The 57,671-nt window shown below is 50.6% G+C and carries 60 protein-coding genes and 1 riboswitch (1 of these 61 running past the window's edge); of the genes, 23 read left to right on the top strand and 37 right to left on the bottom strand.

All coding sequences use genetic code 11. The features are described from left to right. Positions 1-266 precede the first annotated feature (266 nt). From B2R29_RS15495 to B2R29_RS15540, 10 genes are all read right to left on the bottom strand, one after another. Positions 267-1,286, bottom strand: a complete 1,020-nt coding sequence (locus B2R29_RS15495) for a hypothetical protein (RefSeq protein ID WP_301181886.1) — start codon at positions 1,284-1,286, stop codon at positions 267-269. 201 nt (positions 1,287-1,487) lie between these two features. Beyond that, positions 1,488-1,937, bottom strand: a complete 450-nt coding sequence (locus tag B2R29_RS15500; RefSeq protein WP_301181887.1) for a hypothetical protein — start codon at positions 1,935-1,937, stop codon at positions 1,488-1,490. 18 nt (positions 1,938-1,955) lie between these two features. After that, positions 1,956-3,413: a hypothetical protein gene (locus B2R29_RS15505; protein ID WP_301181888.1), complete on the bottom strand. Its 1,458-nt coding sequence runs from the start codon at positions 3,411-3,413 to the stop codon at positions 1,956-1,958. Then, positions 3,413-3,763 (bottom strand): hypothetical protein, encoded by a 351-nt coding sequence (locus tag B2R29_RS15510; RefSeq protein ID WP_301181889.1) that lies wholly within the window; start codon positions 3,761-3,763, stop codon positions 3,413-3,415. The genes B2R29_RS15505 and B2R29_RS15510 overlap by 1 nt, the downstream gene beginning before the upstream one ends. A gap of 124 nt (positions 3,764-3,887) precedes the next feature. Next, complete coding sequence (locus B2R29_RS15515) at positions 3,888-5,348, bottom strand: hypothetical protein (protein ID WP_301181890.1); 1,461 nt, start codon at positions 5,346-5,348, stop codon at positions 3,888-3,890. Between the two features lie 54 nt (positions 5,349-5,402). Next, entirely contained in the window at positions 5,403-5,969 is a 567-nt protein-coding gene (locus B2R29_RS15520) for a hypothetical protein (protein WP_301181891.1), read from the bottom strand. A gap of 15 nt (positions 5,970-5,984) precedes the next feature. Next, positions 5,985-6,890: a hypothetical protein gene (locus B2R29_RS15525; RefSeq protein WP_301181892.1), complete on the bottom strand. Its 906-nt coding sequence runs from the start codon at positions 6,888-6,890 to the stop codon at positions 5,985-5,987. Between the two features lie 470 nt (positions 6,891-7,360). After that, on the bottom strand, positions 7,361-8,485 hold the full coding sequence (locus B2R29_RS15530; protein WP_301181893.1) for a hypothetical protein: 1,125 nt from the start codon (positions 8,483-8,485) through the stop codon (positions 7,361-7,363). 839 nt (positions 8,486-9,324) lie between these two features. Beyond that, positions 9,325-10,557: a hypothetical protein gene (locus tag B2R29_RS15535; protein ID WP_301181894.1), complete on the bottom strand. Its 1,233-nt coding sequence runs from the start codon at positions 10,555-10,557 to the stop codon at positions 9,325-9,327. A 53-nt stretch (positions 10,558-10,610) separates the two neighbouring features. Then, positions 10,611-11,021 (bottom strand): hypothetical protein, encoded by a 411-nt coding sequence (locus B2R29_RS15540; protein WP_301181895.1) that lies wholly within the window; start codon positions 11,019-11,021, stop codon positions 10,611-10,613. A 151-nt stretch (positions 11,022-11,172) separates the two neighbouring features. On the opposite strand from B2R29_RS15540, the gene B2R29_RS17005 reads away from it, so the two are divergent. Then, positions 11,173-11,292 (top strand): RnfH family protein, encoded by a 120-nt coding sequence (locus tag B2R29_RS17005; protein WP_374047339.1) that lies wholly within the window; start codon positions 11,173-11,175, stop codon positions 11,290-11,292. Positions 11,293-11,348: 56 nt separating this feature from the next. Here B2R29_RS17005 and ureG read toward each other — a convergent pair whose 3' ends face one another. The 10 genes from ureG to B2R29_RS15590 all read right to left on the bottom strand — a co-directional run bounded on the left by ureG (position 11,349) and on the right by B2R29_RS15590 (position 18,101). Continuing rightward, positions 11,349-11,990: an urease accessory protein UreG gene (gene ureG / locus B2R29_RS15545; protein ID WP_301181896.1), complete on the bottom strand. Its 642-nt coding sequence runs from the start codon at positions 11,988-11,990 to the stop codon at positions 11,349-11,351. A gap of 65 nt (positions 11,991-12,055) precedes the next feature. Beyond that, positions 12,056-12,742, bottom strand: a complete 687-nt coding sequence (locus tag B2R29_RS15550; protein WP_301181897.1) for an urease accessory protein UreF — start codon at positions 12,740-12,742, stop codon at positions 12,056-12,058. Between the two features lie 9 nt (positions 12,743-12,751). Continuing rightward, complete coding sequence (locus B2R29_RS15555) at positions 12,752-12,979, bottom strand: hypothetical protein (RefSeq protein ID WP_301181898.1); 228 nt, start codon at positions 12,977-12,979, stop codon at positions 12,752-12,754. Between the two features lie 35 nt (positions 12,980-13,014). Continuing rightward, positions 13,015-13,539 carry an urease accessory protein UreE gene (gene ureE / locus B2R29_RS15560; protein WP_301181899.1) on the bottom strand — a complete coding sequence of 175 codons (525 nt, stop codon included), beginning with the start codon at positions 13,537-13,539 and terminating at the stop codon, positions 13,015-13,017. Positions 13,540-13,614: 75 nt separating this feature from the next. Further along, complete coding sequence (gene ureC, locus B2R29_RS15565; RefSeq protein ID WP_301181900.1) at positions 13,615-15,330, bottom strand: urease subunit alpha; 1,716 nt, start codon at positions 15,328-15,330, stop codon at positions 13,615-13,617. Beyond that, positions 15,330-15,635, bottom strand: a complete 306-nt coding sequence (locus tag B2R29_RS15570) for an urease subunit beta (protein ID WP_301181901.1) — start codon at positions 15,633-15,635, stop codon at positions 15,330-15,332. Before B2R29_RS15570 ends, ureC begins: the two co-directional genes overlap by 1 nt. Positions 15,636-15,667: 32 nt before the next feature. Next, positions 15,668-15,970, bottom strand: coding sequence for an urease subunit gamma (ureA, locus tag B2R29_RS15575; RefSeq protein ID WP_301181902.1), 303 nt, complete (start codon positions 15,968-15,970; stop codon positions 15,668-15,670). A gap of 11 nt (positions 15,971-15,981) precedes the next feature. Further along, entirely contained in the window at positions 15,982-16,833 is an 852-nt protein-coding gene (locus tag B2R29_RS15580; protein ID WP_301181903.1) for an urease accessory protein UreD, read from the bottom strand. 134 nt (positions 16,834-16,967) lie between these two features. After that, positions 16,968-17,795 (bottom strand): TlpA family protein disulfide reductase, encoded by an 828-nt coding sequence (locus B2R29_RS15585; RefSeq protein WP_301181904.1) that lies wholly within the window; start codon positions 17,793-17,795, stop codon positions 16,968-16,970. Positions 17,796-17,822: 27 nt separating this feature from the next. Next, the gene (locus B2R29_RS15590) at positions 17,823-18,101 is read right to left on the bottom strand and encodes a TIGR03643 family protein (RefSeq protein ID WP_301181905.1); all 279 of its coding nucleotides are present in this window, start codon (positions 18,099-18,101) and stop codon (positions 17,823-17,825) included. Positions 18,102-18,247: 146 nt separating this feature from the next. On the opposite strand from B2R29_RS15590, the gene B2R29_RS15595 reads away from it, so the two are divergent. From B2R29_RS15595 to B2R29_RS15605, 3 genes are read left to right on the top strand one after another with little or no spacing between them, the layout of a single operon-like run. Further along, entirely contained in the window at positions 18,248-19,021 is a 774-nt protein-coding gene (locus B2R29_RS15595) for a CLCA_X family protein (protein WP_301181906.1), read from the top strand. A 54-nt stretch (positions 19,022-19,075) separates the two neighbouring features. Next, a complete protein-coding gene (locus B2R29_RS15600) occupies positions 19,076-19,813 on the top strand; it encodes a hypothetical protein (protein ID WP_301181907.1) in 738 nt (245 codons plus the stop codon). After that, entirely contained in the window at positions 19,810-20,529 is a 720-nt protein-coding gene (locus B2R29_RS15605) for a hypothetical protein (RefSeq protein ID WP_301181908.1), read from the top strand. Before B2R29_RS15600 ends, B2R29_RS15605 begins: the two co-directional genes overlap by 4 nt. Positions 20,530-20,570: 41 nt before the next feature. Here the strand turns inward: B2R29_RS15605 and B2R29_RS15610 are convergent, their stop codons facing one another. From B2R29_RS15610 to B2R29_RS15635, 6 genes are all read right to left on the bottom strand, one after another. Beyond that, positions 20,571-28,682, bottom strand: a complete 8,112-nt coding sequence (locus B2R29_RS15610; RefSeq protein WP_301181909.1) for an Ig-like domain-containing protein — start codon at positions 28,680-28,682, stop codon at positions 20,571-20,573. Between the two features lie 10 nt (positions 28,683-28,692). Next, positions 28,693-29,916 carry a TIGR03032 family protein gene (locus B2R29_RS15615; protein ID WP_301181910.1) on the bottom strand — a complete coding sequence of 408 codons (1,224 nt, stop codon included), beginning with the start codon at positions 29,914-29,916 and terminating at the stop codon, positions 28,693-28,695. Then, the gene (locus B2R29_RS15620) at positions 29,913-31,124 is read right to left on the bottom strand and encodes a S8 family peptidase (RefSeq protein WP_301181911.1); all 1,212 of its coding nucleotides are present in this window, start codon (positions 31,122-31,124) and stop codon (positions 29,913-29,915) included. Before B2R29_RS15620 ends, B2R29_RS15615 begins: the two co-directional genes overlap by 4 nt. A 79-nt stretch (positions 31,125-31,203) precedes the next feature. Further along, positions 31,204-31,743: a phage tail protein gene (locus B2R29_RS15625; protein WP_301181912.1), complete on the bottom strand. Its 540-nt coding sequence runs from the start codon at positions 31,741-31,743 to the stop codon at positions 31,204-31,206. Between the two features lie 14 nt (positions 31,744-31,757). Then, the gene (locus B2R29_RS15630; protein WP_301181913.1) at positions 31,758-32,288 is read right to left on the bottom strand and encodes a phage tail protein; all 531 of its coding nucleotides are present in this window, start codon (positions 32,286-32,288) and stop codon (positions 31,758-31,760) included. 10 nt (positions 32,289-32,298) lie between these two features. Continuing rightward, entirely contained in the window at positions 32,299-32,814 is a 516-nt protein-coding gene (locus B2R29_RS15635; RefSeq protein ID WP_301181914.1) for a phage tail protein, read from the bottom strand. Between the two features lie 83 nt (positions 32,815-32,897). On the opposite strand from B2R29_RS15635, the gene B2R29_RS15640 reads away from it, so the two are divergent. Next, a complete protein-coding gene (locus tag B2R29_RS15640) occupies positions 32,898-33,401 on the top strand; it encodes a GNAT family N-acetyltransferase (protein WP_301181915.1) in 504 nt (167 codons plus the stop codon). A 24-nt stretch (positions 33,402-33,425) separates the two neighbouring features. On the opposite strand, the gene B2R29_RS15645 is transcribed toward B2R29_RS15640, so the two are convergent. Next, positions 33,426-33,710, bottom strand: coding sequence for a DUF6916 family protein (locus tag B2R29_RS15645; protein ID WP_301181916.1), 285 nt, complete (start codon positions 33,708-33,710; stop codon positions 33,426-33,428). A gap of 251 nt (positions 33,711-33,961) precedes the next feature. Further along, a riboswitch (molybdenum cofactor riboswitch) is annotated at positions 33,962-34,125 on the top strand. Here B2R29_RS15645 and moaA point away from each other — a divergent pair. The 6 genes from moaA to moaE all read left to right on the top strand — a co-directional run bounded on the left by moaA (position 34,115) and on the right by moaE (position 37,451). Further along, on the top strand, positions 34,115-35,092 hold the full coding sequence (moaA, locus tag B2R29_RS15650; RefSeq protein WP_301181917.1) for a GTP 3',8-cyclase MoaA: 978 nt from the start codon (positions 34,115-34,117) through the stop codon (positions 35,090-35,092). Its footprint overlaps the riboswitch before it by 11 nt. A gap of 39 nt (positions 35,093-35,131) precedes the next feature. Continuing rightward, positions 35,132-35,713 (top strand): molybdenum cofactor guanylyltransferase, encoded by a 582-nt coding sequence (mobA, locus tag B2R29_RS15655; protein ID WP_301181918.1) that lies wholly within the window; start codon positions 35,132-35,134, stop codon positions 35,711-35,713. Between the two features lie 3 nt (positions 35,714-35,716). Then, the gene (gene moaB / locus B2R29_RS15660; RefSeq protein WP_301182124.1) at positions 35,717-36,247 is read left to right on the top strand and encodes a molybdenum cofactor biosynthesis protein B; all 531 of its coding nucleotides are present in this window, start codon (positions 35,717-35,719) and stop codon (positions 36,245-36,247) included. Further along, positions 36,240-36,716 (top strand): cyclic pyranopterin monophosphate synthase MoaC, encoded by a 477-nt coding sequence (gene moaC / locus B2R29_RS15665; protein ID WP_301182125.1) that lies wholly within the window; start codon positions 36,240-36,242, stop codon positions 36,714-36,716. The genes moaB and moaC overlap by 8 nt, the downstream gene beginning before the upstream one ends. After that, positions 36,716-36,964, top strand: coding sequence for a MoaD/ThiS family protein (locus tag B2R29_RS15670; protein WP_301181919.1), 249 nt, complete (start codon positions 36,716-36,718; stop codon positions 36,962-36,964). Before moaC ends, B2R29_RS15670 begins: the two co-directional genes overlap by 1 nt. Position 36,965: 1 nt before the next feature. Further along, positions 36,966-37,451, top strand: a complete 486-nt coding sequence (gene moaE / locus B2R29_RS15675; RefSeq protein WP_301181920.1) for a molybdopterin synthase catalytic subunit MoaE — start codon at positions 36,966-36,968, stop codon at positions 37,449-37,451. Positions 37,452-37,476: 25 nt separating this feature from the next. Here the strand turns inward: moaE and B2R29_RS15680 are convergent, their stop codons facing one another. Together B2R29_RS15680 and B2R29_RS15685 are read right to left on the bottom strand one after the other, a co-directional pair. Next, the gene (locus B2R29_RS15680) at positions 37,477-38,592 is read right to left on the bottom strand and encodes a PilT/PilU family type 4a pilus ATPase (protein WP_139325744.1); all 1,116 of its coding nucleotides are present in this window, start codon (positions 38,590-38,592) and stop codon (positions 37,477-37,479) included. Positions 38,593-38,603: 11 nt separating this feature from the next. Continuing rightward, on the bottom strand, positions 38,604-39,638 hold the full coding sequence (locus B2R29_RS15685; protein WP_301181921.1) for a type IV pilus twitching motility protein PilT: 1,035 nt from the start codon (positions 39,636-39,638) through the stop codon (positions 38,604-38,606). A 203-nt stretch (positions 39,639-39,841) separates the two neighbouring features. Between B2R29_RS15685 and B2R29_RS15690 the strand changes: the two genes are divergently transcribed. The 9 genes from B2R29_RS15690 to hemW all read left to right on the top strand — a co-directional run bounded on the left by B2R29_RS15690 (position 39,842) and on the right by hemW (position 46,642). After that, complete coding sequence (locus B2R29_RS15690; protein WP_301181922.1) at positions 39,842-40,543, top strand: YggS family pyridoxal phosphate-dependent enzyme; 702 nt, start codon at positions 39,842-39,844, stop codon at positions 40,541-40,543. Positions 40,544-40,568: 25 nt separating this feature from the next. Further along, positions 40,569-41,390 (top strand): pyrroline-5-carboxylate reductase, encoded by an 822-nt coding sequence (gene proC / locus B2R29_RS15695; protein WP_301181923.1) that lies wholly within the window; start codon positions 40,569-40,571, stop codon positions 41,388-41,390. A gap of 124 nt (positions 41,391-41,514) precedes the next feature. After that, a complete protein-coding gene (locus B2R29_RS15700) occupies positions 41,515-42,111 on the top strand; it encodes a YggT family protein (protein WP_301181924.1) in 597 nt (198 codons plus the stop codon). Between the two features lie 166 nt (positions 42,112-42,277). Beyond that, positions 42,278-43,435: a homoserine O-succinyltransferase MetX gene (gene metX / locus B2R29_RS15705; RefSeq protein ID WP_301181925.1), complete on the top strand. Its 1,158-nt coding sequence runs from the start codon at positions 42,278-42,280 to the stop codon at positions 43,433-43,435. A 5-nt stretch (positions 43,436-43,440) separates the two neighbouring features. Further along, positions 43,441-44,034, top strand: coding sequence for a methionine biosynthesis protein MetW (gene metW / locus B2R29_RS15710; protein WP_297533389.1), 594 nt, complete (start codon positions 43,441-43,443; stop codon positions 44,032-44,034). Between the two features lie 2 nt (positions 44,035-44,036). Next, positions 44,037-44,495, top strand: a complete 459-nt coding sequence (locus B2R29_RS15715; protein ID WP_301181926.1) for a DUF4426 domain-containing protein — start codon at positions 44,037-44,039, stop codon at positions 44,493-44,495. Next, on the top strand, positions 44,495-45,094 hold the full coding sequence (rdgB, locus tag B2R29_RS15720) for an RdgB/HAM1 family non-canonical purine NTP pyrophosphatase (protein ID WP_301182126.1): 600 nt from the start codon (positions 44,495-44,497) through the stop codon (positions 45,092-45,094). The genes B2R29_RS15715 and rdgB overlap by 1 nt, the downstream gene beginning before the upstream one ends. A gap of 50 nt (positions 45,095-45,144) precedes the next feature. After that, entirely contained in the window at positions 45,145-45,489 is a 345-nt protein-coding gene (locus tag B2R29_RS15725; RefSeq protein WP_301181927.1) for a hypothetical protein, read from the top strand. 7 nt (positions 45,490-45,496) lie between these two features. Then, positions 45,497-46,642 (top strand): radical SAM family heme chaperone HemW, encoded by a 1,146-nt coding sequence (hemW, locus tag B2R29_RS15730; protein ID WP_301181928.1) that lies wholly within the window; start codon positions 45,497-45,499, stop codon positions 46,640-46,642. A gap of 20 nt (positions 46,643-46,662) precedes the next feature. On the opposite strand, the gene B2R29_RS15735 is transcribed toward hemW, so the two are convergent. The 6 genes from B2R29_RS15735 to ectA form a co-directional block, all read right to left on the bottom strand. Continuing rightward, the gene (locus B2R29_RS15735) at positions 46,663-47,589 is read right to left on the bottom strand and encodes a patatin-like phospholipase family protein (RefSeq protein WP_301181929.1); all 927 of its coding nucleotides are present in this window, start codon (positions 47,587-47,589) and stop codon (positions 46,663-46,665) included. A 235-nt stretch (positions 47,590-47,824) separates the two neighbouring features. After that, a complete protein-coding gene (locus tag B2R29_RS15740) occupies positions 47,825-48,757 on the bottom strand; it encodes a tetratricopeptide repeat protein (RefSeq protein ID WP_301181930.1) in 933 nt (310 codons plus the stop codon). Further along, positions 48,754-50,208 (bottom strand): aspartate kinase, encoded by a 1,455-nt coding sequence (locus B2R29_RS15745; protein WP_301181931.1) that lies wholly within the window; start codon positions 50,206-50,208, stop codon positions 48,754-48,756. The genes B2R29_RS15740 and B2R29_RS15745 overlap by 4 nt, the downstream gene beginning before the upstream one ends. Before the next feature lie 60 nt (positions 50,209-50,268). Continuing rightward, positions 50,269-50,667, bottom strand: a complete 399-nt coding sequence (locus B2R29_RS15750) for an ectoine synthase (RefSeq protein WP_301181932.1) — start codon at positions 50,665-50,667, stop codon at positions 50,269-50,271. A 53-nt stretch (positions 50,668-50,720) separates the two neighbouring features. Next, positions 50,721-51,992, bottom strand: a complete 1,272-nt coding sequence (gene ectB, locus B2R29_RS15755; RefSeq protein WP_301181933.1) for a diaminobutyrate--2-oxoglutarate transaminase — start codon at positions 51,990-51,992, stop codon at positions 50,721-50,723. Between the two features lie 33 nt (positions 51,993-52,025). Next, the gene (gene ectA / locus B2R29_RS15760) at positions 52,026-52,580 is read right to left on the bottom strand and encodes a diaminobutyrate acetyltransferase (RefSeq protein WP_301181934.1); all 555 of its coding nucleotides are present in this window, start codon (positions 52,578-52,580) and stop codon (positions 52,026-52,028) included. Between the two features lie 308 nt (positions 52,581-52,888). Here ectA and B2R29_RS15765 point away from each other — a divergent pair, with 308 nt between their 5' ends. After that, on the top strand, positions 52,889-53,461 hold the full coding sequence (locus tag B2R29_RS15765) for a MarR family transcriptional regulator (RefSeq protein ID WP_308790002.1): 573 nt from the start codon (positions 52,889-52,891) through the stop codon (positions 53,459-53,461). A 154-nt stretch (positions 53,462-53,615) separates the two neighbouring features. Beyond that, positions 53,616-54,797 carry an acetyl-CoA C-acetyltransferase gene (locus B2R29_RS15770; protein ID WP_301181935.1) on the top strand — a complete coding sequence of 394 codons (1,182 nt, stop codon included), beginning with the start codon at positions 53,616-53,618 and terminating at the stop codon, positions 54,795-54,797. Between the two features lie 53 nt (positions 54,798-54,850). Here the strand turns inward: B2R29_RS15770 and B2R29_RS15775 are convergent, their stop codons facing one another. Next, positions 54,851-55,402 carry a cysteine peptidase family C39 domain-containing protein gene (locus B2R29_RS15775; RefSeq protein WP_301181936.1) on the bottom strand — a complete coding sequence of 184 codons (552 nt, stop codon included), beginning with the start codon at positions 55,400-55,402 and terminating at the stop codon, positions 54,851-54,853. A 317-nt stretch (positions 55,403-55,719) separates the two neighbouring features. Between B2R29_RS15775 and B2R29_RS15780 the strand changes: the two genes are divergently transcribed. Continuing rightward, positions 55,720-57,378, top strand: coding sequence for a long-chain-fatty-acid--CoA ligase (locus tag B2R29_RS15780; protein WP_301181937.1), 1,659 nt, complete (start codon positions 55,720-55,722; stop codon positions 57,376-57,378). 51 nt (positions 57,379-57,429) lie between these two features. On the opposite strand, the gene B2R29_RS15785 is transcribed toward B2R29_RS15780, so the two are convergent. Continuing rightward, positions 57,430-57,671, bottom strand: partial view of an MFS transporter gene (locus B2R29_RS15785; RefSeq protein ID WP_301181938.1) — the final stretch only. 1,084 nt of this gene lie beyond the right edge of the window; the window shows 242 of its 1,326 coding nt (coding positions 1,085-1,326); its start codon lies beyond the right edge, outside the window; its stop codon occupies positions 57,430-57,432.

Below are 57,671 nucleotides of genomic sequence, written 5' to 3' on the forward strand. Positions count from 1 at the left end.
CAACCATTTAATCCGCTTACCCCTATTTTCTAAGCATCGGTGTTCTCAGATCACTACTCTTAATACCATGACTAATACCTGACTAATACCGTGACACTCGCATAATTCTCAGAAGATAGTTTCATTGCAAAGCTAAATTCTACATGCATATGTTAACTGAGTACCCGAATCCACCAGTTTTCAGACAGGTGGAATTAGTTGAATCATATTTACAGGTATTATGTTCGTAGCTACCAACAGCATCAGAAACGATGCGGGTTTGAACCTTACTCCGGAAGATTACCGTCCTTCAAAGCATGGCCCCATGCATCCGTTAGCGCTTCTGTGAGTTTCAATAACGCCTCATCATCGCAGTCAAACATGGCTACTTCCCATTCTGGTGTGGTGAACTGACGTTCTAAGTCTTCGATGGGTTGGTCGCGTTCGCGGTCGTCGTAGAAGCGGGTGTAGATTTTTTTGCCTTCATTATCAGGGTCGTCAATACTGGTGACGCCAAGGGGATCTGAACCGCTATATTGAAAACTGAGTGTCGCTCTAACGATGGGCACTTCGGGCGGGATTTCAACCACAAAAGGCACAAAGGGTTTACCTATGCGCGCACCGGTTTCATCTAGATAGTCAAATTCTGCAAAGTCGGGAATATCATTGTTGTTAATATCTCCGGTGTTGACTCGAATGCGCTTACCGGTGTGTTGTTGAGTTTTTTCTATGTTTTCTTCTTCTGGGGTTCTATCAGGCGATTCAAAGCCATTGTTATTGTCTGAGTCGATATCGACATCTAGCGTGGTGAAAGCCCACTCCCAAAGCGTATTCTGTGCATCTTGATTTAAATACAAACTCAACGTCAGGTAATCCTCTACTTCGAGTTCACTGAGGTATTCAAGATTGCTGAAACTGATTTGTTGTTCTTCACTTCCGTCTTTGCCTTTATCCAGTGTGACTTCGATTTCTTGATCACCAAGGGCGAAGATGTATTGCTGCTCGCCATCAAGCGAGGTGATGCGTTCGTATTCTGAGCCAATTAAATTAAAAATCACTTTAACCAGATCGGCGGTACTGCTAATCACGGGGGATTTTTCGTTCAGCAGGTTGATGGTGTTGCTCGGGTTGAGTAAATCCTCTTCGTTTATTTCGCTGACCATAAGGTCAATCATGCTGAAGCTGAGTTCTGGGCGGTAGACCCAGCCAAAGCGTGCATCAACATCGGCTTTTGTTAGCCTGTCGTCATCGCTATTAGCAACGGCTATTTGGTCGTTAATGGTGCCTTGTTCGTCATACAGTGGCACTTTTACCGGTACGTAACGGTTGGGGCGGTGTCTTAGCGGGCCTGCTTGGTCACCTGAAGAGAAGTCATTTTGCTCGCCGGAAGAATACCCATTCACTTGAAAATAATGATGGAATGCTTCTTCACCCGAGAATTTAAGTACTCAAATCTGACGACCCGGATCGATATCAAATTTTTTAACGGTTTCCTTGTAAAAAACGTTTTACTCCGTGACATTCTCCGATAATGCAAACAGGTCTAGGAGTGCATGAAGACACAGCCTCTGAATATCAGGTAGCTCAGAGTCACTTGCCTCTTTTGGAAGCTCGGCCAACTCCAGAGCCAGATCGTAGGCAAAATCGAAGAGCGCTTTACGTAATCCTTCACCGCTCTCTTTATCTCCGGCAATGACTTCTGAGATACCAACAAACGCCTGAAATAACGCTGAAAGGTCCTCAGCATCAGATCCTAACAATCCATCACCAACCTCTGGGTTGACCTCTTGCCAGGAAGACCCGATTACTGTCTTGTGTGGCTCACGACTGATGACAGTAACAAAGGTTACCTTTGTCGCTCTATCCAGGGTATTGCCGTCTGCCAGTGTTACCCAACGCAGTAGCGCGAATGGCATACCAATAAATAGTTGTTTGATCTGTTCGCGTTGATCATCCATGATTTATCCTCTTAAAAATTAAATATACCGCCACTCAATCGTCAGCGGCTTTTTATTCGCTGGGGCGCGGAATTTTTCGGCAAAGTGTTTATTGAACAATTCGACCATCAGATCAAACTTGCTGTCATCAGGGTTCTTTAGTTTGGCTTTATCGACATTAAATACCATGCGTCCATCGAATTTTTTATTAATGCGAGTTTTCCAGTTATCGTCTAGGTTTCCCCAATGGTTATAAGCAAAACGTTGCGCAACGAGTTTTACTTCTATCTGACCAAAACGCAATACATCGCCAAGCTCTTCATAGGAGGCGGTAATTTCGTAGTATTCTGTTTTTCCATCTGCAATGGCTTGATGGCTAATATCGCCTTTGTCTTCGACTTCAATACTAAGAGGAAAGCCTTGTTTGAGTTCCTCACGTGGCAAAATCATGACGCCCCCGTAAGTAGACATTTTTTCGATGCCACCCCCATTGCTTAACCGGATATAGATGTAATCACCAATGACCTCGGGGTAGAACCCCAGAGATAAGATAAACTCCTCTGGTATTGGGATATCCTGAAGAACTCTCCCCGTCGTTTCATCCATAATGCGCAATACGTTATATCTTAGATAAAGAAAGAGAAAACCATCATGCGACCATAAACGCCCTAAATCTGCATCTTCGTCTTCAAAATTGATTGAATCCTCAAGTAATATTTCACCGGTATCTGCGCTTAATATGTACCATTGCCAATCGTCTCGACCAGAGAGGTAAATACGATCACCAACAAGTGTGCAGTAGTCAACAACAAACGGGATATCTCGAAGCCATAGTGTGTCTCCATTTTTAGTGTCAACGGAGATAATTTGCCCATCGCCAGCGTCACGATGGGTGCTTCCTAAGCTAGCAATCGCACTGTTTTCATACTGAAAGAAAGCGATATCGGCATGCCTGGGATTGGCATTCTGAAATTCTTTTTTCCAGTTTATGACAAATGAAGAATCTAGACTTAGAATTCCACGGGGGTATTTCGTTAGAATAATAAGATTATCATCAACCACCGTACAAGCATTCACTAACCCTACATTAAGTTCAAAAAGGCACGGGGCATTTAAGTTACGATACACCCTAAGAATGTACTCACCAGCTACAGATGATTCTTCATTAATAACGCATAAATCTCCAAATTTATTCCCCTCCCTGTTCACACTTTTACTACCAAAGTACTCAGTTGGCTCGAAGTCTCTTCCATAAACGTTTTTCTCAACAAAAAAGTATTTTGGTTCAATTCCAATATCTTTTGAAACCAAAACAACAGATCCCTCAGGAGAGTCCAACCATGGTCCGAGACGATGCTCTGGCATATAACTGGAAAAGTTATAACTATAGCTATCTTTTTCTACTTCGATAGAGTACGTATATCCGCGAAAAACAAGATTCAAACTACAAGGGTAAGACTTTTCATCAACTTCATCCGAAACATAAATAAATTTCATTAAATATCACTTATTTTAATATCAAAATTATTCATTACTTCTTTAATGAATTCATCGGTTTTATCAAGGTTGCTAATATCTTTTTTAGCAACCTGAGCTATATCATCAATGTTTTCTTTAAGCCCTTGCCTAACTAGCTCCTTAATTTTATCCACACCTAACTCCCCTGCCCGTGCATCAAAACTCCAGCGAATTTTAGTTCCATTACCCGCTGCAACCAAATCACGAAACAGCTGGCCTGTGCTTTCTTCACCCGAGATTAGAATATCGCCTTTAGCCGAACCCTTCAGGTATTTCTGAATATTGGAGACTGACCACGCTTTTTTATCAACGTGCCAACCATCTTTCAAGATATAGTCATAAATACGGGATTGCTTAAAGCTTTCTGGCCCAATCTTAACGGTCGTTTGAATACTGGCTAGCTCATCTAGGTAAGCTTTTTCCTTTCCCCGAATCTATGAATCATCCCCTTAATCAAATATACCGCCACTCAATCGTCAACGGCTTTTTATTCGCTGGGGCGCGGAATTTTTCGGCAAAGTGTTTATTGAACAGTTCGACCATCAAATCAAACTTGCTGTCGTCAGGGTTCTTTAGTTTGGCTTTATCGACATTAAATACCATGCGTCCATCGAATTTTTTATTAATGCGGGTTTTCCAGTCATTATCTAAATTTCCTAGCTGATGGTAAGCGAAACGATGGGCAACAAGTTTTATTTCTATCTGACCAAAACGCAGTACATCGCCAAGCTCTTCATAGGAGGCAGTAATTTCGTAGTATTCAGTTTTTCCATCGGCAATGGCTTGATGGCTAATATCCCCTTTGTCTTCAACTTCAATGGTCAGTGGAAAGCCTTGTTTGAGCTCCTCACGTGGCAAAATTATGACACCACCATAGGTATGTATTTTTTCGATCCCCCCCCCATTGCTTAATCGGATATAAATAAAATCATCATTTACGATAGGGTGGGACGTATTACTCAAACTAAAGTCTTCGGGGATAGGTACGTCTTGCACGATTTCACCGGTCACTTCATCCATTATCCGAAGAATATTCTCCCCATAGCTTAAAAAAATATACCCACTGTCGCCCCACAGCCAGCCCATTGTATCCATTTCATGTTTAATCACATAGCTGTCTTGCAATAGTATGTCGCCGGTATCGGCGCATAATACACACCAGTGCCAATCACATTGACTTGATAAGTAAACTCGATCACCAACCATCGTACAAAAATAAATACTGAATGGAAGATCTCGCTGCCACAGTGTAGCACCGGTGTCGGCATCTAAGTACAGTAGCTGGCCACTATGATCTTGGCCTGTCATAGTTCCTGCGCTTACAATAAAATTATTCTTATACTTAAAAAAATCACCTTTAAAATAACCATTCACTTGAGGAAATACCCGTTGCCACCCAATCGTCATATCATCGTTAAGAGATATAAGTGTCCGTGAACTATTGAAAATTAATAGCGTCTGGCACTCATATCGTTGAGCACATGATAAAAGATCAATGATTTCATAAAAGGGGTCATGCGAATGTTCGGTATAAAATCTGGCAAAATGGATAGTTTTATATGATTCGTCTGTGGTTTCCTCATCCGATATATACATATCGCCGACACTCCAGAGGTTGTTTTTAGCGCACTCTATGCCGAAATAAGTCGAAGGCTCAAACGCCTCATTATAAACCCTGAGTTCGTTACTCTCAGTGACTCCCTTCATAGTTATCTCTGTGGATAAAAAACATCGATCACCGGCGGGCGACTCTCGCCAACGATGAAAACCCAACTCAGGTAAATACGACATCAGGTTGTAACTAAGTTGATCGCGCCATACTTTCAAGGCATAAGTATGGCCACCAAAAATCAAACTCTCTTCTTCTAGCCTAGAACGTTCATCGCGCTCATTAGATAAATAAATAGCTTTCATTAAATATCACTTATTTCTATGTACAAATCACCCACCATATCGAAAAATTCTTGATCAACTAAGTCTTAGCGCGACTTTCGCTACTTCAAGGTCTTTTTCGTAGGTTTTGTACCAAATAGGGAGGTCAAATGATTCACCGGGAAGCTCGCCATCAGACTGCGCCATGATCCAATCATAAAAACTAGGTTCACCACCGGTATCAGCACTGTATGTTTTACCGTGCTCGTACACCGTAAAATCATATTCATCGCCGATAGTCATTAATACGACTTGCTCGGTAGCTGGCAAGGACGCAACCCACTCAATGACAATATTAGTGAACCGCATTGCGATGGTGTAGTCGTCTGGCGAAAATTTGTAATAAAAACGAGTATCGCGATTTCCGATAAAGGTCAGACTAACGTTTCTGAGCCGTATCTCGTCTGACTCTTTGAACTCTTGCAACAGAGCATCCAGTTGTTTTCCGAGTTCTGTTACTTGAGGGATTCGCTCTGCGAATTCTTTTAGTAAGGCAGCCAGCAAGCTGCCACTGTCATTCCATTGCCGAAATAAATGTTTAACTGCCACCGCTGTTTCGAGTGTTGAAAACGTCATTCGTGCTGACAGAGACAATTCAGACATTTATTAATCCTTTAATTATACCCATTCACACTCAGCGCGGATTTTATGGATGCCTGCTCGGTGGTGTTGGTCTGCCGCTGATTTACCGATCTGAAAAGCAAGACGCTCAAGGAACTCATCGGTGCGATCTTCTTCCGGCAATCCACCAATGCGGATCTTAATTAACCCATTAAAGTCCTGATTCAATTCTGGCGAGGGTACCGGTGCTGTGCCGTACTTGGCCACAACATCCATCGCCGCGACTCCGGCATAGCGGAATACCCAATCGGGCTTATCACCCGTCACCGTCACTACGTAGTGGTCGGAGTCATCCGAGTTTTTCACACATTCGACTTCGGTCTCTGGTCGTGCTTCATACTCAATGGTTAGAGGGGTCTTCCCCAGCAACTCATCTTTAGTCAGAGTCATTAAGGCGTTGTAGGTACGGGTAGCGCAGTTAAGCGACGCATAGAGAACGCCATCGACCAGATGCGGCACTTCTAACGCCATAAATTGGTAGGGTTCGGGAATATCAATGCGATTAATCAGCGTCGAGCATGTTTTGTCGTACACCAGAATCTGCGGTGAATCATTGATAAAAATGTAAATGTATTCGCCGTCGTATTCCGCTCTCAGATAGTTGTATTTCTCTGAAAAATCGATTTGATTGAGGACTGCACCATTTTCAGGGTTAAGCAGATAAATAGTTTTCATTGCTACAAACAGAATCAGGTCATCACTGACAAGATTGTAAGCATCAAAGCTACGAGCCCCTTCTGGCGCAAAACGCCAGACTTCCTTACCATCGGATTTATCAAGGGCGAAAATAACACTATGATTATCTATGCAAATAAAGTTATTAAAGTCATAAACACCAGAAAAACGTTGATCTCCTGAAGACCCGTACGAGGCCGATTTATAATCTGAATTCGTCCAAATCACATTCAAATCAAGAGACCTAAAGCTAATCTCAGTGTATCTTTTAGAACGATCGCTAAAGTTACCACTCCTGTCTTTATAAAAGGTCACAATATAATTATCACCCCAAAAAGATGGCAAAGTAATCTCTATTGTGGAGTCTTCACTCGATCTCATAATGTTATATAAGTACTCACCCTCGAGCAGGATAGGCTCCATAGAAAAATTGGCAAACGAATCAAGTTGAAACAGTAAAAAACTGCTAATCCATTCATTGGATTCTATCGAATAGATATCTCCTCCAGATCTATCACTAGCTAAAAAACCGAGAGAATAATTTCCGGAAGAGTACGGATTCCAGCTGAACAAGTATCTGTCAATTGGCATAACGGTATGAATTGAAAAGCTTTCTGTGCGATAGATATCACCAGAGGTGATATAGATTTCTTCACGATATAAATTAACCGATACTCTTGATATAAAACTTGAAAAAATCATACGTCCAACACCACTACTTCGAAATTGATTTTTAGAGATTCTAACTTTGTTTCGAATATCTCGACTTGCTTTGCGTCACCTGGATCAAGGCCCCACATTTTCATAAGCTCATTTCTCGTACCCGGCGACCCCGCGCCATTAAAAATCGCATTTTTAACTTCACTCACGCGATCTTTAGCATGAGGGGGAAGAACGAGGATTTTCCTAGTGTCAGGATTATTTCCCATATCAATCAGATCACGAAACAACTGACCTGACTTCTTAAGGCTGTCCTCAATCACCGCCCCGGGGCGCGTACCAAACTGCATCAGCTTGGCAAGCCCTTCTGGTGTCACGGTCTTCACATCCGCGAAGACTCCATCGATAAACATATCAGAAACGCGGTGGGCATATACTTTACCACCCGGCCCAGTGATTGGAATTCTTTCCTGAATTCTGGAGACGGTCTTCCCAAGTTTCTGCATGGCAAACACCGTAAGCATTTCACCAATGGCGCCCTGGGATTCGTTGATATTGCCTCCGAATCTCTTGAAGACCGTACCAATCGCTTCGAGATCTGCATCATCGAACTTCGAGTAATCTATTTTTTCTAGGTAGCTGAGCGTAACTTCAAACGATAGGTTCAATGCTTCTTTTCTGGACCCTTTCATATTTCTCAGACCTTTCACCGCATCAATGCCACCGGCACCATACACCGAGACCAGTACCTTTAATGGCCCAGAGGTAAACTTCAGATCCGCGAGGTTATCAACCCCCTCATCGACATTCTTATTTAGAGCTTCAATTGCGCGAGTGAAGTAGCGTGCAAGCTCAGGTTGATCTGTTACACGGGCATATTTAGATAGATCTCCCCGAACTTCGTTAAGCACAACTAAAAAGTTTTCCACTAGTTCTGAAGCAAGCTTCTCTTTCAATCCCGCATGTGCTGGATTCATCAGCACTTCTGTTACAAAGGCGTAGAGGTACTTTCTTGCTTCGTCGGTAGGGCTGAGGTTGTTTTCTGAAATTAAGCCATTAAATGCAACACACCTAATTCTCTGACTCCGCTGCTCAATTACAACACTGTCGACATAGTAATTTTTACTGCCGCCAGAATGAATTTTTCTGGCGGCAGAGGTCAAAATACAAAATCATAGGGGCGGAATTATGTGACACAAAAGACTATCAATTACCCTTAAATGACGTCACATATGGCGAAATATTTTTCTAAAAAGTTCTTTTAATTCAATAGGATGTAGTTTAGTATATTATAATGAATTACCCTCCGGAGGCAGAGGTCAGAGGTTCGAATCCTCTCGGGCGGGCCATTAAATAAAAAAGGCTCCTGAATCCGCATGCAACGCGTGCTGATTCAGGAGCCTTTTTTATTTAACTGCAAGTCTGAGAAGGACGAGAACCTCTGATAGGTTCGACTCGGAAGGAGCCTGCGAACGGAGAGAACCCTCTTTTCAAAAACAGGAGCCCGCGACGACGGTCATCCTCCGGGCATCACCTCACCACCACCGCAATCAAAGAAACCGATGCCCGAGCCGGATGAGACAAATCTGTCAGGAACAGATTTGCGCGTAGCCCGAAGGGTGAGTATCAGGACGATACGAACAACCTCTGATAGGTTCGACTTGAAGTGAGCCTGCGAACGGAAAGAACGTCGGACCCTGCGACGACGGGCCGAAGGCCGCCAGTAATCCTCTCGGGCGGGCCATTACTTCCCTCTGCTCGAAACAACCTAACTCAATTTCAACGCCAATGTCATCGAAAGAACCGATGCCCGAGCCGGATGAGAGCCTCTGATAGGTTCGACAAACCTTACGGGGAGCATATTGTCCTTCTCAATATGCTCCTTCTCGTCACTCATTCATTCCAGAACTCAATCAAACACAGCCTAGTAAAAAGAGTATTTGCGTGATAAAAAATACAGGTGCAGTCGGCAGCCTTGATGTGTTTATTTGTGTGTTGTCTTCTACAGTTCAACCACTAAACAACGCAGTGAAGATTTCGTTTCCAAAGGCCCTGAGAAACAAAGCCTACCGTTCTCCAACCTGGGGATTTCACTCCCGTAATATGGATTAATCAAACTACTGGCAGCTAACTCCGAGTGATGAAGCTGGTTAAACAGGGCGATTTTAACGTCCAGGTCGTGAAATCTGGCGACATATCTCTCGTAAGCAGGCCCTTCAATGCCTAGCAGAATATTACCAATCGGGTTACGAATGATTGAAGTTGATGGGATGTACCTTTCGAGATTTTCTAATTCCTGTGCGAACTCCGCTGGCGATAACACGGCCAGTTTCTCGGGTAACAGATAGAGAGGAGCGAGAGCATTGATCGTCATATTTGGTTTGTATAATGCTCTTACCAACCGTTCGGGCGCATCACTGAAGTCACCGTCTATTTCAAAAAAATCAGGGTGCTTATCCAGGCTTTTCAGGCCATAGTACAGAACGCCAAACTCTCTGGCGGATACCCTACCGAAGCCCTTCTCAGACGCGCTCAGCCGGGGAATCTCTTCAATCTGCGTATCAGTCTCAGACAGAATCACACTCAATACATCCAGAATGTCTGACTGTGCGAGAAGTAAAACCACCTTACCAACAAGATTATCCTGAAGCTCATTAGCACGGCGGACAATGGAAAACTGAGTTAGCAAAGATCCAACTGCGCCGTCTACATCCCCATCCTTATACGAAGATATCCCCTCCAGTAGCCTGATACGATGAGCTCTAAGCAAATATTTATACTCAGGATAAATCTCATCGGCCGTGGGTTGCGCCATAGTTCTGTATTCATCGTATTGAAAGAAACGATCAGAACGCTCAAGCAACTCATTATAGTGCTCAATCAGCGCTGAAACCCTTACCGAGCCAGAAAACAGATACCCGATACAGTCGTCGTCTTCAAACATACAGAATCCATCACCTTCAGGCAGCGATAGTTTCTTAGACTCAGGGTAAACAAAAAGACCATCAGATAGCTCTGGTGAGCTACTGACTTCTAGAATCTGCTTTCCCAGAGCAATAGGATCATCGCCTTCCTGGGCGTAGATCCCCAACAAATACAAATAGGCTTCACTGTTCCCGTCGTCAGCTAAGCGGGCTATCAAGCTTTGGGTTTCAGTACTGATTTCGTCATCATGCTGGAGAGCGAAGAATAGAAATACGAAAGCTAAAACGACAAAAAAAACTACTTTGAACATAAACATTCCATCGTAGAAACCGAGAAATTGTTACCGTATCTAATAAGCAAACCCTAAAGTTCTACGCATTGATTATGGGAGTAATCACTATCGATGAGTACTTTATCAACAGTAAATATACCCTTCACACCTACACCCGTCATACCTGCTATCAACAGCAGTACGGCAACCGGCTTCACTCTTGCCCTGAAACCGTAGCTGTACTTTGTGGGGCGGAACACCTTCTCACCAGGCAGTGGATTCTGACCAAGGCGAATCACTCGTAACGAACGGGTGCCTTCTATCGCAAAGATTAGCAGTGCAAAGCTGATAGGAATCCCGATAAAAATAGAATAGAGAACTACCTGCGTGCCGGTGAAGTAGTCGTAATCGTAGCAATGAGCGTTATCTGCATACTCGTTGAACCACGGTAAGAACCACAGTTTGGCAATTAGTATGACTGGAATCGTACATGCCAGATGCATAAGGACAATCTTGAGCCTTTCCTTCTTTGTATACTCGGGAGCATAATCAGCCATGCAGTAAACAACTATCCTTGCTGGTTCAATCTAAGAGACCCGCACTTAAGATGCCTTCTAATGCTCTGTCTGGTCAAGTGGACTTACTTGCCCGTTTATCGGGGAAAGATCAGTTTTCGGAAAACTAGCTACGCGGGAAACGACGTTAAAGGCAGGAGCCAGGGTTGAAATCTATCTGCCTGTGATCCGCGTTGATGAAGATGATGATAGCGATTAAAGAACAGTTATAACAGTTACTGTTCTTTAACCGTACGACATCAGCCGGATTTATTCTCAGCCCGCCATTTTCTCCGCATGACTTTTCAGCATCCCTTCACGGGTAATAAAGCTAACGATGTCATTCAGGCCTTCAATGTCTGTGCGTAGGTTCGAGAACACATACGGTTTTTCGCCACGCATACGCTTAGTATCTGAATCCATAATCTCAAGGTTCGCACCCACCAGCTCAGCCAGGTCGATTTTATTAATCACCAGCAGGTCTGACTTGGTAATACCTGGGCCGCCTTTGCGTGGGATCTTTTCACCGGAAGCTACGTCGATCACGTAGATAGTGAGGTCCGCCAGTTCAGGGCTGAAGGTTGCGGAAAGGTTGTCACCGCCACTTTCAACGAACACGACATCCAGATTACCGAATTTCTTTGCCAGCGTTTCTACCGCCGCAAGGTTCATCGATGCGTCTTCACGAATCGCGGTATGTGGACAGCCGCCTGTTTCAACACCCACGATACGTTCAGGCTCAAGGGCTTCAGCCTGAGTCAGGATGCGCTGATCTTCTTTGGTGTAAATATCGTTGGTCACTACGGCAATATGATAATCGTCGCGCATGGCTTTACAGAGCTGTTCTAACAGTGCAGTTTTTCCTGAGCCCACCGGGCCGCCAATACCAACACGGAGTGGAGATTTGTAATCAGCCATTTGTTTTTCCTTTCTGAATTCTATTAACGATTTTTCAATCTTAATGTTTGTTTATCCGTGCTTATTTACGAGCGGAATAAACGGCAATATTGTGTTTCGTGCAAACTGCTGGCGATGGCCTGCGCCGGTGACGATGCACCGATATCATCATCTTCAACATCCAGAGCGTCGCGGCAGGCTTGTTCCAGTACATCGGTAAAGCGGAACAGTACTCGCTGGCCATCACTCTGGCCAAGCGGGATGAGTTTGACCGCACCAATCACCATATTCTCAAGCCAGCTCCATAAATAGCCACGCAGCATATCTTCGCGGCTAATATTCCATTTATGGCAAGCTAAAGCAAAACCCGTCAGCTGACTCAACTCCATTGAACTGCGCCATGCTTCCTGACTCAACTCTGGCCAGACAGCCGCTTCAGGCAGTTTATCGAGCAGTGCGGTAAACGCCTGGCCACGCTGCTGTTCTTCTGCGCGAAGCTCGCTGGTTTCGCGACAAGACAACAGATACACCGACCAGTCGTAGCAGCCTTGCGCATCATCATGTTCAATACAGTCGGCGAGTCGCAACAGTAGCGGCAGTTCCATGGTGATCATGGTGCCGCTGAGAATAGAATCGAGCCAGCTGTGCAAGGATTCAGCGTTGCTGATCCAGCCGCTTTCCACTGCCCATTCCATACCCTGAGAATAAGTGAATGCGCCAATCGGAAGTGATGGGCTGATCAACTGTTGAAGACGAAAAAAAGCAGCAGACATAATGAATAATCAGTCGGCTTTTTTATCAGCTTTTTCAGTCTTTTTCTGGCTGCGTACAAACATCGCAACGCCACTGCCAACGACGAGAATCGCGCCCGCCAGCATCAGCAGGTGATCTGCATCGAATAGAGAGTGATGCACCAGGCCACCAAGGCTTTCACCAGAATGATCGCCTTCATGCGAGGTTGCGGCAGCAGACATTACAGAGGCTACGAAGCCAGCCATTAACTTTTTCATTTCAAATCTCCAATCTGTATTTCAACCACTCGCTTTCAGTGCGAGTGGCTATGTGTATGTGAGTGGTCATCATGGTCGTGCCCATGGTGATGATGATGTCCACCGCCCTGCTGATAGGCTCCTGACTCGGGTTCAAACGGCGCCTGTTCACAGATAACCTCGGCGGCTTCTGCGGCACCCGGCAGTTGGCGCACCATATCTTCCAACACATGATCGTGCTGAAAGCGCAGCCAGCCCGACTCAATCTGTAGCGGTACATGGCGGTTGCCGAGATGGTAAGCAATTTTTGCCAGCAGCAAAGGATCAGCACAACGTACCGTTGAGACGGTTTCATCAGCGGCCTTCACCGACACCAGCGTGCCCTGCCCGTCGGTAATCACATCGCCGCCACGCAACAGAGTACCGCGCTCCAGAAACAGGCCTGCTTCCTGGCCATCCGACAGGGTTACTCGTTGCCGGCTCTTGATGCGCAGATCAATGGGCAGGCTCAGTGTCTTCGCTGCAGATAGATCTGCGTGCGACACTTCGTGAGCCGTTAGTTTTTTAATCAGTTCAATCATGTTTTTCTTCAATTTAGAAAAGCTTTTTAAAAAGCGGCTGCGCCTGTAGTTAAAACAAAGCGGCTGCGCCTGTACTTAAAAAAGAAAGTATCTCTGCGCCATAGGCAATATTTCCGCAGGCTCACAGGTCAAGAGTTCACCGTCTGCACGTACTTCGTATGTCTGTGGATCAACTTCAATATCCGGCTGCCAGTCATTCAGTACCATGCTCGCTTTAGTTGCAGTACGGCAGCCTTTAACAACACCAATCAGGTTTTTCAGGCCCAGTTTTTCCGGCACTCCTGCATCCAGCGCCGCCTGAGAAATAAAGGTCATGCTGGTCGCGTTGCGGGTTTTTCCGTAGCTGCCGAACATAGGTCGATAATGCACAGGCTGTGGTGTCGGGATCGACGCATTCGGGTCCCCCATTTTCGCCATGGCAATAAACCCACCTTTTAAGATCAGGTCGGGTTTTACACCAAAGAATGCCGGGCTCCAGACCACCAGATCTGCGAGCTTACCAACTTCGACCGAGCCAATTTCATGGGACATACCGTGAGCAATCGCCGGATTGATTGTGTATTTAGCGATATAGCGTTTCACGCGGAAATTATCATGCGTTTCAGGATCTTCCGGTAAGTTACCGCGCTGCACTTTCATTTTATGCGCTGTCTGCCAGGTGCGGGTAACGACTTCGCCAACACGGCCCATGGCCTGAGAGTCGGACGAAATCATTGAGAAAGCACCGAGGTCGTGCAGAATATCTTCCGCCGCGATGGTCTCAACGCGAATACGCGATTCGGCAAAGGCGACGTCTTCCGGAATGCTCGGATCAAGGTGGTGACACACCATCAGCATATCAAGATGTTCGTCTGCCGTATTAACGGTATACGGACGCGTTGGGTTGGTTGATGATGGCAGTACATTGGCAAGCCCTGCGGCTTTTATAATGTCCGGCGCGTGACCACCACCGGCACCTTCGGTGTGGTAGGTGTGAATGGTGCGGCCTTTAAATGCCGCAATCGTATCTTCAACAAACCCCGATTCATTCAGAGTATCGGTATGAATGGCGACCTGAGTGTCGGTTTCTTCGGCAACCGTTAATGCACAGTCGATAGACGCCGGCGTCGTCCCCCAGTCTTCATGCAACTTCAGACCAATGGCGCCCGCCGCAATCTGCTCGCGCAGACCTTCTGGCTGACTGGCGTTGCCTTTTCCCAGAAACCCAAGGTTCATCGGAAATTCGTCCGCAGCTTCCAACATGCGCGCCATATTCCATGGGCCCGGCGTGACTGTCGTCGCATTGGTACCTGTGGTTGGGCCGGTACCACCACCAAGCATAGTCGTAACACCAGACGCCAGAGCCTCTTCTATCTGCTGTGGGCAGATAAAGTGAATATGGGAGTCGATACCGCCTGCCGTAACGATCTTACCTTCGGCGGCAATAACGTCGGTACCTGGGCCGACTTCCATCGTGACATCTGGCTGTACGTCGGGGTTACCGGCTTTACCAATAGCAGCGATACGCCCGCCTTTAATGCCGATGTCGGCTTTATAAATACCCGTGTGATCGATAACCAGCGCGTTGGTCATGACACAATCCATGACTTTTTCGGAGGTACTTTGCGACTGTCCCATGCCATCACGGATTACCTTGCCGCCGCCGAACTTCACTTCGTCGCCGTAGGTGGTGAAGTCTTTTTCAACTTCAATCCAGAGCTCTGTGTCTGCAAGGCGTACACGATCGCCCGTGGTCGGGCCGAACATGTCGGCGTAGGCCTGACGCGAGATTGTTTTATTGCTGTCTGACATTACAGATCTCCCATCACTTTGCCCTGAAAACCAAACACTTTACGTGCACCTGTGTACTCCACCAGCTCAACCGTTCGCGTCTGGCCGGGTTCAATACGGACAGCCGTACCGGCTGGAATATTCAGCCGAAAACCACGGGCTTTTTCACGATCAAACGTGAGTGCATTATTCACTTCATAAAAATGGTAGTGCGAGCCAACCTGAATGGGACGGTCACCGGTATTTGCGACTTCGATTTCGATCGTCGCCCGGCCATCATTCAGAGTGATGCTGCCTTCTGCAGCTTTAACTTCTCCGGGTATCATAGTGTGCTCCTGAATTCAGTTAATCTGCAGAATTAAACAATCGGATCGTGAACAGTCACCAGCTTGCTGCCATCCGGAAACGTCGCTTCGACCTGAACTTCATGAATCATTTCTGGCACCCCTTCCATCACATCATCGCGGGTAAGCAGGGTACGGCCATGCCCCATCAGCTCAGAGACCGTCCGACCATCGCGTGCGCCTTCCATAATGGCGGCCGTAATGAAAGCGACGGCTTCTGGGTAATTTAATTTCAGGCCCCGGTCTTTACGGCGTTCGGCCAGAAGCGCTGCGGTAAAAATCAGCAGCTTGTCTTTTTCTCTTGGTGTCAGTTCCATAAATTTGCCCGTCAGGTATTCCAGATGCGCGGAATTTCCGCCTCTTTATTTAAAACTTTCTGGCGTAGCAACTGCCACACCGGAATCATCAGTGATTGCATTTTCTCGGTGCTGACACCCAGAACGCGCAGCACAATAAGGTCATCAAGCAGGGTCATGCCAGCAGGCAGCGGCTGTACTAACTTCTCCTGAGCAGCGGCCAGTACCTCGCGGCACTCTTCTAACAGAGTTTCATTGCCACCGGTCGCGACAAACAGCCCCTGCATCGGGTAATCGCGCAAACCCGCTGCCGCGCTGAGATGCTTAGGGTCCGATACATGGAGATGGTCGGTCAGCAACGGGCGGCCATCGCGGCGTACCTGAAAGCGGGTTTTTACCTGACCATGCAGAAAGCGCTCCTGATTGACTGGGCGACCAAAACAGCTGATTTCCCACCCCATAAAATGCGCATCGCCTTCAAGATCGACCTGTGTTTTCGAGGCTACTTTCGATCCTGTGAAGAAAATACTCTCCTGAGGGAACCATTCCAGTGCACACCCTGCACCAACATGGAGCATTTGTTGTACTTCTGCCATCGGCCCTGCACTGAGATAGAACTTGGTTGCGCCGGGCGTGGTAAACAAACCATGCGCCTGCTGCTGACAGCTCACTTTGAATGTCAGGCCGTCGCCACCGACGACACCGCCGGGGGGATGCAGCAGGTAAATATGACTGGTATCGCCCTCAGGGTAGAAGGGACGCTGCACACGAAGGGGGCCACGATGGGTCAGGCCTGCCATCACGGTTTTGCTGCCGCGTTTTTCGAGGCGCATATCCATCTCGGCTTGCCAGCCCGGACGCGCGTTTTTCACTGCCTGCAACATGAGGTAAATGCTGTATCCACTAATGTATTCATTTTCTTGTGCACAAATAGAGCAAGATACAGGCCAGTTGCACCAAAAAGAGAAGTAATGCGGCATCCGCTCTGAAGCGAGGACGTTCCTGACCACAGGGCGGACTAATTCAACAGATCTGAGGATGACTCCGAAGAGAGTAGCCTGGAGAGCGTGGCAGCCGACATAACTCCTGTGTGCCCTGTGAGGAGTTCACCATCGAGACCAAAGACAAGCGTAACCGGAACCGCGGTTTGCCCCAGCCAACGCCCCATCTTTGCGTCAGGGTCCAGCCAGACATTATCAAATTGATACTCCTCAGCCTCGAGAAAGCGGACGACGTCAGCCCGGCTCTCTCCCTGGTTGAGCATAACAAAGCGCACATGCGGGTAGGTTTGCTGGGCTTGTTCAAACACTGGCATTTCGGCCCTACACGTCGGACACCAGGTCGCCCAAAGATTCACAACCGTGATATTGGCAAGATCAGACCTGAGCGGCAATGACTTCCCCGTCAGATCGTTGAAGCTGAATTGCGGCCATACCTCGGGCGTATCATGGGTATATTTAAACACGCTGAAACCCGTGCCCACCCATAGCAGGGCAATCGTTACCATTATTATCAGTGGTTTACGCACAGCCCCCTCTCTCAACAGCATATGCCCGAGACCAAGAGCCATAACAGCTAAAAATGCGACAGGTTCAAACCCTCTGTCCCGAATATCAACCATAGCGAAAGCCGGCGTTTCTGCAGCAAAGTACTGGTCGCGAAATTGCACCACAAATACCATGCGTGATATCACCAGAGCCACAAACACTCGTGAGAGAATCCGGTCGACTAACCCGGGAACGCCAGAAGGCAGAATTCGATTCACGATGGCAATCAGCAGCAAAGCGCTGAGTCCAAAAAAAGGAATCAAAGGAAAGCTGACACCAAAGATCGAAAGACTATTCAAGTTACTGCTCAACAGTGCCTGTATTGGTCAGCGATGCTTGTACTGAGTCGGGCAGTAGGCCCGATCAATACCTGCTGGCCGCAAAGCAAGGTGCTTAGTGGCCCGGCCACTTACTCGCTTACGCCACATACGGAATGACGACGGTTTCATCTCTCTGCGCATCAAGGCGATAACGTCTTTTTCAGGCAGCCCATAGAGTGTTTCGATGGCCTCAAAGGGCGTGCGATCTTCCCATGCCATCTCAATGATCCGGGAAATATCGGCATCAGTAAAAAGGTTGGAGTCCGGAGAGTATTGGCTGCCCATATATTGCCCATCACAAACAGATAGTTAGCTTTCTTGAATGTAATTAGTGTAACCGACCTGAGGGGACCACCGCACACCTCTTGGTTATAGATATGTAAAACTGACACGGGCATGAACTTTTTTCACTACCGGCTTATCATGTGCTGATGCCCAGACACTCAAAACTTTACCGGCACGGCCCGGTGCATCGCTCTGAAGACGAGTACGTTTCATTCCGTGAAGTCAGGGAGCGCTTTGGTTTTTATGGCGTCAGAACCGGACGCTGGGTGACGCGTACCGAGCAGGAGGCTGCAGCGGTAAATTTTTACGACGCTCTGTGTGATCTGATGTGCATCCTGGGTGTACCGGAAACCGTGATTTCGTTGCGCGGAACGCTGGCCCTGCACTACGGCACCGGAGGACGCCCCGGAGTCGCGGCGCACTACAGCCCGCAGGAGAAGGTCTTCGCCCTTGCTAAGAACGCCGGCCCCGGTAGCATCGCTCATGAGTGGTTTCATGCCTTTGATCATTACATTGGCCAACAGGCTTTTTCTGGCCTTCCCCCACATGCATTTGCCTCAAGCGCCTGGCTGGCCCAGCAGGCAACGCCGGTGCCGCACCGTCTGAACGACGCGCTGTTTGACTGTTTCCGAAGCGTTATGCTGGATGACTCCGGGGATTCACCCAGCCAACAGTTTCAGGCATCCGCAGAGGCCGACCGGCACTTCGGTACGCTCTACTACTCCCAACCCGAAGAAATGTGCGCACGGGCATTTGAAGCCTTCATTCAGGATGCGTCGATCAAGAATAGTTTCTTAGTGAAAGGCACATTGAAGTCAGACGAAGCGAAACTTGGCCTCTACCCACAGGGTCATCAGAGACAAGCCACCAATCACGCTTTTGCTTGTTATTTTTCGGTTTTGGGGGCTGCACTGAGGTAACATCAGAAGATAAAAATAAGGTACTTCGATTTTGTATTCAGACATAGGCAATATATGAGCACTCCCACCAGGGGCGGGCCGCGCTGGCTTTATGTCTCTGGCGTTACCCTATTGGTAGCCATCGCTGCCGGTGGTTACGCCGCATTTTGGGTATGGAGCAATGTCTCAGCGCATATCCCACTGCATGATCAACAGGCACGCATTAACATCGCGCACAGTTTCCCTGTCACTGTCGATATTCTTGACCCATTACAGGTCGATATTGATACGGTGATTGCGTCGAGCGTGCCCATTGATCAGACACTGACCATACCACTGCGTGAAGTACTGGACGTGTCTGTCGACTTTAAAGGCGCAGTGCCCGTTAAGATGAACATTCCGGTGCGCGAGACCATTCATATTGACCAGATGATTCCGGTAGATGGAGAAGTCAGCGTTAAAATATTGGGCTTTTGGGTAGACGTACCTCTGAACGGCGAACTGCCAGTAAAGACCGACATCCCCGTAAACCTCAATATTCCTGTTGATCGCTCAATTGATCTGTCGTTCAGTACCCCAGCCAAGGTTAACGTTAACGATGATATCACTGTGTCGCTCAACACATTGATTACCTCAGACATCCCGATTCAGGCGGAGCTATCTGTGCCGGTGCTCAACTCTCTGAATGCCAATGTCACGCTCGTCGAGCAGACCGACATCGCGATTACAGAGATGAACCTGGGGCTGCCGCTAAAAGACCTGCGTTTCAGTACCACACTGACCGATGAAGAACCAAAAGAAGGGACGCCGTGATTGCATTAAGGCGAGTGATTATCGGTGGCTGGCTGGCCCTGTTGCTTTGTCTTATCGGCGGCGCGATCGGCTTTGCGCTGTATTCCAGGCTCGTTATTGGGGTATCAATTGAGCGGCAGTTGAGTTTTATCCAACTGGGTCAGGCGTTCGCTATAGAGAGCGAAACCACGAATGTGGCTGATTTCAGATTTTCCGGTAACGTCCCGGTTGAACTACCGCTGAAGGCGGTTGAGCTACCCCTCGCTATTAAGGGTACATACACAGCCGACATCGACATTGATACGCAGATACCGATTGATATTGAGGCGCAATTTAACGAAAAAATTCTGATCGAAACCAACCTGGATGTCATTTCTGATATCGAGTTAGTGAACCGTTGGCTGCCAAAACTGCCGGTCAGGGGCATTATTCCGATTCGATTTGAATTACCGGTGTCTTTTTCAATGCCGGTCAAAACAAAAATGCCGTTCAGGTATAGCGGTCCCGTGACCTTCTCAATGGATCAGACCATCACACCGGAAACCGACCATGTCATCTCGACGAGTATGCAACTTGATCACCAGACAAGGGCTCCCATTAAGAATCGTTTCCGAGCAAGTGTCGATGGAGAACAAGCACAAATACCCATTTCTTTTGATGACGTCACCGTGCAGATACCTTTAAGTACAATTCGATATCAAGAGTCTGGGGCGCAAAAAAAAGCGCCCTCAGAATAACTCTGAGGGCGCGTTTATTACGGCTTCCGTAACGGCTTTATTTAAAAGTTATGACGGTAACCAACACTATAAAAATGCGCGTCTTCCGCATATGACGTGAACATAAACTCGACCGCATCGTTGGTATTAACGGTGTAGTCCACACCCACTGCAAACGTAAGAACATCCGTCGACTTCTTATCGAGGTTCAACCCCTTTGCTCCGTCATAGAACAAACGGTTCATACCGAGCTTGAACTGACCGCGCAGCTTGCCGTAACTCACCACTTCTGGACGATACTGCAGGTTCAAGGCCAGGCTGCTGTAATCGACCCAGCCCGTATTGACACCTGCCTTACCCAACAGCCCATAGGACGCCTCAACCGCCAACTCATCCGAAACACTGTACCCCAGGCCCAGTACAAAGCCCGCGCTGTTTTCGTCTGTCAGCTCTACCGTATCCGCCAGCTCCGTATCAAATTTCGATAACCCCGCCGACGTGGCAAAACTGAAGTTTGAGTCCTGCTTCGTTTCACCCATCGCCTGATCACCGGCTGCCTGAGAGTGCCCGGTCAGGATAGCCAGTGGCATAGCTACCAGCAATCGGGTACGGCGGCGCATCAGGACAAGCGCACCACCCAGCAACATAAGAATAGCCAGACTCATGCTGCCTTTCCCCGCCACTTTCACATCTGTTTCGGTATTCACAGAAGGATCGACATCATCGGGGACGCCATCCCCATCAAGGTCGCCCTCAGTAGCGCCCGGAGCCAGATCGACTGGCAGTGCAATTTCATCGTCGATATCGTCGCGGATGCCGTCATTGTCGGCGTCATCATCGAGATAGTCGACCAGACCATCGCCATCGAGATCCGGCAATTCACGGTCATCCCGTACACCGTTACCGTTATCGTCCGTACCAAAGGTCTCGCCGTTGATTTCAGCGTCAAAGCCATCATCAATGCCGTCACCGTCCGCATCTTCACCGGTGAAGAATTCTGCAAGTTCAGCGTTTTCTTCAATGTCGGAGATATTGTCGTTATCGTCATCCGGATCGAGGTGGTTCGGGATACCGTCACCATCGAAGTCACGGGCAGAACCAAAGGCTCCGATCGCGTTATCAACAACATCCATCAGGCCGTCCTGATCAACGTCGGTACTGCTGTCGAGCTGACCGTCTCCGTCCTGATCCAACGCTCCAACCACGGTGCCCGAGAACGCGTCAGACAGGCTCAGATCGGTATCTGTGCCATTGCTCATGAGCTGCAGGAAGTCTGGACGAGCATCTGAATCGGCATCGGTATCTGGCAGATCAGTAGCATCATCAATCAGCGCAGTACCATCATCCACCAGCGCATCATCATTGTTGTCGCTGAGGCCCGCTTCGATAACGTCGGCAATGCCGTCGTTATCAGCGTCGATATCTTGCGAGTTAATCAGGCCATCGCCATCCGTATCAACCTCGGCTTCTTTGGTCGTGGCAATCGGAGCCAATGCAACCGGAGAAACGACGGCGGCACCGACCGTACCTGTGCCCGTACCTGAGCCCGTCACGGGCGCAGTAACAGGAGTGGCAGGCGCGAAGTAAGCGATCAGTTCTGCCAGCGTATCGAACTCGTCGATGACGCCATCCAGATTGTCATCGGTCAGACCTTTAAGCTCTGGGTAGCCATCACCGTCTACATCGAAGTCGAACAGATTCACGATGCCATCTGCGTCATCGTCAGTCATGTCGGCCAATGCATCGATCTCAAGGTTGTCACGAATACCGTCGTTGTCGGCATCGACATCATCTCTGTCATCGGTGCCGTCACCGTCGGTATCGGTACGACCGTCGTCCTCGACAAGATTCGGCAGACCATCTTCGTCATCGTCCTGACCTTCCATAATGGTATCGACCAGAGACTCCAGCTCACTGAGTTCATCGATGTCGGTGATCGCAGCCTGCTGACTGACCGCACGGTTCAGAATCGACATAATGCGGTTCAGTTCATCATCACTCGGACCACTCAGACCGACATTTCGGTAGTCATCGAACGATGCCGGCGTTGATGGCGAGCCGACACTGTCTCCGATATTGTTCCAGGCGTTCTGCTCGATGCTGATAATCACGCCAGTCAGCGCAGAGGTAACGTCTTCGGCATAGCCTGCATCGTCGGTGTATACCGCGTTAACGCTCAACTGATTACCCACATCACTGGCTTGCAGCGTGTAAGTCTCTGCGTTACCGACACTTGCGGTGCCGGATATCCAGTCATAAGTCACGCTACCACTGACACCGTCGCTATCGGAGAGCTGAGCGGCCAGAGTCTGGCCTTCAATCTCATCACCGCTAATCGCAATCGTCGGTACGTTATTGGTATCTACCGACACGGACGCAGAGGCTTCGTTGCCGTTGGTTGCGGCGTCTTCAGCGACATCGGCAGCGATACTGATATCCACCGGAGAACCGACGACATCTGGCGTGACTTTCGCCGTGTACGTCGTACCGGAACCGGTAAACTCACTCAGGCTGCCGCCCGTGGCAGTAATCTCCGTTACCACAAACCCGGTGACATCTTCACTGAAGGTCACTGTGATATCGAACGGATCAGGTGACGCTGCCGGTGCCGTGATGGTGACCGTAGGTCGTGTGGTATCGACGGTAAAGGCATCAGACGTAGCCGGTGCCGCACTGGCGTTACCTGCGTCATCCTCTGCCGTACCGGCAGCAATATCGATCGCCAGCGTGCCATCACCCGTAAAGTCACTCAGAGTGACGGTTCTGGCTACAGGCCCGCTTCCAGACACCTCAATCGTGCCTGCAGCGGCATCGCCTGTGGCGGTGACAGCAACGTCATCCGGGCTCAGGCTGATGCTGTCAGCGTCCGTGTACTGGACCACGTAAGTAATCGCAGTGCTGGAGGTCAGTGTCGCTGATGGCGCCTGAATATTTACCGCAGGGGCCGTGTTATCGACGGTGTAGGTTTCATCCGTCGCGGGCTCCGTCGCGGGCAGAGCGTTGCCTGCCAGGTCCGTGGCAGTCACCCCGGCTGCGAGGTTCAGCCCGACCGTGCCATCGAGTGCTGCAAGATCACCACCGCTGGCGGTTACCTGATACAAGCTGTCGGAGATCTGTGCAACAGCAATCGCTGCAGTTGTACCGGCGAGTGAGAAGTCATCTGCTCCAACACCGGAGACTGCTTCACTGAGCTGTACCCGCCAGGTGAGAGTGTCACTGGCGGTGGTCTCGGCCAGCGGATTATAGCGGCTGATCGATTGCACTACCGGTGCTGTGGTGTCCACGCGATTAGCTGACGTATCAGGCACGCTCGTGATCGTCAGATCCAGCGCGTTGCCTGCGGCATCAGTCATATTTCCGCCGTTGAGGCTGATCGCTCCGATAGCAAAACCGTCACTGTCGTTATCTCCGGGCTGCACCGTGTATGCGAATACGATGCGGTCAGAGCCAGAGCCAGCTGTGTAGAGCGCAGCGACGCTTGATCCACCAATATCCAAAGCAATGGACGGCGCTCCGCTAATGGTGACTGCTTCGCTGGCAACTGCCGTAATAGTGATTGTTTCACCTGCCATGGCGTAAGATGGCGCGGTGACCTCTACCGCACTGATCGAAGGCGGTATGGCATCGACTGTCATCGCTGAGGTATCTGCGGTTGGCAGGCTGCTCAGATCCGCAGTATTTCCAGCGGCATCGGTAATAACACCGCCATTGGCTTCAATGCCCGTCACCCTGAGACCGTCGGCATCGAGGTCTCCCGCCAGAGCGGTGTAGGTGAAGCTCATATTGGCTGCGACAGGTGCCGACGCCATTGCGTAGCGCGTGGTGCCGCCAATATCCAGAACAAGACGCGGCGTGCCTCCTGCACTGTTGAGGCTGACATTTTCACTGAACGTGACAGTGAACGTATGCGCATTACCTTCCGTAATCGTGCCTGACGAATTTGCCGTCAGAGCCGTCACTGTCGGTACAACCGCATCAACCTGTACAGCGGATGAATCGGCAACGCCATTCAGCGTGGTGACCATCGCATTACCTGCAGAGTCCAGCGCATTGGCACCTTTCAGGTCCAGGCCCACCACAGAAATACCATCGGTATCGAGGTCGCCCGTCACCAGGGTGTAGCTGAACGTGAGGCTGGCAGTGCCGCTGCCTGCCGTCAGTGCCGCTTCACGTGTGACCCCGCCGATATCAAGGGTCAGTACCGGCGTTCCCGCCGATACAGTGACCGCTTCAGAGAGAGTCATCGTAAAGTTCAGGGTGTCACCACCAACATACGTTGCCGCCGCTGGTACCGAGACAGACTGAACCTCTGGCGCGATCGCATCGACCAGTACCGCAGAAGTATCAGCAACATTATTCAACGTCAGGTTAAGTGTATTGCCTGACGCATCGGTCAGTGCACCACCGTTGAGGGCCAGTGCCCCGACGCTGACACCGTCCGCATCAGAATCGCCGCTCTGCACTGTGTAGGTGAAGGTCATCGCATTACCGCTGACACCGCTCAGAGCTGCCGAGCGCGCCGCTGAGCCCACAGTGATCGCCAGCGATGGCGTACCGCCTGTGGTATCTGCCGTCATCGGTTCGTCGGCATTCACAATGAAGGCCAGAGTCTGGCCCGACACATAGGTAGCAGCAGCCGGAACTCCGACACTGCTGACCACAGGCGCCAGACTGTCTACCAGCACACCCGACGTTGGAGCAACCGCATTCAGAGTCAGATCCAGAGGGTTGCCAGCGGCATCGGCCAAAGAGCCACCCGCAAGGTTGAGCGCATCCACGCTGATACCATCCGTGTCGAGCAGCCCCGCAGGTACAGTTGCGCTGAAGGTCAGGGCTGAGGTGCCATCACCACCTGAGTAAACCGCACTGAGCGCGCTGGAGCCGACAGTCAAAGTCAGTTCTGGCGTTCCGGCAACGGTCACGTCTTCGCTGGTATTTACCGTAAAGATCAGTGACTCCCCTTCGCCATACGTCGCATCTGCAGGAACATCGACGCTGCTGACTTCTGGGGCCAGGGCGTCAACAATTACGCCTGAGGTGTCCGGCGCAGTGAAACTGAGGTTCGCCGGGTTGCTGGCACTGTCTCGGATACTTCCACCGTTCAGGTTCAGCGATCCGATGGCAATACCATCAGAATCGTTATCGCCCGTCTGGACTGTGTATACGAAGACAGCAGTGCTGGCCGAACTCTCCGCCGCCACATAAGCTGCATCGCGTGGCGCACTACCGACCGTCAGAGAAATCGCCGGTGTTCCACCGGCAGTATTGATTACCAGGTCTTCACTGAACGTCAGACTAACCCGCAGTTCATCACCTGTAGAGTACGAACCATCCGCCGGAGCTTGCACAGCTGCAATGGTCGGAGCCACCGCGTCGACAATAACGCCAGATGTATCAGCAACGCCATTGAGCGTTGTCACCAGCAAGTTACCTGAAACATCGACGACCGAAGCGCCCTTGAGGTCAATACTGGAAACAGTAATACCATCGGTATCCAGATCACCTGTGGCAACGGTATAGCTGAATGTCAGGTCTGATGAACCACTGCCAGAGACAAGCGCAGCTTCTCGCGCTACTCCTCCAACCATAAGGCTCAGTACTGGCATCCCGCCCGATACCGTCACTGCCTCAGACAGGCTGACCGTAAAGTTCAGCGTATCAGCGGCAATATAACTGGCAGCTGCGGGGATGCTGACCGATTGCACTTCAGGTGCGACCGCATCGACCAACACCCCACTGGTGTCTACGGTTCCCAGAGCCAGATTGAGGTCGTTATCTGCAGAATCCTGCAACGAAGCACCGTTAGCAACCAGAGAACCTGTGGTAATACCATCTGTATCCAGGTCACCTGCTGCGATGATATAGGTAAAGGTCATATCGGCGCCGGAGGTACTTGCCAGCGTCGCCTGGCGTGCCGCCGAGCCAACGACCAGTTCAAGGTAGGGGGTGCCTCCCGAAATGGTCAGCGCTTCCGACGCAGTGACAGTAAAGGTCAATACATCGCCCACGATGTAGGTATCCGCAGGCGGTACAGAGACACTGCTGACAACGGGCGCCACACCGTCAACCAGAATGCCTGCGGTCGGGCCTCGGCCATTCAGCGTCAGGTCCATCGCATTGCCCGCAGCATCCGCCATGGTGCCGCCGTCGAGGGTCAGTGACAGCACTTCGATACCATCGGTATCCAGATCACCGGCTGCAACCGTGGTACTGAATACCAACGCCTGAGTACCGGTACCACTGCTGTACGTCGCCTTAACGGGCGTGCCGCCAATCATCATATTGATTGCCGGACTGCCGCTGACGTTAACGGCTTCGTTAGTGTTCACCGTGAAACTCAGTACATCGCCAACACCGTAGGTCCCGTTGGTGGGAACATCGACTGAAGTGACGGTCGGCGCCGTGAGGTCTGATGTCACGACGAAGGTACCCAGCGGCAATGTAGTGGCATTGCCGTTCGTGTCTTCCACGATCAGGGTACAGTCACTGTAGGTGCCGTCAGTCAGCGGCGTGCTATTGTCGGTCTGCGTCAGGCGAACGGTGTACGTTCCGGGAGTTTTCAACCCGGCATCTGCCACGCCACACGAACCTCCGCCAGACAGGTAGCCGGCTTCGTTCGAGGAGTAGGTGACTTCCGGACTGTGATCGGTGGTCGGTGATGCAACTGGGGTTACCAGAGTGAGCTCAGGGGCCAGAGTATCAATACTCAAAGTCACAGTAACAGGTGCCGAGGTATCGACACCATCGTCGTCGGTACCACCGCTATCGGTTACCGTGATGGAGTAGTAAGCGTAGCCTTCCGCATCTGCTGCTGGAGTAAAGAGCAAATCTCCCGAGGAATTAATGGAAACAGCCGAGACGACATTATTCGCATCCAGAGTCTCTACCGCGGAGTAGGTAAACGTCTGACCAGCTTCATCAAGACCACCGCCCGGCTGCGCTGTTGCAAAACTCGCGACTGTCCGTTGTGTGCCACCCGTGCCACTGACACGCTGCGTCGATGGAACAATCAGCGTTGGGGCGTCATTCACGGGAGTAATGAAAACATCCACAGCACGACTGTCGGTCGCAGATCCGTCATTGACGGTAACGGTAAAGGTATCACTGCCTGTGGCATTGGCGTTCGGTGTGTATGTGACCGACGTAGGTGAGGCACCGGTCGTCGGCGCCGATACTGAACCCGTTGCGCTGGCCGTGCCTTTGGTACCACCGCTGGCACTCCATGTCATGGTGCCGGTTGCGCCTGTGCTGGCGGCAAAATCACTGAGCGTGAGAGACGTGGTGGCCGCATCTTCAAGCAGGCTGAATGAAACGGCACTGTCACCGCCGGTCATCTCCAGTGGATCTGGCGCTGCTACACCCGTATCGATGAAGAAAGTGTCACTCCGGGAATTACCGTTGCCATCGGTAGCCGTTACGGTAATGGTCGCGCCACCGCCACCAACTACATTACTGATAGTAATACGATAATCATCGGAAGTACCCGTACCCAGTCGCTCTACCGATAAATCCTCAGCACGAACCGCTGTCTCATTACTGGATGCAACTGAAAAACCGACAGAAGACTGGTTTTTATCAACGACTTCAAAAAGCTGAGAGCCAGAGTTACCAGGGAGTATCGTCATGTCCTCCAGCTTCTCGTGCTCAGGGCGGAATTTGAAAAACGGGGGTTGATTGTCCTGGCCAGGATTCCAGTTCCCGCCGAAAAGGCTCGTACAGAAAAAGGATAATGAGCTAAGAACCGGAAACCCCGCGGCTGTTGAGTAATACGGTGCACCACTTTTCGTGCAGCTGAGAAAATGCTTCCTGCCAGTCAGATTATCCAGGTCGCCACTTTCATATCCGGTCTTTTCTTCGCCAACCGATAACAAGTCATTGCTGGCCAGAAAAGCGAGCGCATCCTGATCCACCGTTCGGGAAACAGCCCGTGCATTTGCACCGCCCCCAAACGCGGAGAATGCTCCTGCCGCTTCAGGGCGACTGTGTTGCTCAACCTGAGAAACGACTGCACGCTTATTCAGGCCATTTCGGCTTACACTGGCTAAACGCGAAGAGGCATTGGCCATTGATGCAGAAAAAGGCGCAGAGAAAGGCACTGCCATGGCGATCACAGGCGCTATGGCTTTGAGGGGTGTCAACGCTCCTAGTCGTTTCTTATTGGGATTGTTATCCATAATAAATCCTTCAGGTTGGGAGGCCTGGGTGAGAAAAGTGGTTCCGCATTCTCGGGTGATCAGGTTCGATCACTTCCGGAAAGCTGGTGTTGTATAAGATGGCGATGTCGTATATCTGATCAACATTGCCCTGAAATTTAATCGTGCCGATCACTTCGTGCGTATCGAGGTTAAACAGCCAGATACCTGAGCAGGTTTTCTCGGAGTCTTCGGTCACCAGACCGGGGCTGGTCACATCACTCTGACGCTTACGGGATAAGCCGACAAACATAATGCTGCCGTAAATATCGATCCCCCGGGTAAAGCCCGGTAATTCTGCAATCACTTCCATTTCACCCGTGTCAGGGTGATAGCAGTTGAGATGGCCCAGACCCGAATGACAGAAATAAACCCGGCCATTGTGCCAACGCGGTGAATGAGGCATTGCCAGCCCCGTGACCACCACTTCATTGCGTTTTACGTCAATCAGCGTACCCGTATGCTTGTCGCTGTCGCGCCACTGTTTGCGGTCTTCGTATTGTGAAAAGGTGGTGACATACGCAGGCTCACCATCGCGGAGCGTCATACCATTTAAATGACAACGGTCTTCTGGCGTAAGTGTTTCAATAAACTGTGGCTTCCACTGAGGAACAAAACTGTAAGAAGGATCGATAGTACAAAGGCATGAAAAACTTGAATTAACCGCCCATAAGCCACTGTTTCCCCATTCGATGTCATGGATATTAATCATGCCGGTGTAGTGAGTCGAACGAGTAATAAAACAAGCATCGACGCGTGCGTCGACCGGTTTCAGTTTTTCAACATAGGCCTTATTCGCCAACCGCTGTTCAGCATCAGCCTGTTTCTCTTCATCGTTTTTGTGAGCGCGGGGCGCCGTAATGTCCTGAGCAATATCCGGCAGGGGTTTCTTAATCTGCTCGAGTAGACCGTCTTCCCGCTGAAATTGAATAATCTGAGTAAAGGTACCGAGTATCAGGCCCTGATCTGTTGCCGTCAGGCCCATTGGTCGGGGGAATTCTTTAAAGTTAATTTCCAGGTCTTCGCCGTCGGTACGAACCAGCATCAGACGACCGGCCTGATAGGAAGTAAACGCCAGTGAGATATTGAGATGCTTAAGAATCGCCGGAATATTACCCGAATAGGTAAACGAAAAATCCGTCGCGTTTTCCGCAGAGTCTTTCTGCGACGCCTGTAATTGAGGCTCTTTCTCCTGATTCTTAGTCGTATCAGTCATGATTCTGGCCCCTGCAGACTGGACTGATATAGAGACAAGCGTTGTTGCAGTCGCGCAACCAACTGATGAAGAGTAAGCGAAGGGTCTTGTGAGAGAAGCAGTGCAAAATAGCCACTGGCCACAGCCGCAGATAAGGAAGTGCCACTGAAACGTCCATAGCCGCCCGGCACCACTGCTGGCGCGGCTTTGCCATAAACGTATGCATCCACTGACTGTCCATAGTTGCTGAACCTCGTCCTTTGTCCCTGTCCGTTAGCTGCTCCGATCACCACAGCCGCCTGAAGCTGGGCTTCCGAGTCTTCCCCAGTCAGCTCCATGCCATTGTTTCCGGCGGAAAATACCACAGCAGAGCCTTTTCCTCTGCGGCCATTTTGCGCCAAGTCTGCAACGATATCAGCGACGGGCTCCAATAACCATTCAGAGCGCCAGCTAGCGTTAACAATGTCAGCTTGAGACAGCTTAGAGAGGTAAAAACTGAGCAGCGTATCACTGGTCCAGGTATCCGGCTGACGGATAGCGATCAGGCTCGCCTGCGGCGCGATTCCGTCAATGCCGACGCCATTGTGAGCAGCGAAAACCGTACCCGCGACTTTGGTTCCGTGCGAGTCGCCCTCTCCCCCTGGACTTACATCCTGTGAACGACTGGCCGTGTCGTAACTGAAAATCACCTGAGTGTGCGTGAGCTCCTCATGCTCCAGATCAAAACCATCATCAATAACGGCAACGCGCACCCCTCGACCTTGAGGAGTCGCCGGCCACAACTCAGGTATACCGAGCTGGGTGAGATAGGTGGGAGGAGTCGGCGTCGAGACGTCTGCTGCATGCTTCTCTCGCAGTTGCAGGATATCTGGCTGCACCAGACTAATGCCCTGAACCTCAGACAACGAACGGATCACTACGGGTAGACGGTCTCTTATTCCGACACTAACGGAGTAATAGGCGGCGGCGTCCATGAGGTAAAGCTCACTGACAGCCTCAATACGGGAATCAAGCGCCTGTAGGGATTCGCGAGTAAAGCCATTTGCCCGAACAATCAGGCGATCAGACAAACGTACCAGCAGATCTTTGCCACTGACCCGGTACACGCCCGCCTGGGAGTCATTGGCGGCAGGCACTAAGCACCAGGCCTTACCGAGATTCGGGAAAGGCAATTCGCACCCCATTACAGGAGCCGAAAACATAACGAGCAACAGCAGTAAACTACGCATTATTTCTCAAGCCAATTAAACTGAAAAAGGGGCCTCCCTGCCCCTCACTCATACACACATCACTTATCATTCATAGCTATTAGCTACGACTTGGATAGAGGCCCACCAGCGCAATACAAAAATTCATGCCCATCAGAGGCTGACGGTTTTCGTGCGCCTGACTGCCTCCCATCGTACCGATGGCTTCTGTCGCCATCACTGTATTCTTCGTTGATGCGGCATTGAGGTTCATGATGTTATCGCCAGTCGACGGCCTGTCTATCGCCATCATTCTGGTATTCGATGGCGACGCCTCTGTCCCAACTGTCTGAGCACCGTAGAGGACGTGCTTGTGGTTGGGAAGTTCGGCATCGGTGAGCGTGACTTCATTAACGCCGGTTTTTTCCCCCAGGCGACGCGCCGTCAGACCAGGACCTCGTCCTGGGTGCATCGGCGCGCGGCCCTGCAAATCCGGCAAGGCAAGTGTCGTACGACCGTCACCACCATACGTTGTACCCAGAATTGAGAACAATGCCGTATTCTGAGCGATGGGCAGTAATTGCCCCTGGCAGAAGGCCCAGCCACGAGGGGCAAAGTTGCAGCCAAAAATACGGATTTCTCCGATAAATGGTTCAGACATAATAAAACTCCTTTTCAGTGCCGCGAGGGATAAATACCGACCAGGGCCATAATGTAATTAATGCACAATGACGGCATCATATTCTCATGCGCTTGTGAGCCACCCGCAGCACTGACTGCATCGCTACTCAGGCTTTTGATTTTGTCGACTGACGGCACTTCAACATAAGGAAGGTCACCATCATTATGAGACGCTACAACATCACTTGCCGGGTTGTTGCTATCAGCGATATTGGCTGCCCCCAGGTATTCGTGATTGTGACTGGGAATCTGATTGATGGTCAGGTTCACCTTCTCACTGCCGTAACGCGCTCCCAAGCGGCGAGGGCTTAATCCCGGTCCTTGCCCTTGGTGTACAGGCAAGCGACCACGCATATCCGGTAAAGCGAATGTTGTGCGGCCATCACCACCATAGATGGTCCCGATCAATGAAAACAGCGCATCATTCTGGCTGACAGCCAATAGTTGACCATCACAGAAAGCCCAGCCACGCGGAGCGAAATTTCCGGCGAACATACGAATCTCGCCAACAAATGGTTCTGACATAACTGGCTCCTTAACTACGCGATGGGAAAAGACCCTGCATCGCGATGCAGAAATTAACGACGAGGGATGGCTGTTCGTTATTGTGCGACATAGAACCACCGATATAAGACACCGATTGCGATGCGAACGAGACCAGGTTCTGAGGCTCTGCATAGTAATCCGTTGGTGAACCACCATCGACTGCGGACGCTAATATATTGCCATCAAAAGACTTGGTCGTTCCGGCTTCTGTCGTCGCATTCAATGGATGTCGGTGCGCTGGCATATTGGCATCCGTAAGGGTCACGGTTTCTACACCCTCACGTTGACCCTGGTGCAAACTTGCATCCATTCCCATTGGCGTCCGACTGCGGAGGTCAGGCAGTGCAAATGATGTGCGTCCATCGCCTCCGTAAGTCGTACTCAGCAATGAATACAACGACTGATTCTGATTAATAGGTAAAATCTGGCCATCGCATTCGGCCCAGCCTCGCGGCGGCCAGCCGAATCCGAACATGCGGATTTCACTCAAAAAAGGTTCTGCCATTCTGATCTCCCTCTGTTTACTTTATTCGTGGTTTTACCCACACTTTCTTCCTAAGAATGATCCCGGTAATCAAGGAACTACCAATGACCAACCGAGCCTGGGAAAGCCGCATCACGCTGCGTTCTGTACGCGACAGTGATTATTCGTTTATGGAGTCGTTATACCGCACCACCCGCGAAGCGGAGCTGGCGATGACCCCCTTTAACGAACACCAAAAAACACTTTTTATTCAGCAGCAGTTTTCGGCGCAGACACAGCACTATCACAGTCATTACTGCAGCGATCATTTCTGCATTATTGAAATTGATGGCCGACCTTCCGGTCGTTTCTTTATTGATTACTGGAGCGATGAAATCCGCATTGTTGATATCGCCATCCTTCCTGAGTATCAGGACTCTGGCGCAGGCAGCCACCTGCTGCAGAAAATAATCAAAGAAGGTAACGAGAAAGGCCTGCCGGTGAGAATTCACGTTGAGCAGAATAATCCGGCGAAAAAGCTCTATGAGCGTCTGGGCTTCAAGGAAGTCAGCCGCTTTAACGATGTCTACATTCTGATGGAAACAACGCCCGAATTGATGTCTGCCTGATCTGCATCCATGCATAGATAATTCCTAACGCTTCCTGCTGATCACGGCCTGGTACTCAGTCGGGCCGTGCGCAGTAATAAAGAGTTCACCGCTGCCAATCGCTTCATGCGTGAGCCGATACATACCCTGCGGTACACGAAAATCATCCTGTCCTTCAAGCGAGACCGCAAACGCCTCCCACTCGTCGCCATCCAGCGCAGTACGCTCAACCTCTGAGATGGTCAGTCGTACAGAATTCTCAGCCTGGTCCGATAAAGTCACCTGCTGACCGAGCAGGGATTCCATTGAGTCGTATGTGATTGCTTCCATAAGTACGTCCTGTAAAACACAACACAGGTATCAGACGCACTACGTCTGAGAGTGTCAATGGACGACAGATGGCGATTGTCCACTGCGATGAGATATCCACAACGACGCAAAGATCCGTTACGCCACAAGCATAAAAGTGTCTCAGATGAACTAAGTATATTCGCTTGGGTGGCACCCTGACCGGATCACTCTGCGGAACGAACATGTGCACCGGCCAACAATTGTCCGTAGTGCATGGAAGGCGTACACTAATCTGAGATTTACGCCGAAGCCCGGCGACCTTCATCCTACATGGATATGGTTGACGGGCCGCGACCCGGAACTGAGGAATCCGCCTCAACTCTGTAGGTTCGCCGGGTTCGTTGGGAAACTGACGGGCCTCCCGCGCTTGGAAAGGTGTACCCATGACATTGCAGGACCATCACGGTCGGCGCTTTAACTATCTGCGCCTGTCGGTGACGGACGTGTGCAATTTCAGCTGCAATTACTGTTTGCCAGACGGCTACCAGTGCAGCGATAGCACGCCCCCGTTGTCGGTGGACGAGATACGTCGCGTCGTGACCGCTTTTGCCCGCCAGGGCACCCGAAAAATCCGCATTACCGGCGGAGAACCCTCCGTGCGCCGCGATCTCCCTGAGATCATTCGCACCGTCGCGGCCGTCCCTGGCATCGACGATATCGCACTGACCACCAATGGCTGGAAGTTACCGACCTTCCTGCCTGACTGGATTGATGCCGGCCTGACACGGCTTAACGTCAGTATCGATAGCCTCGACCCACGACAGTTCAAAGCCATTACGGGTCACGATCGCCTTCAGGATCTGCTGGATGGGCTGGCGATGGCTCACGAGATGGGGTTCAACGACATCAAAGTAAACGCCGTGCTGATGCGTGGCCACAATGCCGACCAGCTACCGCACTTTCTGAACTGGATCCGGACAACGCCGGTGTCACTGCGCTTTATCGAATTGATGCAGACCAGCGACAATCAGGATTTCTTCGAAGAGAACCATATCAGCGGTGACAGCATCAAAGCTCAACTGCTCGATTCTGGCTGGCAGCCCGTACTGAGAAAATCCACAGACGGCCCGGCCCAGGAGTTCTGGCACCCGGACTACGCCGGGCGCATCGGATTGATCATGCCCTACAGCAAAGACTTCTGCTCCAGCTGCAACCGCCTCAGGGTGTCAGCGAATGGTCAGCTTCACCTATGTCTCTTTGGCGACCAAGGCTACGACTTTCGCCACCTGCTCGGCAGCGACGAGCAGATCACCGACGTTATCGCATTCCTTCAGGACAGCCTGAACGAGAAGAAAGCGACACATGCCTTGCACGACGGTGATACCGGAGTGCGAACGCACTTTGCTGGCATTGGTGGCTAAGTTGGTGGCTAAGTTGCCGGTAAATCTGAGGGCGCATTCATGACGCAGGAAGCAGCCAGCGAGCAGATTACCGCTGTTATCCTCGCAGGTGGAAAGTCAGAGCGAATGGGACGCGACAAAGCGCAACTGATTAGGCCTGACGGCCGCTCGCAGCTGTCGTTTACCGCCGATTGCCTGGGAGAAGCTGGCATCGAAGACATTTTAGTCAGTGGTTTAGGTGCAAACGGACTGAAAAGCATCAAGGATGTTTACCCTGAGAAGGGACCTTTGGCGGGCATTCACTCAGCCCTTGCTCATTGTAAGCCAGGCACTGGCTCCCTGATCGTTGTGCCGTGCGACATGCCCCTACTGAAGTGCGGTGTGTTCTTACGCCTGCTGAAAAGTAGTCAATCGACGGCATTCGACCAGAGCTTTTTCCCACTGATTATTCGCAATCTGGAACAAGCAAAAGAAGTTACTGAAAATATTTTATCGAGTGATCAGAATCCTTCAATCCGTTCTTTTCTGAAAAATATGAGATTCGATTTTATATCTTCAGAAAATCCAGTCGAACTTAAGAGCTGCAACACACCAGAGTCCTGGAGTGATGCATGCAATCTACTAAATAATTATAGGAATTAAATGATGGTGAAAATGTTCAACGATGATTTTATACGTCTTAATATTTCTGTACTCACAGTTTCTGATTCAAGAACAGAAGAAAATGATACAAGCGGTGATTTTTTAGTCGATTCAATCGAGAGTTCAGGACATAACTCTGTTGAGAAAAAAATCGTTGTCGACAACATTTATAAAATTCGCGAATCGCTTTCCACATGGATCGCCGATGACCGGACACAAGTCATTATCGTCACTGGAGGTACAGGCTTCACCGAGCGGGATTCGACACCCGAAGCCGCAGAACCTCTCTTCGATAAAAAGATCGACGGATTTGGAGAACTGTTCCGCCAGCTTTCCTACGAAACCATAGGCACCTCGACCATTCAGAGCCGGGCAACAGCAGGTTTAGCCAATGACACTCTGATCTTCTGCGTACCAGGCTCAACGAATGCTTGCCGTCAGGCCTGGGAACAGATCATCTGCCAGCAACTTGATAGCCGCCACAAGCCGTGCAACTTCGCCATGCGCCTGAAAAAGGTAACCAATGATGACTGAGTTCTCCCACGTCAATGCCCGCGGAGAGGCCTCTATGGTCGATGTATCGGGCAAAGAGCCCACAGTTCGCGAAGCCAGGGCAGAGGGCTACATCACGATGCAGCCTGCCACCTTGCAGGCCATCGTCGAGGGCAACCACCACAAAGGGGACGTGTTTGGCGTAGCGCGTATCGCAGGCATTCAAGCAGCAAAGCAGACCAGTCAGCTTATCCCGTTATGCCACCCATTGATGCTGAGCAAAGTGGCTGTGGATTTTGACGTAGAGCCAGATAACTCGCGGATACGGGTCCATAGTCTTTGCCGGCTAAACGGGCAAACAGGCGTCGAGATGGAAGCACTCACTGCGGTTTCAGTTGCAACATTGACCCTGTTTGATATGTGCAAAGCCGTCGATCCTGAGATGATCATCGAAGGCATAAAAGTACTTGAAAAATCAGGCGGAAAGACTGGACACTGGGAGAGAACTTGATGATTCGTGTTTATTTTTTTGCAAAAATAAAAGAACAACTTTCCCTTGATTTTTTCGATCTTGATATAAAAACACCCTGCACCGTTTTCGATATAAGAAAATCATTGATTTCTGAATTTAATACTTATGAAAAACTTTTCAGTATCGACTATGCAATATGCGCAGTAAATCAGGAATTATCGGATGAAAAAAAATGTGTAGAAAGTAATGATGAAGTTGCTTTTTTTCCTCCGGTAACAGGAGGCTAGAATGAGCAACAAGACAACTACTGAAAACATTAAAATATCTGTTCAGAAAAGTGATTTTTCGATAGAAAAAGAAAATCTTTTTTTGAGCAAACAAGCACCTGAAACCGGGGCTGTCGTCACCTTTACCGGACGGGTTCGCGAGTTCAGCGAGCAACCTGATGTCACCGGGCTCTTTTTAGAGCACTACCCCGGTATGACAGAGAAATCATTAAAACGCATCATAGAACAAGCGCAACAGCGCTGGGACATTCAACGTATCAGTGTCATCCACCGAATCGGCTCACTGGCCGTTGAAGATCAGATTGTGTTTGTTGGTGTCAGCAGTGCGCACAGAGAAGCTGCTTTCGAAGCTGCCCGCTACATCATGGATTACCTGAAGACTGAAGCGCCTTTCTGGAAAAAGGAAATCACCAGGTCGGGTGAGCACTGGGTTGAGGCAAGAGAAAAGGATCAGGCAGCCCGGGCGCGCTGGAGCACCCCGGACTGAGAGAAAGCTATCAAAGCCGTTGGCGTTAGTCCTGCAGGCGCAGGTTGCGCGTCGCACCTTCTAATCTGTCGGCGTTGGTTTCATTGCCCAGTTTAATCATCAGGCGCAGATCGTTCGGCGAGTCAGCATGGGCGATCGCGTCTTCATAGGTAATCTCACTCTGCTCGTAGAGAGCGTACAGCGCCTGGTCAAAGGTCTGCATACCCAGTTCTGTCGAGCGCGCCATCAGGCTCTTCAGCTCGTGTACATCGCCTTTACGGATCAGGTCTGACACCAGAGGTGTATTCAGTAAGACCTCGACAACAGCACGACGACCACGACCATCAGGCGTCGGAATTAACTGCTGCGCCACGATCGCTTTCAGGTTCAGAGAAAGATCCATCCAGATCTGCGAGTGCCGCTCTGGGGGGAAAAAGTGAATGATGCGATCAAGCGCCTGGTTAGCGTTGTTACTGTGCAGAGTGGCAAGGCACAGGTGACCTGTTTCTGCGAAGGTAATCGCATGCTCCATGGTCTCAGCAGAGCGTACCTCACCAATCATGATTACGTCCGGTGCCTGACGCAGGCAGTTCTTCAGCGCAATCTCATAGCTGTCAGTATCGAGGCCAACTTCACGCTGAGTGACGATGCAGGTTTCATGTTGATGGATAAATTCGATCGGGTCTTCGATGCTGAGTATATGCCCCTTACTGTTGCGGTTACGGTAGCCGATCATCGAGGCCAATGACGTCGATTTACCCGCACCTGTTGCACCCACAAACAGCACCAGACCTCGCTTAGCAAGCGATAGCTCTTTGATCACTTCAGGCAGGCCGAGCTGATCAATATTCGGGATTCGGGTTTCAATCCGTCGTAGCACCATCCCCGCGACATTACGCTGGAAGAAGGCACTCGCACGAAAACGACCAATACCCGTGGCATTGATCGCAAAGTTCAGTTCTTTGCGCTCTTCGAACTCAGCCTGCTGGCGGTCGTTCATCAGTCCGTAGACGATTTCTTTTGCCTGCTCAGCACTAAGAACCGTTTTATTGAGAGGTACCAGCTTGCCATGGACCTTCATCGAAGGCGGAACGCCCGCCGTAATGAAGAGATCGGATGCGGTCTTTTCAACCATTAACCGCAGAAACTTATCCATTGACACAATCAGCTACCTCAGAAGTTTTCTGGCATTTTGGCCTTTTCACGGGCGATTTCACGACTGATCAGCCCCTTGCTGACCAGACTCTGCAGGCATTGATCCATGGTCTGCATCCCGTGCGCTGCCCCAGTCTGAATGGCCGAGTACATTTGCGCAACCTTGTCTTCACGAATCAGGTTACGGATCGCCGCCGTGCCAACCATAATCTCATGGGCTGCAATACGGCCGCCACCGTTCTTTTTCAGCAGCGCCTGAGACACAACGCCCTGCAACGATTCTGACAACATTGAGCGCACCATGGATTTTTCTTCCGCCGGGAATACATCGACAATACGGTCAATGGTTTTCGCCGCGGAGCTGGTGTGCAGGGTACCAAATACAACGTGGCCGGTTTCTGCCGCCGTCAATGCCAGACGGATAGTCTCAAGGTCACGCAATTCACCAACGAGAATAACGTCAGGGTCTTCACGAAGTGCTGAGCGCAATGCCTCGTTGAAGCCCAACGTATCACGGTGCACTTCACGCTGGTTGATCAGACTCTTCTTTGACTCATGCACGAATTCAATCGGATCTTCAACGGTGAGGATATGGTCAAACTTAGTCTCATTGATGTAATCAACCATCGCCGCTAGGGTCGTTGATTTACCTGAACCGGTCGGGCCGGTCACTAATACGATGCCACGGCTGATCATAGAGAGGTCTTTGAACACCTGCCCCATTCCCAGCTGATCCATGGTCACGACTTTTGATGGAATGGTACGGAATACCGCACCCGCACCACGGTTATGGTTAAAGGCATTCACACGGAAGCGGGCAACACCGGGGACTTCAAACGAGAAGTCTGTTTCCAGAAACTCTTCGAAGTCCTTACGCTGCTTGTCGTTCATGATGTCGTAAACAAGGGCGTGAACTTCTTTGTGACTTAACGCAGGAAGATTAATTCGGCGTACATCGCCATCGACACGGATCATAGGTGGCATATCTGCCGATAAGTGGAGGTCAGAGGCCCCCTGCTTCGCGCTAAAGGCCAATAACTCGGTAATATCCATGTGATCCTCTCTATGATCTTGGGCCAGATGCGCCAGCTCAGCCAGACAGCCCGATAAATGCCAAAATAGTAGTGATGCAACCAGCCGGATGAAGCGGTCAATCCCTCGACTGGTGTATGATGTAATGTAATCGCTGTTGAACAAATTTCTATGAACAGCGTCACTACACAACAATCAAGTTAATCCTAAACCAAGCAAGCGTAATGTCTACTGTAGAACAGAACTATCAACGGGTTCGCGAGCGTATCAGCGCTGCCTGTAAAAATGCGTCGCGCCAACCAGACAGCGTGCGCCTTCTGGCGGTCAGTAAAACAAAACCCGCCAGTATGGTACGAGCATGTTACGAGCAGGGGCAAAGAGCGTTCGGTGAAAACTACCTGCAGGATGGGCTGGATAAAATTGACGCTCTGGCGGAGCTGACCGACATCGAGTGGCATTTTATTGGGCCGCTGCAGTCAAACAAAACCCGCCCCGTGGCTGAGCACTTTCAATGGCTGGAAACGCTGGACCGTGAAAAGATCGCTCGTCGCCTGAACGAGCAACGCCCGGACAACCTGCCACCGCTGAACGTACTGATACAGGTGAACATCAGCGACGAAGACCAGAAAAGTGGTATCGCCACAGAAAGCGTCACCAGTTTTGCGCAGACTCTCCTATCCTTGCCTAGACTGAAAGTTCGGGGATTGATGTGTATCCCGGAAGCGACCAGCGACGAGGAACGACTGCGTAACCAGTTCCAGAAAATGCAGTCGCTATGGCAGGAATTAAAGGAGTTATGCCCGGACGCAGACACGTTGTCGATGGGCATGTCGTCCGACCTCGAACTCGCAGTTGCCTGTGGTTCAACGGAAGTTCGTATCGGTACAGACATATTCGGAGCGCGGAATATCCCGGGCGCTCAGTGAAGGTATTCAGAAGCAGGAATCAACAATGACACAGATAGCATTCATCGGCGGTGGCAATATGGCTACCAGCATCATCGGCGGCCTGATCAGAGAGGACGCGGTCAGCCCGGATCTGATTCACGTCAGCGACCCGGGCGCAGAACAGCGTGAACGCCTGACCCAGGATTTCGGCATTGTGACGCATGAGTCCAACCTCGATGCTATCGCAACAGCTAACGTCGTCATCCTTGCGGTTAAGCCACAGATGATGAAAGCCGTGCTGGAGCCATTGCAGGCAACACTCAACGCACGTCAACCACTGCTGATTTCTGTTGCTGCCGGTATCAGTCTGCCAACACTCAAAGACTGGAGCGGCTGCAGAGCTGTGGTACGCGCCATGCCGAATACGCCGGCACTGACAGGTTTTGGAGCGACAGGGCTATTCGCCAGCGACGAAGTCACACTGGAACAGCGCAACCTCACTGACACACTGCTCGGTGCTACGGGTCTGGCCATGTGGGTACAGACTGAAGCTGAGATTGATGCTGTTACCGCGCTTTCCGGCAGTGGCCCGGCTTACTATTTCCTATTGATGGAATCTATGATCGACGCCGGTATCAAACTTGGACTCAGTGAAGAAACCGCCCGTCGCCTGACGCTACAGACAGCCCTGGGCGCAGGCAAAATGGCCAGCAGTTCAGATGTCGCCCCTGATGAATTGCGCCGCCGCGTGACATCTCCCGGAGGCACTACAGAGCAGGCAATCGCGACGTTCGAAGGCGCACACCTGCGCGATATCGTGAAGGCTGCCATGGATGCCGCAGCGCGCAGAGCTGCTGAACTCAGCGACGAACTCGGCAATGGCTGAATCTTGACGACAGGGGGTGAAATTTTCTCAGGCGCCCCCATTTGAAGTTCGATAAAGTAAACATTTGAGACAACAAGATTGCACCGCGCGGCTCTGAGGCCGCTCACTTACAACGGGAGTATCCATGGGTTCACCACTCACACAAGCAGGTCTGCTGCTCGTCAACGCCATTGGCAGCCTGGTTTTACTGATTGTTATGCTGCGCTTCCTGCTGCAGCTTGTCCGGGCTGATTTTTATAACCCGCTGTCGCAAATGATTGTGAAGTTTACCAATCCACTGCTTATTCCATTGCGCCGTGTGATTCCTGGGTTTGGCGGCCTCGATATGGCATCACTGGTGCTGACTCTGGCGATTCAATATGTGATCATGGCGCTGATTCTGATGCTTGCGGGATACGGAACCGGAATGCCATTCGTTGCCATGATTGGCTGGGCTGCTGTGGGCATCATCAAACTTCTGATCAGTATTTACTTCTGGGGCATGCTGATTATGGTCATTGCCTCTTGGGTGGCCCCAGGGTCTTACAACCCCGCACTGATATTGATCAACCAACTGCTGGAACCGGTCATTCGCCCGGTACGCAAGATCATGCCAGACATGGGCGGACTGGATCTGTCGCCGCTGGTCGTGATTCTTGGTATTCAGCTGGCAGAGATCCTGATTCTGTATCCTCTCAAACAAGTTCTGCAGGTGCCGTCAGGCCTGATTATGGGCCTGTAAGATATTGCCCTGCCCGCGGCAGCAGCACTTCTGCTGCCGCCAGCCTGATGTATAAATAACCAACCGTGCACCAATACTCTCCGCAACGGGCACAGCCAGTGCCAAGCCAGCTCTAAGCCTGATAAACTTGAAACATTACTAGCTTGCAAATGGATACCTGTCTCCGATGCCGGACGTTATTCCAGAAAACTCGGTCGGACTCGTCACCCCCAGGGTTCAGCACTTCGATACACCCCTGACGTTGCGCAGCGGACGAGTGTTAGAACAATACGACCTGATCTACGAGACCTATGGTGAACTCAATGCTGACCGCTCTAATGCTGTTCTGATCTGTCACGCACTGAGTGGCGATCATCATGCTGCGGGCTATCACAGCATGGAAGACAAAAAGCCCGGTTGGTGGGATACCTGTATCGGCCCCGGCAAACCCATCGACACCAATAAGTTCTTTGTCGTCTCGCTGAACAACTTAGGTGGCTGCTCAGGATCGACGGGCCCGGTCAGTATCAACCCAGAAACAGGCAAAGCCTACGGCCCCGACTTTCCTATCATGGCTGTACGCGACTGGGTAAATAGTCAGGCTCGCCTTGCAGATGTTCTTGGTATTGATGTCTGGGCCGCTGTGGTCGGTGGGTCTCTCGGTGGGATGCAGGTTCTGCGTTGGTCTATTCAGTTTCCTGAGCGCCTGAAGCACGCCGTTGTTATTGCTTCTGCCCCCAAGCTTTCGGCGCAGAATATCGCGTTTAATGAAGTCGCCCGACAGGCCATCGCCAAAGACCCTGATTTTCATGACGGCTGGTATCAGGAGAAAGGGACCCTGCCCAAAGCAGGCCTGATGCAAGCGCGGATGTTAGGGCACCTGACGTATCTTTCGGACGATGCCATGCGGCAGAAGTTTGGCCGTGAATTACGTGAGGGCAAACTGAACTTCAGTTTCGCACCTGAGTTTCAGGTCGAAAGTTACCTGCACTATCAGGGCGAGAAATTCAGTACTCGTTTCGACGCTAACACCTACATGCTGATGACCAAAGCACTGGACTATTTTGATCCTGCACGCGATCACGACAATGACCTGCGCAAGTGCCTGAGTCAGGCAAAGTGCCGCTTTCTGGTCGTGTCGTTCACGACTGACTGGCGCTTTGCTCCAGCGCGCTCAGAAGAGATCGTTAACGCACTGATTCACGCCGATAAAGACGTCAGCTACGCCTGTATCGAGTCTGACAACGGCCACGATGCGTTCCTTCTCCCTATCCCACGCTATCTGGATATATTCCATGCTTATATGGACGGCGTCGCAACACGTAGCTTCGGAGGTCTGGCATGAGCGAACTGCGTCCTGATCTGAGTATTATTCAGCAATGGATTCGCCCGGAAAGTGAAATCCTCGACCTTGGCTGCGGCGAGGGTGAATTACTCAGTTATCTCAAGACTGAGAAAAACGTTCACGGTTACGGTCTGGAAATTAATCCAGAAAAACTGACGGCCTGTATCCGTAACGGCGTCAATGTGATTGAACAGAACCTGGATAATGGCCTCAGTAACTTTGAAGATCAGAGCATCGATACCGTTGTCATGACTCAAGCACTGCAGGCTGTTCAGCGTCCGGACGAACTGCTCGACGAAATGCTGCGTATCGGCAAAGAAGCCATCGTGACGTTTCCGAACTTTGGTTACTGGAAAACCCGTTTCTACCTTTTATTGAAGGGTCGCATGCCCATGTCGGATACGCTGCCGTACAACTGGTATGACACGCCGAATATTCACATGTGCACCTTCCGCGACTTTGAAATTCTGTGTCGGGAGAAAGGCATACGTATTCTTAATAAAACCGTTGTCGATGATCAGCATCGCGAGCACTGGAGCATTCGTCTCTGGCCAGCCATGCTGGGCGAAATAGCGGTTTATCACATCACCCGGAGATAAGTATGAATGCACTGAGTAAGATCAACGCTATCCTGGTACTGGCTCTTTCTGTCGCCTCTATGCAAACCTTTGCAGATCGTGGTGAACAGAAGCAGGTGTTTGGTGATTATGAGGTCCACTACATAGGCCTTAATTCCAGCTTCTTACCTGAGGAAGCTGCCGAAGCCTACGATATTCCGCGCTCACGCTCGCTCGCTTATCTGAGCATTTCAGTATTGAAGACCGCGAAAGACACGGTACCGACGCCAGTGACGGCTGAACTCACAGGGACCATCAAAAACCTGATTGGTCAGAGTCGCACCATCGACTTCCGGGAAATCAAAGAAACCAATGCGGTGTACTATGTATCGACCTTCCGCTTCGATAAAAACGAAATCTATCGCATTGATCTCGATGTCACGCCAGAAGGTACCAGCCGCACGTTTGACGTGAAATTTAGTCAGAAATTCTATCAGGAATAATCATGAAAAAAATCGTTCTTGCCAGTGGCAACAAAGGCAAACTACGTGAATTTTCAGCCATGTTTTCTGAGCACTTTGCTGACGATAATGTTGAGCTTATTCCTCAGACAGAGCTCAATGTTTCTGACGCCGATGAGACAGGGCTGAGCTTCGTTGAGAATGCCATTATCAAAGCACGCCATGCCTGCCAGGTGACCGGGCTACCAGCACTGGCAGATGACTCTGGCATTGAGATTGATGTGCTCGACGGTGCTCCTGGTATTTACAGCGCCCGATACTCTGGTGAAGGAGATCAGGCGAATAACAGTAAAGTCCTGAAAAACCTCGAAGGTGTCGCTGAAGCAGAACGCACGGCACGCTTTCAATGCGTGCTTGTATATATGCGTCATGCCGAAGACCCAACGCCACAGGTTTTCCAGGGTGCGTGGGAAGGCGTCATTCTCACACAGCCCTCAGGCACAGAAGGGTTTGGCTATGACCCTATATTTTATGTCCCAAGTGAGCAATGCAGCGCCGCTGAACTGAGCCGGGAACGTAAGAACGTTTTATCCCATCGAGGTCAGGCGATTCAGCAGCTACTGGGACGCTGGCGCCCTTAATAGAATTTAAGACTTACTAACGATACATCACAGAGAAAGATACTTTGGACATGCTTGAACAACTCGAACAGAAGATTCTCAATACGGTATCTGCACTGCAGGAAGCCCGGAAAGACAATAAAGCCCTGCAGGAAACCAACGAAGAATTAAATAATACGATCGCGGAGCTGCGCCAGGCGGTGTCAGATGCGGAGCAACGTCTGCAACATCGCGACACGGCCATTACCGCGTTGCAGCAACAGTATGAGTCTGTAAAAAGAGAAAACAGTCGCCTGTCTCAGGAAAAGAATGAGTGGGAAGTCAAAGTATCCGCGCTGATGGAGGCCATTGACGAAACCGGGTTTGAACTCAAATCTCCTTCTTTTGAATCCCGCTCTGAGGCTGGCGTCGCCTGAAAGGATCATGACACTGCCTCCACTGAGTCTGTACATCCACATTCCCTGGTGTGTGCGCAAATGTCCTTACTGTGACTTCAACTCTCACGAGGCAGGCAGCCATATTCCTGAAGCAGAGTATATTAATGCTCTTCTGAAAGACCTCGAACAAGACCTCCACTGGGTGCAAGGGCGTGCGATAAAAAGTATCTTTTTTGGCGGCGGCACTCCCAGCTTATTATCGGCTCACGCCTACGAAACACTCTTCACTGGGCTGTCTGAAAAACTCTCTTTCAGCTCGGATATTGAGATTACTCTGGAAGCCAACCCCGGAACCTTCGAAGCGGATAAATTTAAAGCCTACAGACAGCTGGGCATTAACCGTTTATCAATGGGCATCCAGAGCTTTCAGCCTGAACACCTGAAAAAACTTGGGCGAATACACGACAGAGCGCAAGCGCTTGCGGCCATTGAAACAGCGATTAATGCGGGATTCAGTAATTTTAATCTCGACCTGATGCACGGTCTGCCAGACCAGACGCCAGAGCAGGCGCTGGATGATTTAAATACCGCCCTGTCTTTTCAGCCGCCGCACCTGTCCTGGTATCAGCTGACAATCGAACCCAACACCGAATTTTATAAGCGCCCGCCGGTGCTGCCTGAAGATGACACCCTGTGGGATATTCAGGAGCAGGGGCAAGAAAGACTGGCGCATGCAGGACTGCGTCAGTACGAGATCTCGGCATACTCGCTGCCGCAGCAGCAAGCGAAGCATAATATTAATTACTGGCGTTTCGGTGACTATCTGGGCATCGGAGCAGGTGCACATGGCAAGATCACCTCAACAGGGCCCCAGGGCCTGACCATTCTGCGTACGCGCAAAACCCGACTACCGAAAGACTATTTAAACAGCGAGAAACGCTTCCTGGCAGGACAGGATCGTATCTTGCCCGAAGACACCGCGCTGGAGTGCATGATGAATGCGTTACGCCTCCAGGAGGGTATTCCTGTGAGTGATTTTGAAGCCCGGACAGGAATGACACTCGACAGCATCAGGGCGCCGCTGAATAAAGCGCTTTCACTTGGTCTGATTGAGTGCAGCACTGACATCCGCGCTTCGGAACGCGGCCAGCAATATCTGAATGAATTACTGGCACTGTTCCTTACCGACTAAATCGCTGGGAAAAATAAGAGTCAGGCGACTGATACCACACGTAAATCAGTCTGCGGGGCGTATAACTCCTCAAGATAGGCGCTGGCCGCCTCGACGCCCATATCGTAACCATCGGCCAGTTTCTTCTCGTTCATACACAGACGCGACACAGAGAACTCTGGCGGCGGAGCAACAACACGCACCCGACAGCCTTCTGGAGGCGAGTTAATAAAATCGAGGCTTTCATTATATTGTGCTGTGCGGAACTTCATCGCGTTCATCAAGCCTGCTTCAGCCGCGAACATTTTTTCCAGTAACCACTCGCTCTGGCTGGATGTCTTACGAAATCCGAGCGGCTGCGAGAGCACCACCGTAATATCGTCGGCCCCCATATTCCAGGCTTGTCGCACAGGAATTGAGTCCGCCACACCACCATCTACGTAGCGCTCATTGTTGACAACAACCGGTGAGCGATAGAAATACGGAATAGCACAGGTGGCCACCATAGCATCATGCACCGTTTCAGAGGTCACGGGCAGATAATGTGCCTGGCCACTCTCAACGTGCGTTGCAGTGGCATAGAGTTCCATATCACCGACGAACTCCGCGAGAGGAAGTTGCTGATGGGTGTAATGCCACAACCAGTGAACATCGGTCATATGCCCGCCTCGAACGAAACGCACTGGGCTGAAGAATTCTTTCTGACGCGCGTACTCCATAATTGCCTGACGCGCGCGACCCGGTTGTCGGGACAAATATCCTGTCAGGTTGGTCCCACCGGCCGATACACCGATACCAAAATCAAATCCGTGAAATTCCTGCTCAAGAAAGTGATCGATCACTCCACTGGCAAATATTCCTCGCATCGCCCCGCCTTCGACAACGATGGCTTTTCTTGTACCACTCACCGTATCGTTACTTGCCACGCCATTGTTTGCACTACTGTCTACAGTCCCGTCGTTTGCCATTTCAATCTCCGGTTCGTTCCAACCCGTTGTACATACACAATTCAGAAGGGTGACACCCGCATTGGTTCCATTGAAATGAATTTTTCTAATACAGCCAATAGTGAAAAGCTTGCTGGCACCGACAATCAGAGCAAACAAAAAAGCCCGATGTGGAAACACCGGGCTCTCGGAATCTATCTTTTGCGGGTTGACCGCTGACGTCAGAATGCGTCTTAAATGGGTCTTTAAATGCGACTTAAGAAGACACCTGAGTCATGGCAATAAACTCTTCCATATCTCGCAGCTTCTCGAAACTCGGATCGTGGGCGGCCTGCTCACGCAGTGCTTCAGACGTTTCGATGGCTTCAGCGAGATCCCGAAGTGCTTCTTCAATGTAGCCACTCTCGGCGTGCGCACAGGCGCGCTGATATTTAGCATGGCTGTTTTCAGGGTCTATGGTCAGTGCACGATTCGCAAGTGCATTGGCCCACTGGTTCTGGCCAAGCAGTAAGGCGGCATCTGCCTTGTACGTAATGGCCTCAATATCATCAGGACGCAGTCCAAGAATCTGATCATAAATTGCGATCTTATTCTGAGCACTGGATTCCTGTGACGCTTTCAGCCAGAGAGAGTGAACTTCGTTGGTCAGTTCAATCTCTTCCTGAGTCGCAGCAATATGCCGAGACTTACTGTGTAGTTCTCGTTCCAGTTTTTCGAGACGTTCTTCGTAGGAGCTGGTGATCCGGGAGATCTCGTCATTGGCGAGAGCACTTGCCCGGTCTTTGATCTCACGCAGAGAGTTCCACCCCACCAGAACCAGCAATGTAGACGCACCGGCGATCAGGTAAAAGAAGTATGTGACGGTATCGGTCGCGTACATTAACGCCTTGTCAGCGACGCTCAGTTCACGATCTGTGATCTGTTCTGTCACTTCGACGCGGTGGTCTGCCAGCATCTGGCGGAGGGTTTTGACTTCATCAAGCAGGTAACGCTCGGTGAATGCAGAATAAAGAGGCGCCTCAAGCGCCTCTATGGTTTTTTCAGCCTTGGCGTAGTTAGCCTGCACCTCTTCGGCTGATTCTGCTGTGTCTTCAGTTGTTGGGGCGGCATTAACCCGCGCCGGTAGAATCACCAGCGCTGAGGCAAATACCATCAGAGACAAGAATATATGCCAGACGGTTCTTATCATGCGGACTGTACCGCCTCCCAATCACTGTTATTCTCGATCAGACTGGTGTGCAGAGCTTTCACCGCCGCAGCGTAATCCTGATCGGCAACAATGAACATCATATCCACCTGACGCATTGCCTGGTGCACAGACAAAATATTCACACCGGCATCAGACAAGGCCGATGCAGCGGACTTCAGCAAGCCCGGAACCTTCATATCACTACCGATCGCGCTGACCATCGCCATCTTCTCGACTCGAATGTCAGCGTTAGTGTAGTTGGCCTGCAGTCGATCCATCAACCAATTGATGCGACGCTTGTTACCTTTCAGGTAAAACGTGACTGTATTGGCGTTAAAGTCTTTGGTCAGAACCCGCACGCCTGACTCAAAGACCAGGTCGTTCATTTTCTGGCCATAAGAGGGATCACCCACCATATCCTGGTCAAACAGCTCCATTGCCCAGACACTGCGTGTACCGGCAATGATCTCTACTTTCGGCGTTTTGCTGCTGTAGTCACTGCGGATTTCTGTACCACGGTGCTCTGGTTCAAACGTGTTTTTCACGCGAAGCAGGATGTTGCGCTTACGCAGACCCGCCGCCGCACGTGGATGAATGGCTTCCATCCCAAGGTTCGCCAACTGATCAGCAACGTCATAGTTGGTCAGACCAATCGGGTGTACATTTTCCGCGCCGACCATTTCAGGATCCGCGGTACTCAGGTGATATTCTTTGTGAATAATGGCTTCGCCCGCGCCCGTCACAGTGGCTACCTTCGAGAAGGTCATCTCACTGTAACCACGGTCATAAGTTTTCATCAGACCTTCGCGACACTGGGTATAACCCGTAACGATCGGCATCTCCTGCGTGAAATCGACATCCGAGAACGCGTCTTTGATGTGATCTTCGAGAGTCTGCTGACTGTCAGACCTCCAGTTGGTCAGATCGATAAAACGCGCATTAATGTCATGCAGTTTCAGTAGTTGTACCGAATTATATGCGCTGTGCGCTTCACCCAGGGCACTTAACATTTCACGAACACGGTGCAGATGATCATCCAGCTGAAAGTGGCCGAATGTGCAGACGTTCTCAAGGTGCTCAAGGCACTGCTTAACGTCTTCAATGCGACTGCTGATAAACTGGTCAGCACGGCGACGAACAATATCCTGACCATCGAACATCTCTTCGTTCATTGCCAGCATAGCGGCCTGTACTTCATACAGTTTCTGCTGCCATGGACGGTTTTCGTCCATTTCGGAAAAGAGTGCATAGACGCCCGGCTCACCGGTCTTCTTGTGCTCAAGCAGACCGTTGGTCATACCAGCATACGCTGATACTACGAAGGCGCGCTGATACAAAGTCGTTTCGGTACCACCGTGCGGCGCCTGAGGACGCTGCCAGATATTTTTTAATACATCGTCGTAACGGCTCATCGAAGTGCCGCCGATTTTTTCTACACTGTGCTTAATCATGTTATTCCTGCTGATTCTATTTGTTTGATGGATTGGCCCATTTCCAGGCCATCACGCGAATCAGTCTTCGATGGTGTCAGCTTCCAATGCGTAGACGCCGTTTTCATCGTGGACTTCCTTGCCGTTTAACGGCGGATTAAACACACACGCCATGTGCATGTCCTTGGTCGCGCGCAGCAAGTGCTTATCGTGCTTATCCAGAATATAAAGTGTGCCCGGACGAATCTGATAGATCTTGCCGTCTTCAACAGTTTCGATTTCACCCTCGCCCTGCATGCAGTACACAGACTCCAGGTGATTCTGGTAGTGAATAGGCGTTTCTGTACCCGCAAAAATAGTGGTGATGTGGAATGAGAATCCCATGTTGTCGTCTTTCAGCAACATACGGACGCTTTCCCAGTTGCCACCATTGATGGCGCGGCTGCTGTTTTTACATTCTTCGAGTGTTCTTACGATCATTTTCTGCGTTTTCCTGAGTTCGTTGGCGTTGAGAGGCTACAAGAGAAGGCTTCTTAAGAAGCCTTACTCACCTGATCAGACATTACCTGAGTAACACATTTCTCAAGGATATCGAGACCCGCACTCAACTTGCTTTCTTCAATCGTCAGGGGCGTCAGGATCTTAACAACCTGACCATCGGAGCCACTGGTTTCAATAATCAGATTATGCTCAAACGCTAACTCAGTAATTGCACCGGCGATGTCACCGTTAGCAAACTCAAGACCCTGCATAATTCCACGGCCTTTGTGCTTCATCTTAGAGGTACCACCGTTTTCTGCCTGAATCTCTTTCAGACGACGACGGATAACACTTGCCTTGTGCTGAATTTCTTCAGCAAAACGGTAGTCACTCCAGTACTCTTCCAGTGCGCGACGTGCAGTAACGAACGCGTGGTTGTTACCACGGAAGGTACCGTTATGCTCACCTGGACCCCAGATGTCGAGCTCTTCTTTGAGGAGAACAACCGCCATTGGCAGACCGTAGCCACCCAGAGATTTCGACAGAGTAATAACGTCAGGCTCGATACCGAATTCTTCAAAACTGAAGAAGGTGCCTGAACGACCACAACCTGCCTGAATGTCATCAACGATCAGCAGCATGTCATGCTTTTTACAGATCGCCTGCAGACCCTGCATCCATTCTTTAGATGCTACGTTCAGACCACCTTCACCCTGGATACACTCAACAATGACACCGGCTGGATGACCCAGACCTGATGAACCGTCGTCAAGCGCTTTTTCCAGATATTTGAGCGTATTGAAGTCGCCCAGGTAGCCATCGTACGGCATAAACTGAACACCGGTTGTTGGCAATCCGCTGGCCTTCTTGTAGTAACCGTTACCGGTAACCGCAGCAGAACCCTGAGTCACACCATGGAAGCCATTGGTGAACGAGATAATGGTCTGACGGCCGGTATTTTTACGAGCTACTTTCAGAGCCGCTTCAACCGCGTTAGTACCGGTCGGGCCAGTGAACTGTACCTTGTAGTCCATGTTGCGTGGCTCAAGGATCAGGTCACGGAAGGCTTCCAGAAATGCAGCTTTCGCGTCTGTGTGCATATCCAGACCGTGAGTCATACCATCCGCTTCGATGTAATCAATCAGCGCCTGCTTGAAAGCAGGGTTGTTGTGGCCATAGTTCAGCGTGCCAGCACCACCCAGGAAGTCGATGTACTCGTTACCTTCACTGTCAGTCACCGTTGCGTTCTGCGCCTTAACAAAGGTAACAGGAAATGAACGGCAGTAACCACGAACGTTTGATTCAAGATCTTTAAAAATACCCATATCAGATACCCTCTGTATTTGGTTTAAATTCTGTTATTGCGCAGCGCTGACGTCAGCACTACTGAAAGGACCGATGTGAACAAGCATCTCTGTCTCATGCTGTCCTGCAAAATGCTGCTCTTTGTCGAACATAACGCGTTCGTTCAGTGGCGCATCCAGCTTGCGTGCCAGCCTTTTAAACAGGTTCCAGGACGCTTCATTACCCGGTGTGATGCTCGTGTGCAGGTGACGAACTGCGCCCTGTTGGCGAGACAGCAGCTCAAGTAACATCTTACTGGCCAGGCCAAGCCCCCGAGCCTTAGGGCTCACAGCGACCTGCCAGACAAATAAAGTGTCTGGTTGCTCCGGCAGAAGATAACCAGAAATGAAACCAATGGTTTCACCCTGCTCTTCAGCAAGCACCGCGGTATCGCGGAAGTGAGAACACTGCAGGTTGTTGCAGTACATTGAGTTCGTATCCAGAGGCTTGCAGTTTTCCACAAGGTTGTTCACTACAGAGCCGTCTTCCGGATTCGGTTTGCGCATTGTAATAAGGCGCTGAGACTGATCTTTTTCGTTGGGCGCTGCCTGCGCCAGAATCTGATTCATTTCCTCTTCGAGGTCCGCGTACCGGCGTGAGCCATTACGTCCTCGTCAATTGCTTCTGTTTCGTCAATTAGTTTGAACTCTAAACATTATAGTCAATCGCAAAATATATACAACACTAAATATATTTCACCCAGAAGCGGTCTTTTTGATTGAGAAGAACGTAATTTTTTGTACAATAATCAAACAAAACGAGCTTTTTTATTAATATTTCCGCCATTTTGTCGCGAAAAATACATAGAGATCGATATTTTGAGATCTAAATATAGGACGCGATGCGCCACCCGGGAAAGCGGTCAGGAGGCCCCCTTATGAATATTTCGTACTCTATTGATCATCAACAGGGTAAACTACAGGGAAAGAATCATGACCCCCTGTTGGAAGACGAAAAATCTATGAATCGCTATGACGAAGTGCTGGTTGCACTGCGGCGCATCATTCGCGCAACCGATCTCCATTCCAAACAGCTGAGTAAGATATCCGGCCTGACTTCTCCGCAGCTTCTGATCTTGCAGACACTGCGCCACCACGGCGAGCTCACGGTAGGTGATGTGGCCCGTCGAGTCAGCCTTTCTCAAGCGACAGTGACCACCATTATCGACCGCCTCAGTAAGCGTGGTTTTGTAGTGCGCGAGCGTGGTAGCTCTGATAAGCGGAAAGTATTTGTACACCTGACAGAGCAGGCCATTCAGGCACTCGTCGACGCACCGCGCCCGCTGCAGGATAGTTTCGTTCAGCAGTTTCAGGATTTGCGCGATTGGGAACAAAGCATGATTCTGACATCTTTGGAGCGCGTTGCGCACATGATGGATGCACAGCACATCGACGCTTCCCCAGTTCTTGACCTTGGCCAACTTGACCGGACCGACCCGGGCAGCCACTGACAGCCGGCCTGCCCCGCCAGGCGCATTGTCATGAATGTGCCTGTCTCTTATCTGGATTGCCTCCTGATCCTGCTCAACAGTCTATACAGTAGAATTGTTGTAGCGCATCGGCGGGCGCTCATCCCGCTTTTCTACTGTTTTACTGGAGATACACATGACTGACGTTGTCATAGTTGCTGCTACCCGCACTGCGATCGGAAGCTTTGGCGGATCACTCGCTGGATTATCGGCTGTTGACCTCGGGGCTGCCGTAATTTCATCCCTGATCAAAAAAACAAGTGTCGACGGAGAGCTTGTTGATGAAGTACTCATGGGCCAGGTGCTGACGGCCGCTGCTGGCCAGAACCCTGCACGCCAGTCTGCGATCAAGGGTGGTCTACCTGCTACTGTACCCGCCATGACCATCAACAAAGTCTGTGGTTCAGGCCTCAAAGCAGTCCATCTCGCCACGCAGGCGATTGCGTGCGGGGATGCTGACGTAGTGATTGCCGGCGGCCAGGAATCTATGTCTAATGCACCGCATGCGATGCCAAACTCCCGCAATGGCCAGCGCATGGGGCCAATTACCATGGTCGACACCATGGTGGTCGATGGACTCTGGGACGCATTTAACGATTACCATATGGGTACCACCGCAGAGAACATTGCCTGCGATTACAACATTAGCCGGGAAGAGCAGGATGCCTTTGCAGCAGCCTCTCAGAACAAAGCACTCGCCGCAATTGAAGCGGGTACCTTCGCAGATGAAATTACCCCGATCGAAATTCCCCAGCGCAAAGGCGACCCAATTGTGTTTAAGGTGGATGAAAATCCACGCCCCGGTACGACCGCAGAAAAGCTTGCAGGTATGCGCCCGGCCTTTAGTAAGGACGGCTCAGTGACCGCCGGTAATGCCTCATCGCTCAATGATGGCGCCGCCGCTGTTATGCTGATGAGCGCAGCCAAAGCCGCAGAGCTTGGCCTTCCTGTGCTCGCGACAATTAAGGGCTACGCCAATGCCGGTGTTGAACCGCGCATCATGGGCACAGGGCCGATTCCTGCAACGAAAAAATGCCTGAGCAAAGCGGGCTGGAATGTAGACGATCTCGACCTGATTGAAGCCAACGAAGCCTTCGCTGTACAGGCTCTGTCGGTTAATAAAGGTCTGGAGTGGGATGCCGATAAAATCAATGTGAACGGCGGTGCCATCGCCCTTGGCCACCCTATTGGCGCCTCAGGCTGCCGTATTCTGGTGACACTGCTGCATGAGATGGCTCGCCGTGATGCAAAGAAAGGTCTCGCGACCTTATGTATTGGCGGAGGAATGGGCGTTTCTCTAGCAGTAGAACGGGACTGAACAGCTGTCATCCAAACTTATGGGGATCTGGGCAGATCCCCATATTCTGAAGTCTAAACCTCAGTGAACTCCGTCACCTTGCCTTCGATAATCAGCACATAAGGGACGAAAGTCCGATTAAACTCACTTCGCTCAATGGTAATCATGCCAGCGAAGGGGTCTCTCAGGTAAACATATTCTTCGTCTTCGAAGTAGTAGAGGTAAAAGCGGTCAACACCTTCCGGGTTGTCCTTTAAGAGGAGGTACGGCCCGTCCTGTTGCTGCAGTTTACGCTGCGCCAGATCCAGCAGCAGATCATCAGAGCGATACGCACTGGCCCGCAGGCCTAGAGCGGCGGCAGCCTGTTTTATGTCATAGAAATTGAAGCCACGTTGCTCGCGGATTCTGACCGGGTCACCGTGCACAAACAGCAGTGCAAATATATCAACTTCGCTAGTTTTCACGCCCATGCTCTCTTCAAGCATGACCGACACCATATAAGCGCAACCTGACGACTCAAGTGCAGCGTGGGTCTGCTTCTCATCCAGTGCCGGCGTGTCTTCCAGCGCCCAGGCACTTACAGTGGCGAGGAGCCATACAAGCAATGTCAGTACTGCGAATTTCATCTGAGAGTATGCTCATGTTGCAAAACGGGCCAAGAATGACGGGGCACACACCAACTGAACAGGTGATATCAGATCAACTTCATGTCCTGATATGTCCTATTTAAAATTAGTCCAAACGAGCCAGATCGTGAAACAGACCTATGTGACTTTCCTACGTTGGCTGCAGAAGCTCCGTACACAGCAGCAGAGTTAACAATCTGCACGTTTGCACTGGCTGAGTCCGCCTGCTCGGCATAAGCTGATCTCTCTGAATAGTGAGCCCACTGCTTCTGTTACTTTCGCGTGCACACCGCCGCGACACTGCAAAGGAACGCCATATGACAAACGCGCGAACTGTCACCGGGCAAATGATGACGCAACCCATGCTGATCAGTGATTTGTTGGAGTATGCAGCCGCTCATCACGGAACTCGTGAGATCATCAGCCGCAGGCTTGAAGGGGATATTCACAGATACACTTACAAAGACGCACTACAGCGGAGTAAGCAGCTGGCACATGCGCTGATTTCACTCGGCGTACAACCCGGTGACCGTGTCGCGACCCTGGCCTGGAACGGCTACCGACACTTCGAATGTTACTACGGCATATCCGGCATCGGGGCTATCTGTCACACGGTCAATCCGCGGCTCTACTCTGAACAGGTCGAGTACATTATCCAACACGCTGAGGACTGCTACGTTTTCCTGGATGCCTGTTTCGCCCCCCTGCTGGAGCCCATCGCCGACAAACTATCCAGCGTCAAAGGGTTTATTCTGATGATCGACGAAGATCAGATGCCCGACACGTCGCTACCGAATGTGCATAACTACGAGCACTTGCTGGCTCAGCAACCCGACATCTACGAATGGCCGCGCTTCGACGCGGATACCGCAGCCTGTCTTTGTTATACGTCTGGCACCACGGGGAACCCAAAAGGTGTTCTGTACTCCCACGCCTCCACCGTTCTGCACGCCTACGCCAGCCGTAATCCGGATGCGCTGAACGTGTCTTCCGACAGCGTCGTTATGCCGGTCGTCCCCATGTATCACGTTTGTGCCTGGGGCATGCCATATATTGCCCCTATGTCGGGCGCTTCTCTCGTACTTCCCGGCGAAGGCATGGATGGTCCGGACCTGTATGAGCTGATCGATGTTGCACAGGTCGATATGATGCTTGGGGTGCCTACGGTCTGGCTGCGCCTCATCGACTATCTGAAAGCCAATGACCTGACCATTCCGTCAGTAAAAACCGTTGGTGTCGGCGGCTCAGCCTCCCCCCGTTCACTGGTCGAAACACTCGACAAAGAGTTCGGTATTTATCTTCTTCCCATCTGGGGGATGACCGAAACCTCGCCTCTGGCAACGTTGGGAGCACCGACCAAAGCCATGGCCAATATGTCTGATGATGAGCGTTATCGGATACAAACAACCGCCGGTAAGCCTATGTTTGGCATCGACCTTGAGATTTTTGACGATGACGGAGAGCCCCTGCCCCACGATGGCACCAGTCGGGGGTTCCTCAGAGTCAGAGGTCCATGGGTATTGAACAGTTACTACAAAACAGAAAAACCCGATGCCTTTTTTACGGACAAAGATGGTGGAGTCTGGTTCGACACGGGTGATATTGCAGTGATCGATGAGCAAAGCTATCTGCAAATCGTCGACCGCGCGAAAGACGTTGTGAAGTCAGGCGGTGAATGGATCTCATCCATCGACCTTGAAAATGCCGCAGTTGGCCACCCAGATGTGGCGGAAGCGTGCGTTATCGGTGTAAAGCATCCTAAGTGGGATGAGCGCCCGCTGTTATTTATCGTTGCTCTGGAAGGAAAAACCGTGACGAAAGAAGACGTCTACGCCTACCTGGGTGGAAAAATCGCTAAATGGTGGATGCCCGACGATATTCTCGTGGTGGATGAACTCCCTCATACCGCCACAGGGAAACTGCAGAAACGTAGCCTGCGGGATGAGTACATCAACTACCTGGTTGATAAAAGTTGAATCGGCCCTGAGACAAAGTCCGGCAGAAAAACCTGAAGTTGAGAGCCAGGTTCAGCGTTCAACTTCAGGCAATTTTATGGCCATCCAGCTACCTGCCATCCCCATGAATGACAAAATCAGGATAACGCCGCTGACGCCAATCAGAGGCTCCAGCAGACTGATAAACCCTGTCATCAGCAACATGACGCCAATCAGTGTATTGCCCACCGAAACATAGTCCGTGCGCTTATTTCCTTCGCCGAGGTTGACCACATAGGTCTTTCTTCCCAAACGCACGCCCTGATGGGCGATAC

Origin of the sequence: Thalassolituus sp. UBA3500 (assembly GCF_002377545.1) — a bacterium.
In the GTDB taxonomy this organism is placed as follows: domain Bacteria; phylum Pseudomonadota; class Gammaproteobacteria; order Pseudomonadales; family Oceanobacteraceae; genus Thalassolituus.

Bases quoted from the DNA above. Each gene is read 5' to 3' on its own strand.
- B2R29_RS15500 (WP_301181887.1), bottom strand. From the start codon at position 1,937: ATGGATGATCAACGCGAACAGATCAAACAACTATTTATTGGTATGCCA.
- B2R29_RS15505 (WP_301181888.1), bottom strand. From the start codon at position 3,413: ATGAAATTTATTTATGTTTCGGATGAAGTTGATGAAAAGTCTTACCCT.
- B2R29_RS15515 (WP_301181890.1), bottom strand. From the start codon at position 5,348: ATGAAAGCTATTTATTTATCTAATGAGCGCGATGAACGTTCTAGGCTA.
- B2R29_RS15520 (WP_301181891.1), bottom strand. From the start codon at position 5,969: ATGTCTGAATTGTCTCTGTCAGCACGAATGACGTTTTCAACACTCGAA.
- B2R29_RS15535 (WP_301181894.1), bottom strand. From the start codon at position 10,557: ATGTTCAAAGTAGTTTTTTTTGTCGTTTTAGCTTTCGTATTTCTATTC.
- B2R29_RS15540 (WP_301181895.1), bottom strand. From the start codon at position 11,021: ATGCATCTGGCATGTACGATTCCAGTCATACTAATTGCCAAACTGTGG.
- ureG (WP_301181896.1), bottom strand. From the start codon at position 11,990: ATGGCTGATTACAAATCTCCACTCCGTGTTGGTATTGGCGGCCCGGTG.
- B2R29_RS15550 (WP_301181897.1), bottom strand. From the start codon at position 12,742: ATGTCTGCTGCTTTTTTTCGTCTTCAACAGTTGATCAGCCCATCACTT.
- B2R29_RS15555 (WP_301181898.1), bottom strand. From the start codon at position 12,979: ATGAAAAAGTTAATGGCTGGCTTCGTAGCCTCTGTAATGTCTGCTGCC.
- ureE (WP_301181899.1), bottom strand. From the start codon at position 13,539: ATGATTGAACTGATTAAAAAACTAACGGCTCACGAAGTGTCGCACGCA.
- ureC (WP_301181900.1), bottom strand. From the start codon at position 15,330: ATGTCAGACAGCAATAAAACAATCTCGCGTCAGGCCTACGCCGACATG.
- B2R29_RS15570 (WP_301181901.1), bottom strand. From the start codon at position 15,635: ATGATACCCGGAGAAGTTAAAGCTGCAGAAGGCAGCATCACTCTGAAT.
- ureA (WP_301181902.1), bottom strand. From the start codon at position 15,970: ATGGAACTGACACCAAGAGAAAAAGACAAGCTGCTGATTTTTACCGCA.
- B2R29_RS15580 (WP_301181903.1), bottom strand. From the start codon at position 16,833: ATGTTGCAGGCAGTGAAAAACGCGCGTCCGGGCTGGCAAGCCGAGATG.
- B2R29_RS15590 (WP_301181905.1), bottom strand. From the start codon at position 18,101: ATGGGCAGCCAATACTCTCCGGACTCCAACCTTTTTACTGATGCCGAT.
- B2R29_RS15595 (WP_301181906.1), top strand. From the start codon at position 18,248: ATGCCCAGACACTCAAAACTTTACCGGCACGGCCCGGTGCATCGCTCT.
- B2R29_RS15600 (WP_301181907.1), top strand. From the start codon at position 19,076: ATGAGCACTCCCACCAGGGGCGGGCCGCGCTGGCTTTATGTCTCTGGC.
- B2R29_RS15610 (WP_301181909.1), bottom strand. From the start codon at position 28,682: ATGGATAACAATCCCAATAAGAAACGACTAGGAGCGTTGACACCCCTC.
- B2R29_RS15615 (WP_301181910.1), bottom strand. From the start codon at position 29,916: ATGACTGATACGACTAAGAATCAGGAGAAAGAGCCTCAATTACAGGCG.
- B2R29_RS15620 (WP_301181911.1), bottom strand. From the start codon at position 31,124: ATGCGTAGTTTACTGCTGTTGCTCGTTATGTTTTCGGCTCCTGTAATG.
- B2R29_RS15625 (WP_301181912.1), bottom strand. From the start codon at position 31,743: ATGTCTGAACCATTTATCGGAGAAATCCGTATTTTTGGCTGCAACTTT.
- B2R29_RS15630 (WP_301181913.1), bottom strand. From the start codon at position 32,288: ATGTCAGAACCATTTGTTGGCGAGATTCGTATGTTCGCCGGAAATTTC.
- B2R29_RS15635 (WP_301181914.1), bottom strand. From the start codon at position 32,814: ATGGCAGAACCTTTTTTGAGTGAAATCCGCATGTTCGGATTCGGCTGG.
- B2R29_RS15640 (WP_301181915.1), top strand. From the start codon at position 32,898: ATGACCAACCGAGCCTGGGAAAGCCGCATCACGCTGCGTTCTGTACGC.
- B2R29_RS15645 (WP_301181916.1), bottom strand. From the start codon at position 33,710: ATGGAAGCAATCACATACGACTCAATGGAATCCCTGCTCGGTCAGCAG.
- moaA (WP_301181917.1), top strand. From the start codon at position 34,115: ATGACATTGCAGGACCATCACGGTCGGCGCTTTAACTATCTGCGCCTG.
- mobA (WP_301181918.1), top strand. From the start codon at position 35,132: ATGACGCAGGAAGCAGCCAGCGAGCAGATTACCGCTGTTATCCTCGCA.
- moaB (WP_301182124.1), top strand. From the start codon at position 35,717: ATGGTGAAAATGTTCAACGATGATTTTATACGTCTTAATATTTCTGTA.
- moaC (WP_301182125.1), top strand. From the start codon at position 36,240: ATGACTGAGTTCTCCCACGTCAATGCCCGCGGAGAGGCCTCTATGGTC.
- B2R29_RS15670 (WP_301181919.1), top strand. From the start codon at position 36,716: ATGATTCGTGTTTATTTTTTTGCAAAAATAAAAGAACAACTTTCCCTT.
- moaE (WP_301181920.1), top strand. From the start codon at position 36,966: ATGAGCAACAAGACAACTACTGAAAACATTAAAATATCTGTTCAGAAA.
- B2R29_RS15685 (WP_301181921.1), bottom strand. From the start codon at position 39,638: ATGGATATTACCGAGTTATTGGCCTTTAGCGCGAAGCAGGGGGCCTCT.
- B2R29_RS15690 (WP_301181922.1), top strand. From the start codon at position 39,842: ATGTCTACTGTAGAACAGAACTATCAACGGGTTCGCGAGCGTATCAGC.
- proC (WP_301181923.1), top strand. From the start codon at position 40,569: ATGACACAGATAGCATTCATCGGCGGTGGCAATATGGCTACCAGCATC.
- B2R29_RS15700 (WP_301181924.1), top strand. From the start codon at position 41,515: ATGGGTTCACCACTCACACAAGCAGGTCTGCTGCTCGTCAACGCCATT.
- metX (WP_301181925.1), top strand. From the start codon at position 42,278: ATGCCGGACGTTATTCCAGAAAACTCGGTCGGACTCGTCACCCCCAGG.
- B2R29_RS15715 (WP_301181926.1), top strand. From the start codon at position 44,037: ATGAATGCACTGAGTAAGATCAACGCTATCCTGGTACTGGCTCTTTCT.
- B2R29_RS15725 (WP_301181927.1), top strand. From the start codon at position 45,145: ATGCTTGAACAACTCGAACAGAAGATTCTCAATACGGTATCTGCACTG.
- hemW (WP_301181928.1), top strand. From the start codon at position 45,497: ATGACACTGCCTCCACTGAGTCTGTACATCCACATTCCCTGGTGTGTG.
- B2R29_RS15735 (WP_301181929.1), bottom strand. From the start codon at position 47,589: ATGGCAAACGACGGGACTGTAGACAGTAGTGCAAACAATGGCGTGGCA.
- B2R29_RS15740 (WP_301181930.1), bottom strand. From the start codon at position 48,757: ATGATAAGAACCGTCTGGCATATATTCTTGTCTCTGATGGTATTTGCC.
- B2R29_RS15745 (WP_301181931.1), bottom strand. From the start codon at position 50,208: ATGATTAAGCACAGTGTAGAAAAAATCGGCGGCACTTCGATGAGCCGT.
- B2R29_RS15750 (WP_301181932.1), bottom strand. From the start codon at position 50,667: ATGATCGTAAGAACACTCGAAGAATGTAAAAACAGCAGCCGCGCCATC.
- ectB (WP_301181933.1), bottom strand. From the start codon at position 51,992: ATGGGTATTTTTAAAGATCTTGAATCAAACGTTCGTGGTTACTGCCGT.
- ectA (WP_301181934.1), bottom strand. From the start codon at position 52,580: ATGAATCAGATTCTGGCGCAGGCAGCGCCCAACGAAAAAGATCAGTCT.
- B2R29_RS15765 (WP_308790002.1), top strand. From the start codon at position 52,889: ATGAATATTTCGTACTCTATTGATCATCAACAGGGTAAACTACAGGGA.
- B2R29_RS15770 (WP_301181935.1), top strand. From the start codon at position 53,616: ATGACTGACGTTGTCATAGTTGCTGCTACCCGCACTGCGATCGGAAGC.
- B2R29_RS15775 (WP_301181936.1), bottom strand. From the start codon at position 55,402: ATGAAATTCGCAGTACTGACATTGCTTGTATGGCTCCTCGCCACTGTA.
- B2R29_RS15780 (WP_301181937.1), top strand. From the start codon at position 55,720: ATGACAAACGCGCGAACTGTCACCGGGCAAATGATGACGCAACCCATG.